This is a genomic window from Pseudoalteromonas sp. NZS37, assembly GCF_015864265.1.
GTDB lineage: Bacteria > Pseudomonadota > Gammaproteobacteria > Enterobacterales > Alteromonadaceae > Pseudoalteromonas > Pseudoalteromonas arctica.
Window position 1 is genome coordinate 575743 of sequence record NZ_JADYXL010000001.1, and the last position, 57671, is coordinate 633413.

Sequence of the window (57671 nt, forward strand, 5' to 3'; positions counted from 1 at the left end):
CATATCGTCAAAACCAGGAACTGATGCACCGCCGTCTTCAACTTGTATCATGGCTGTTGCTTGGTAAACAGGGGTACTTAATACTGCATAAATAACACCCACAAACATAAACAGCGTAGTTACGGCTACTATAAAATATTTGCGGTCGAGCAATGCGCCTAGTAGCGCCATTAAATCAATTTCTTGCGTTGGTTGCGTGTTATTTGTGCTTTTATTATTAGCGCTACTAGCATTACTAGCGCTGTTGTTCGGCTGGGTATTCATTAAATTAGCCATTCCTTATAAATACTTTTGCCAAGCGCTACACGCGCTGTCGATTAATGTATAAACGTGCTCAAAAGCCTCTTGGCTTTGGCGATATGGGTCTGGTATTTCGGCGTTATTAATCCACTTACCGAGTAAAAACGTTTTACCGCGCGCCTCTGGGTAGCGAGCATGTACATCGTTTAAATGGCGTTCTTCCATTACGAGTATTACGCTGTTTTGCGCTACTAAGCTTGATGTAAGCTGCTTGCCTTGGTGTGCATCCATATTAACGCCATGTGCGAGCGCTATTTGCTTTGCTTTTGCATCTGCTGGTTTGCCTTCAAGTGCTGTTAACCCAGCTGACGATACTTTAATATTTTTGCCTTTAAGCTTTTGCTTTAAAACATACTCACCTGTTGGGCTGCGGCAAATGTTGCCTGCACACACTACTAAAACTGAATCAAACATTTTAAAAACCCTTAGTTTGCAGTTATATCGTCAACACTATCTACAGTAGCGATTGACGGTAATAGTAAGCTAATTACACGGTTCCAACGGGCAAGTGGTGCCGATGTTACATATACAATATCGCGCGGTTGTAGCTCAAACTGCTCAGCTAATACCATTGCCGCTATATTTTTAGCATGTAATTGGTATACATTTGCAATAATACCGGTTTGCTCTACGTCACTTCTACGCAGTACAAATACGCCATTAGCGTCGGCTGTATTTTCGTTTAAGCCGCCCGAATCGCTTAGCGCTTCGGCCAAGTTTAAACCATAACGGTTAAGCGTTACTGAACCTGCTTTTTTAACATCACCCAATACAAATATTTTTTGTGCATCGTTTCGGTTTACGTGCACTATGTCGCCGTGTTGTAACAAACGGTTTTGCGAAATGTCACCATGGGCATAAAAGTCATCAAGTTTAATAACTTCTGTTTTGTCGCCACGGGTAAATGTTACTGTGCGCCAATCGGCTGCATCAGTTAAGCCGCCCGCTTGGCTTAAGGCATCAATTAAGGTAAGTGGAATTTCGGTTACTGGGTATACACCAGGCTTGTTAACTTCACCGGTAACGTAGGTTTTCTGGCTTCTAAAGCCAACTACTTTTACGTCTACTTGAGGGTCTTCTATTACTCGGCTTAGGCGTTTTACAAGCTCGTTGCGTACTTGGCTTATTGTTTTACCTGCAGCGGGTATATTTGGTGCGTAAGCGTAAGTAATGGTGCCATCTCGTTGTACTCTAAAGCCGTCAAACTCTGCGGTACGTTGTACTGCTGCCGGTATTGTTAGCTCTGGGTGATCCCATACGCCTATTGTTAGTACGTCGCCAACACCTAGTTTGTATTCGTAGTTACTTACGTTTAAACCAGCGGTGCTTGAAATTGGTTTAGCTGCTATACGCGCTTGATTTTGTTTATTTATTAGTAGCGAGTCGATTATTTGAATGTTTACTTTTTCGAGATCTTGTTCGAGGTTTTGTGTTTGCTCGCCTGAGTCTATACCTTCAAAGTGGCTGCCTGGTACTATTGTACAGCCGGTCATGCTTAGTATTGCGAGTATTGATGCGAGTGATTTACAGCTTAACGCCATTGTAGAATCCCAAAATTATTTTAAATATTGCACTTACTCACCAACCTTGGTGAGCACTTGTATTTTAGCCGACTAATTAAAGCATGTGCACTATTGTGAATCAATAGTCTTTGCTTTGTAAAAGCTTTGTTACTAAGTTTTTAATTAGCACTGAAATTATATCAGTATTTTCATAAGGCCTTTATGAATAAATTTAATTGATAGCCGTTTTCAGTAAAACACTTAACGCATTCATCACCAATTGTACAAAGAGAAGTGAATGAGAGTAGATGAGAAGCCATTTAAACAAGTGTATTATGGCTGTTTACTTCTCTAAAGCGCAGTGCGCTCTTAACCCTTTCATGAATAAACCCTATTACGAGCTTTGCTCGTCACGCCAGCAAGCTGTGCGTCTACAAGTGAACTTAACCACGGTGTTAAACTTTGCCGTTGGGCTTTCACACGAATAGCACTCTTAGCTTATTTTTGAATAAACTCATTGAGTTTTGCACAAAGAGAAGCGAATGAGGAGTAAATGAGAAGACATTTAAATAAGTACTTTATGGCTGTTTACTTCTCTAAAGCGCAGTGCGCTCGACCTCTTCAGATTAACCACTTAAAGCTTTATTGCACAAAGAGAAGCAAATGAGGAGTAAATGAGAAGCCATTTAAATAAGTACTTGTGGCTGTTTACTTCTCTTGAGCGCAGTGCGCTCTTAGCCCTTTCATGAATAAACCCTATTACGAGCTTTGCTCGTCACGCCAGCAAGCTGCGCGTCTACAAGTGAACTTAACCATGTAGCTTTAAGTGCTTTAGGCACGCTTCCGCCCTTAGGTTACAGTTCCTAGTTACTGATATAAAAATATTTTTTCGCGGCATAAAGCCGCTGCTACATTTTAATTCACGCAGTGTAAAACCGCTGCTACGTTTTAATTCACGCGGTGTAAAACCGCTGCTACGTTTTTAGTTACTATTGCTTAATATCTTTATTATCTACACTTACTTCAATTTTTTGATTAAGTAAGTTAATTAGTAAAATACTGCGCAAGTCGCCATCGGGCTCTTTGTATATTGCTTGTATATTACTGAATGAATCATTGTTAACACTTACTACATCACCTGTTTTTGGTATTTGTGATTCAGTAGTGTGTGCACGTTCATTTTTTAACTGGTCAATTATGTACTTAGAAACCAACTGATAATTTGCTCCATAAGAAACAAAACCGCCTATTCCACGGGTGTTTTTTACAGCAGAAAAGTTACCATTTTTTGATTCAAGGCATACAAATAAATAATTAGGGAATAAAGCGGTGTGTTTGACGGTCCGACGACCTTTAACCAACCTTTCGGTAGTTAATTTGGGGTAAAACGCTTCAATCCCTTGATTTTGCAAGTTAGTTTTCGCTCGCTCTTCTTGCTTAGGTTTGCATACGACTAAATACCAACATTCCATAGTAGCCCTTAATACATAACTAAATTGCAAAAAATACAATTCCAAACTAAACAACGGCGGCATTATAGCCAACATAGAGTGCCTATGTAAATACGCCTTAGTGGTTAATAGCCACTCACTTTGATAAATATTGTTATTGAGTTTAAAGGGAGTAAAGGCTTTAACGCTAGTTTAGTACCTATAAAGCTATGTTTAGATTGGGCTAAACAAAAGTTTAGCCGCGAAAATTTATTAAGAAATTTAATTAATATTTTTTTAATAAATATACAAGTAAGAGCGCGAAGAAAATTCGCACCTACCGGTTGGTACATGTTTGTAGGTGAGGTTTTATACCTCGCTTTTTAGGTGTTAAAACATGAGCGCGAAATAAATTCACACCTATCGGTTGGTATATATTTGTAGGTGAGGTTTTATACCTCGCTTTTTTAGGATTTAAAACATGAGCGCGAAATAAATTCGCACCTACAGGTTGGTGCATGTTTGTAGGTGAGGTTTTATACCTCACTTTTTGGGAGTTAAAGTATGAGCGCGTAGTAAATTCGTCCCTACCGGTTAGTACATGTTTGTAGGTGAGGTTTTATACCTCGCTTTTTAGGTGTTAAAGCATGAGCGCGATGTAAATTCGCACCTACAGGTTGGTGCATGTTGTAGGTGAGTTATTAATTTAGCCCAAGCGTTAAAACCTTGAATAATTATGGCTTTACTTCTACCTTAAAATTCAATGTAACAAATTGATGACAAGGAAGCACAATGCAAATACTTCACCACGGAGCGGTTAACGGCGTTACTGGTTCGTGCCACGAGCTGGTAGTTAACGAGCAAACAAGTGTGCTTATTGATTGCGGATTATTTCAAGGCGAAGACTCTAAAGCCGACCTTTCAATTGAGTTTAATATTACCCATGTTACTGCCCTTATTGTTACCCATTGCCATATTGACCATGTTGGCCGAATTCCTTACTTATTAGCAGCCGGTTTTAAAGGCCCTATTTTTACAAGTATTGCATCTGCCAGCTTATTACCTTTAGTAATTGAAGATGCTTTAAAAGTGGGTGTAACCCGCGACCCTAAAATTATAGCTGCCTGCTTAAGCTTATTAAATAAACGTATAGTTGCTGTAGATTATAAAACGTGGTTTGAACTACCTTGCAAAGGGCTCAATAAAGCTAAAGCGAGGTTTCAGCGTGCTGGGCATATATTGGGTTCTGCCTACGTTGAAATTGATATTACAAATAATGATAACAACAAACATCGCGTTGTATTTTCAGGAGACTTAGGCGCGCCGTATACCCCGCTACTCCCTTCACCTAAGCCGCCCTATAAAGCCGATACTCTAGTTATTGAATCAACCTACGGTGATAAAAATCATCAAGGCCGTAAAGAGCGTACAAAAACGCTAAAAAGCATTATTGAACGCGCCGTAGCCGACAATGGTGTTGTTTTAGTACCTGCTTTTAGTATTGGCCGCACACAAGAGCTGCTATACGAGCTAGAGCAACTCATACATAGCTCATCTAAAAAGTCTAAGTGGCGAGACATTCACGTAATACTCGACTCCCCTATGGCAGCCAATTTTACTGAGCAATACAAAACGTTTAAGCACCTATGGGATAGCGAGGCCAAACGCAAAGTTGCAAACGGTAGGCACCCGCTCGATTTTAACAATCTAACTACGGTTGATTCACACAAAGAGCATTTGGCTGTTATTAACTATTTAAGTTCGCGGCAAACACCAGCCATAATATTAGCGGCAAGTGGTATGTGTACTGGTGGGCGAATAGTTAATTATCTTGAGCGATTTTTAAATGATAAAACCACCGATGTATTATTTGTAGGTTACCAAGGTAATAAAACGTTAGGCCGCGAGATTCAAAAGTATGGCCCACGTAATGGGTATGTTTTTATAAATGATGCTCGCATAACTATAAACGCCAAAGTACATACAATTAGTGGCTATAGCGCCCATGCCGATCAAAACGGATTAATTAAGTTTGTAACGGGTATGCATAAAAAGCCAAGCCATATAAAAATTGTGCATGGCGATGATGATGCAAAAAGTGCGTTAGCAGCAAAGTACAAAGAGGTATTAAGTAATGATGTTGAAGTTGAGATTGGTAAATTGTAGGCGAGAAGCTTGCTCACGCAATTTGATAAATACGTAAAAGCTGCGCTTTTAGTGCGCCAGCAAGCAAGACGCCTACATGGTCACAAACACCGAGGGTAAAAATACACGTAGGCGTGAAGCTTGCTCGCGAAAATTAATTTATTCAAATGGAAATTAATTATATGGCTAACACACATAAACGTTTAAAAGGACGCTGCACTTCGGTAAACGCTTATTACTCTATTACAATTTGTTGTGATTTTCGTAAGCCATTATTTGCTAACTTTTTATGGGCGCGGTTAATTGCAAGTGAACTCATTAAATTTTCAAGAAAAAATTCACTGAATACTATCTGCTACGTAATTATGCCTGATCATATACATTGGCTTTTACAGTTAAATAGTAGCCTTGACCTTTCAAACCTAGTTAGGAATTTTAAAAACATTACCACTTATAGACTTAATAAACATAGCGGTACACACGGAAAGATATGGCAATCAAATTACTATGACCACAAAATAAGAAATGATGAAGATTTAATAGGTCAAGCGAGGTATATAGTGGCAAACCCTTTACGTGCTGGCTTAGTGGACAACATAAGGAAATACCCATATTGGGATTGTGCTTACTTGTAAAAGAGGTGGTTTTAAATGCGCCAGCAAGCAAGGCGCCTACATGCGCACATACACAAAGGATAAAAATACACGTAGGCGTGAAGCTTGCTCGTGCAATTTAATAAATACGTAAAAGCTGCGCTTCTAATGCGCCAGCAAGCAAGGCGCCTACATGGACGCATACACCAGGATAAAAATCCTCGTAGGCGTGAAGCTTGCTCACGCAATTTAATTAATACGTAAAAACTGCGCTTTTAGTGCGCCAGTAAGCAAGGCGCCTACATCATCACATACACCGAGGGTAAAAATCTATGTAGGCGTGAAGCTTGCTCACGCAATTTAATTAATACGTAAAAACTGCGCTTTTAGTGCGCCAGTAAGCAAGGCGCCTACATGATCACATACACCGAGGGTAAAAATCTATGTAGGCGTGAAGCTTGCTCACGCAATTTGATAAACATGTAAAAGCTGCGCTTTTAGAGCGCCAGCAGCAAGGCGCCTACATGCGCACATACACAAAGGATAAAAATACACGTAGGCGTGAAGCTTGCTCGTGCAATTTAATAAATACGTAAAAGCTGCGCTTTTAGTGCGCCAGCAAGCAAGACGCCTACATGGTCACATACACCGAGTGTAAAAATTCACGTAGGCGAGAAGCTTGTTATCGCAATTTGATAAATACTTAAAAGCTGCGCTTTTAGTGCGCCAGCAAGCAAGGCGCCCACATGGACGCATACACCAGGATAAAAATCCACGTAGGTACGTCATTCCCTACAGAGATCAAACTATTGCAATCTATTCGCTTTAAGAGCCACTTACGTTTGGTAAAATTGTAACGTTAGTTTGATTGTTATATTTTTGCTTCCAATTCAAATCACAAATGCCATCAGTGGGTGAAAAGGCAGTAGGTGCTGTTAAAAATAACCTACGTATTTCTTGATGATCAGACTCGTCACATGCAATTTTAAGTTTATCTAAAAATGGATCGAGCTCAGACCAAGGCATTTTAACTTCTTGTGCACTTAGGATTCTTGGGTGGTCTGTTCCAATTACGTTGTCTCCTATAAGGAGCTCTTCAAAGAGTTTTTCACCCGGGCGTAATCCTGTGCACTTTATTTCTATATCGCCATTTGGGCGTTTTGCATGTTTAACTTCAAGCCCCGATAAATGAACCATTTTAACAGCTAAATCTTTAATTTTAACAGGCTCTCCCATATCAAGTACAAACACGTCACTACCCACTCCCATTGCACCCGCTTGAATAACCAACTGGGCAGCTTCTGGTATTGTCATAAAGTAACGCGTTATATCTTGATGAGTAAGTGTTATTGGGCCGCCTGCTTTAATTTGTTTTCTGAACAGAGGCACAACAGAACCAGACGATCCTAAAACATTACCGAATCTGACCATAGTAAACCGTGTTGTGTCTTGGATTTCAGATAGCCCTTGCAGTACTAATTCAGCCATGCGCTTAGTGGTACCCATTATATTTGTTGGGCGTACTGCTTTATCTGTAGAGATTAATACAAATGTTTCTACTTTAGTATTAATTGCCGCTGTAGCTACATTGTAGGTGCCATAAACATTGTTACGTACGCCTTCAACTACATTATGTTCAACTAATGGTACATGCTTATACGCAGCGGCATGATAAACAGTTTGAACACTAAAAGTAGAAAATGTTGACTCAACTAATTTTTTATTTTGAATAGAGCCGAGTATTGGTAATATTTCGATACTTGAGTCATTTTTGGCGCAAAATTCTGACAGCTCCTTTTCAATTGCATAAAGCGCGAACTCAGAAAGCTCAAATAGTACTAATTTAGTCGGACTATTTTTTACTATTTGCCTACAAAGCTCGGAACCTATAGAGCCGCCAGCACCTGTAACCATCACTACTTTATTAGTTATATTTGCCGACATCAAATCTTGTCGTGGTTGAACTGAATCACGACCTAACAGGTCATCAATTTCAACATCTTTGACTTCATCAAGGTTAGTTGTACCAGCAACAATGTCGGCCATGCCGGGAACAGTCATTACTTGTAGTTTAAATTTCTCTATCGCGTTAAGTACTTCTTTTCGACGGCTTCGAGATGTACTTGGCAGCGCTAATAATATTTTATTTGCGCACTTTTGCTTTGCTATTTCAGCAATTTGAGAAGGTGCGTGCACACAAATACCTTGAATTAACGATAAATGCTTTTTAGGGTCGTCGTCAATAAAGGCGACTGGTGAATATTCTGGGCCATTTGCTAAGGCCGTGGCTAATTGACGACCAGCAGAACCTGCTCCATATATAATTACACCTTCTTTACGGCGCATAGTTATTTGGCCAACTACAGCTCGCACGGTTAGCCTTGCACCACCAACAAATAAAATACAAAAGCTGGCATAAATAAATGGTACTGTTCTTGGTACTGGCGCACTAAGAAAAAAAGATAATACAGTTAAATAAACAGTCGAAAGAACAACACCCGCAATAATTGCCCACATAGCCTGAGTATTCATATAGCGCAATACAGCTCTGTAAAGCCCAAGTTTTACGAAGCTTAATAAACTTAAAGGTAATACTGCTGCCAATAGTACCCACGTGTGTGTATTTTTTAAAACTGCTGTGCTGTCTAGTCTGAGTAAAAAAGCCAGCCAAAAAGCGACTATTATAAATACGCTATCGATGAAGAGAGAAATAATTCTTTTTTGAGGACGAGGTAAATTAACTAAAAATTTTAAAGGCACAATACATTTCCCTGAAGCTAGTAGTAATACTACTATTCTATTGATTACAATTTTACTACAAGATGAACAACTATTGAACTTAATAGTTAAAGACTATATGTAAATATTTATATAGTCTTTATGTATTTGGTTATTTTTTGTAAGTAAACGTTATCGTTAGGTATATGTTTTTATTTTAAAGAAGATAAAACAAGCACTTCGTTGATTATTTGAGCTGACTTACCTATTTCGCTTTCAGTTAAAGTTGGGTGCACTAAAAACATAATTGACGTTTCTCCTAACTGTACGGCATTAGGTAAACGTTTTTTAGGTCTCCATGGGGTACCATCAAATGCTTTTTCAAGATAAACCTCTGAACAACTGCCTTGAAAACACGGTACACCACGTTCCACAATTTCGTTTACTATACGATCTCGATTCCAATCATTAGCCAAACATTCGGGTTTTATAAATATATAATGCTTATATTGAGCATGTTCGATGTGTTCTGGCACATTAACTAATCTTACACAATCAAAGCTATCTGCAGCATTATCGAGTAATGCACCATAAGCTTGACGTTTTGCGGTCCAATTAGCCATACGCTTTAGCTGAATACGCCCTATAGCAGCTTGCATTTCGGTCATACGCCAATTTGTACCAAAACTCTCATGCAGCCATCTAAAACCTGGTGGGTGCTCTCTATTATAAATAGCATCAAAGCTTTTACCATGATCTTTATAGCTCCACATGGTTGACCATAGCTCTTTTGAGTTAGTCGTTACCATTCCGCCTTCGCCACCAGTAGTCATTATTTTGTCTTGGCAAAAACTCCATGCACCTATGTGACCAATACTTCCAACAGAACGACCTTTATATTTAGCACCATGGGCTTGTGCACAGTCTTCAATTACATAAAATCCATGTTCTTTACTGAGCGCCATTATTTCATCCATTTCAGCTGGCATACCCGCTAAATGAACAACAATAACCGCTTTTGTTTTTGGCGTTAATACTGCTTGTATAGATTCGGCGGTAATAGCTTGGCTATTTAGATCAACATCCGCAAATACAGGGGCCGCACCAGATGTAACAATACTTGAAGCTGATGCTAAAAAAGTACGCGGTGTAGTTATTACTTCATCACCAGCGCTTATATTTAATGCTTTTAAAGCAAGATCGAGTGCTAATGTGCCATTACCTAACGCTATGGCATATTCACTATCAGCCCATGTTGCAAATTCTTTTTCAAATTCACGGCCTTCAGTGCCAGTCCAATAATTTACTTTGTTAGATAAAATAACACGGCTAACTGCATCAGCTTCTTCTTGTGTAAAGCTAGGCCATGGGGAAAATGGGGTATTTAACATGCAATTCCTATAAAATTTAAAAAGGCTTAACTATTATCTGAAACTTTAGTGCAAGGAGAGCCATAAGCAATTACACCAGATGGTATATCTTTGACAATTAAACTACCTGCACCAATTAATGTATTGTCGCCAATATTAATAAGTTGTTTTACTTTACTTCCAATACCTACCCAACTACTTCGCCCGACGCAAACTCCGCCAGCTAATGCTGTACCTGGACAAATATGGGTAAAGTCACCTATTTTACAATCATGCTCAATTATAGCTGAAGTATTAATTATACAGCCACGGCCTATTACTGCAAAAGCGTTAATAACAGTATTAGCAGCTATGACAGACCCTAAATCTATTTGAGCATATTTACTTATAATTGCACTTGGGTGTATTAGGGCTGGTAGTGTGTAGCCATTTTTGGCTAACGTTGTTATTTTTTCTTCTCGAGTATTATTGTGACCTATAGCAACAGCAACATTTATGTTGGTGCTAGGTACATTGAGTAAATCTGAAAATGTACCTATAACAGACCAATGCTCTATACTTTTTTTATCAGGATATGCATCATCATAAAAGCTAATACTAAAACCTAGTTGCTCTGCAATATCAGCTATTACTTTACCGTGGCCACTAGCCCCTAAAATAGCCAACGTTTTTACAGATGGCTTAGTCATTGTTAGAGCCTTTAAAAGGTTCAATAGTTACGTGCCCATCAGCACTGATGCCTTCTCTTACAAAAACTTTTTTTACAGTTAACAGTAATATTTTCATATCGAGTAGAAAGCTTTGATTTTCTACATACCATACATCAAACTTAAACTTTTCATCCCAGCCAATTGCATTACGCCCGTTAACTTGTGCCCAACCTGTTATACCAGGTCTTACATTGTGGCGTTTAGCTTGCTCTGAGTTATACAGCGGTAAATATTGCACTAATAGTGGCCGAGGCCCAACTAAGCTCATATCGCCTTTAATAACATTAAACAAACCAGGTAGCTCGTCTAAACTAGTTGAGCGTAAAAAAGCGCCAAACTTAGTCATTCTTTCGTTATCTGGAAGCAAGTTACCGTGCTTATCTTTGGCATCGAGCATGCTTCTAAACTTCATCATTTTAAATACTTTACCGTGTAAACCAGGGCGGTTTTGCGTAAATAAAATAGGTGAACCTAATTTTATTCTGATTAGCACAGCAACCAGTAATATAACTGGAAGTAAAATCAAAAATACAATTATTGAAACCGTTAAGTCAAAAAGATACTTAATCATTAATAGCATCCTGTAGCGTTTTTTCGACTCTTGTAGCCATCATGTCTCTAGAAAAATGTTCATAAGCTAGTGTTTTACAGCTATTCACGGCTGTTTCGTAATCAGATTTACTGTCAAGGAAGTCACTAATAAGCATACTAGATGCCTTGTAATCATCCGCCTCTAAAACTAAGCCACATTTGTGTTCTTTAATGAAGTCTTTTTGCCAACCACCGTAATTAATAGCGATAGGCGTTTTTGAAGCTAATGCATCAAACAGCTTATTTGCAGAATTATGCCACATCTCTTTTACTGGACCGAATAATGATAAAGATAAGTCTGCAGCAGATAATAAACGAACTATTTCTGTTTTTGGTACTGGGTCAAGAAAGTATAGGTTTTTATTGTAAACACCTAGCGCCCTTGCTTCGCTTATTATCTTCTCTTTCTCCATCCCGTCACCAATTGCAACAAAACATAAATTTGGATTAGAGTTCTGCGCAGCTTTTGCCAAGCTCACAATATAGCTCACATTATTAATTAGACCGAACGTACCCGTATATACAATAAGTTTTCTACCATTAACAAAACCTAACTTAGATTTTAAATAATCAATGCCGACATCTTTACTAACATCAAACAAACTCGTATCACAACTATTTGTAGCAAGGGTTACTTTGTCAGGCGAAATACCATGCTTTATTATTCCATCACACATGCCTGGTGAAAGACCAATCAATCTAGTTGAATTTTTATAGGTATATTTTTCTAACCATGTTGCAAATTTAATTATGAATTTATTTTTTATGACGCCTGCAGCAACTGGCAATTCAGGCCAAAGATCGCGTACCTCAAATACTAGAGGCCTTTTTTTGCACTTAGAGTAAATCACCCCTGGTATCGCAATAGTTAAGGGTGTACTTGTGGCAAAAACCACATCGGCTTTGATAGAAAAAGATTTAACTGTTGAGCTTACTGAAAACCTAATAAATTTTAAAATTCGCTTAAAAAAACTATCTTTATTTGAATATGCTAAATGTAGAACGTGTAGTTTTATACCCTCAATATCTATAAGGTTCCAACCATAGTTTAGATTGTAGTTATCTGAAAAATAAGCCGAGCTAGTAATAAATGTAACATCATGACCGCTTTTAACTAGTCGCTTGGCCATCTCATAAGATCGCGTTCCAGCATTTGACTCGGGCGTAGCAAAGTATTGATGTAAATATAGGATTTTCATTAGTTATCCTGTTTATAGATTTGTACTGATAGGTTTGACATTAATTTGATAAAAGCCAGAATTTAATGGTATCAAAAATTTAATTATATAAGTGATTAATTACACATGGGAATAATCTTTAGTTAAAATTATTATGGCTATATAATGCTTAAAATTACCTTTTAAAATAAGTTCTTAACATTAGTATTATCTTTCTATAAAAAGACAACTCAGCAGGAATGTATATTGCCCATCTAATCATTAGAGGGAAGCTAATATAAAACGGGTAAAAACGTAATAAATAACCGCGTGCAGAAAAGCGTCCTTTATGGTCAATCTCTCTACCTTCAAGTTCTGTGGTATGAAAACATGTAGCTAAATCTAGATATTTTACCTTTGCATTGGACTGAAATAAATTTAATACAAACTTATTTTCTTCACCGCAAGGAAGATCTGTACCCAAGCCCAAATTTGTATCAAATTTAATATTTTTATCGTTTACAAATTCTCGCCGTACGACTATTTCAATTGAAGATATTTTTAACGAATTGGTTAATCGATGAGTTTCATGAAAAGTATAATTTTTATAAAATTCATTTTTATTTTCTAATGATTTTACTTTAATAAAAACAAGATCGTCTCTTGATTCTGAAAGAGTTTCTAAAAGTTTCTGTAGAGCTTCAAATTCTATTTTTATGTCATCATCTTGAATCCATAACCATTTATTTTTATTTTCTTTAAGTAGTGTGTTTCGACTGCGGCTTAGTCCTGACTCATTTGTTTTTAATACTTTTATTCTTTCAGAGATAACTATAGCCACATTCTCTGGTTCTCTTTGAGAGCAAATTAAAAAATCAATACTAGGATCAATTTTTTTAATGTTATCCTGTATATATATAATCAACTCACTCAAAGAAGAAGCGACAGTTGATATGCCTATTGTTAACATGGAAGCCTTGTAATTAAAAATAAATTTTACCCAATATATTATAAGGTATGTATTGTTCTGCATTTGTTATTTTGTAAACAAAAAAAACAACAATCAACGATACTATAAACAAATAAACGAGCTTGCCTCCTCCCTTAAATATACGCATCAAGTAAGTCAAAAGAACTATATTCGTTATGTTGAAAATAATAACAAATCGATCACTTAAATCCTCAAACTGTAAAAACAAAATACTTAAGATAAGACCAATAAAACTCAGGTTGAAAAATAAGTTGTAATATTCAAACCTTTTTTCTAACCTTTTGTAATAATATAATAAAATAAAGAACATTAAGGGCTTTTCTATGAATGAGAAAGAAAATGGCTTTGGTTCTCCAGAGGAAACATATGATTTAAAAGCATAAAGAATAATATTCGAACTTGGCAAGGCGTCAGCTAGTAATTTAATTATATTGATAGCCTGTAAAAATATAGAACTCGCTAAGATCAACAAAAATACGCGGGGACTAAATTTTTTGTGTACAAAAAAGTACAAAGGTAATACAGCAATTAAACTAACATGAAATGTAATTCCTATTATATTTAATAAAAAGTAACCATAAATATTTCTACTTTTAATGTACCGTATGGAATATAAAAATATTGCTACAGCAATACCTTGCCTCAAAAACATCATATTAAACTGAAAATAACCATATCGCATGTATAGTAGTAATGCAAAAATGGTCATTGGTGTATAAATAGATACACTTTTGTACGTTAATCCAATTGTAAATAATGCAGTGACCACTAGAAAAAAATTAAAGTCTTCAACGAAATAATGAATAATAAAATTATAAGTTAAGTATCCCTTTTCTAAGCGGCTATTATCTGAAAAGTAATTAAATAAGTTAGATAGATATTCAGGCGCATCATAAAACACCTGATGGTACACTTCCCAATCAGGCTTCGCACCAACCTCATGCCTTAAACCAGCAAACAGAGCTAGTACAAGAACTAAAAAGTACCCTAGAAAACTATAATCTTTTTTTGCTATAGATGAATATGAAAACAAAACAACAACAGCAATAAGAACTAGATAAATCATTTACAAGAAGTCACTATTCATCGAGTTTTAAATCTAAGATCAATCTTTCATATAAAGAGTCTTTATCAAAAACTGAATTTTTATCTAAACCATCTCTTCTCAATTGTTCATTCCATAAATGTACGGCTTGAGCCCCATCCAGGTTAATATGCTCGTCACTAGCAAAAAATATATGCTTCCAATCAGCGGATGGAATTGGATAATATTTTTGGATTGGTGCAGCAAAATTAAGTAAACTTCCTTTTTTCACAAAGCCTGTAAGTGCTTTTGGGCCGGTAATTCCCCACGGTAGATATGAGAAATCCCCTCTTCCCCATGTCCTTCCTATAAGTTTTCTGATTAAGAACTTAAAAGTATCCCATTTTGTAAATTGAAATGGATTATTGCAGTAGTTACTTAAATTAGAAAATAACTTGTTACCCGATTCCTGAGTTCCAATTACGGCATTGTTTATATAAGTATCATTTTCAAAGCCAAAATCGAGCTCGTTCTCAATGTAAAATGGAGATAAACAGATAACGTCCATATCAACCCAATAGGTATTGCTACACTTTAAAAGCATTTCATATCTAAAGTGATTTGCAAAACCTGCGTAACTTCCCTTTCCCTTGCCAGTGACTGCTCCATAAGTGAATATTTTATCTCTAGGGAGTATTGAATTAGCGTCTAGTACTTCCACACCTTCAGGTATGTTTAGCACTTCATCATAAGTATACAAGTACACTTTATGCCCTGCGCGCAAAAAAGACGTTAAACACACTCTCTCTAATCTAGATAAAGATCCACCGATCCATAATGATCTTATTTCTGCCAACACTATATCTATACCTTTTTATTAATTTCGTGGCTTTATTACAAAACGATAATGAATAATCGACTAGTAATTTAAATATACCTTTGATAATAAGGTATTGCTTATTAAACTACTTAATATCTTAATACTCATTAGCAATAGTTAAATAATTCAGCCAAATAATGCTCTAATTAAACTTCTCTTCGTTTTTAAGCCTAAAGTAATGCTCAGAATCTCTATGACTAAAAACAACAGCAGGGTGTCCGCCTGCAATAGCGAGTGTAGGAATATCAGATACAACCACACTACCAGCCTGTATTACAGCCCCTTCACCAATTTTAACCCCACCTAAAATAATAACTCGGTTTCCTAGCCAAACGTTATCGCCTATTTCAATATCCTTTAAAATATAAGTATTGTCATAAGGTAGGGCTCCGCCATTAATATTATGGTTTTGAGCTATCATCATGCACGACGACCCCGAGTGGAAGTTATCACCTATTGTAACCCTGCCCCCACCCGAAATTTGCATTCCATTAAAATGACAATTGCTTCCCAAATATGTATTTCCATTGAAGCTGCTTTTATAGTTGATATTAGGCAGTTCTTTACAATAAGAAATTTGTTTAAGCGCTTTTTTGGTGTAATATTTTTTTCTGAAACGATATTTTAATTTGCGCATTAAGTTTAATATACTTTTCATTTTAACTCTCTTAGCCCCCATGGCATATCAAATAGTTTTGCACTGACAATCCATGTGCAGATAAACTGCCAGACATTTGCAATCAAAAAGGCAAATCCCGCACCAATTATACCGTAGTGTGGAATTAGAATTAATAACAAAGCAATATTAATCACACCTGAAGAAATAGTTACATATGATAAGTATTTGGTTTTCTTTATATAAAAGATATAATTCGTTACCATAAAGTACATGCCTAGAAAGATTTGCCCTGCGATGATAAAGGGTAATACTTCAGCAGCTTGGTAGAACTTTTCACCTACTATAAGTTTCAATATCGTCGGAGCAATAAAAAAAGATAGTAACGCCATTAGAATTAAAAAAACAAAATATATATATGTTTTTTTAACAATCGATATTTTTTTATTAAGATCATTTTCTTTTAGCTGACTAAACAACCAAGGAGAGTAAGCTTTGTTAATACTAGTGAAAATAATATTTAAAGCATTACCTAAGCTAAGAGCTACCATGTAAATTCCCGTCATCTCCAAACCTAGCTCTTTATTTATTATTAATCGGTCAATAGAGAGTAATAAAAAACCGCCTAGCACATGCGGTATAAGTGGCACACCAAATGATAAAGCATATTTAATATCATTTATATTATATTCAAATGTAACTAGCTTATCTTTACGAAGAATTATGTAAGATACAAAGCCAATCATTGTACTTGTTATAACAATTGCGAAAATACGTCCATCTGAACCTAATTTAAATAAAATAACAAACAATAAACTAAATAATAAAACAACGAGTGCATTCGTGATTTGAAGTACACCATACGACTTTGCTCTGCCTCTAATTTGCCATTGTCCTAAGCGTATATTTAATATAAAGCTAAAAAAAACACTCAATATACCTAAGTAAACCCAAGTCGTTGGAATACCTAAATATGCAGCTAAAAAATTATCGATAAATGCTAAAATGATTAATGATAAACTCGTACTAGCTAATAATATAAAAAAGCAATTTCCATTGAACCTCGCAAGTTCAGCTGGAAGAATATTTTCATCAAAAAAACGGCGATTGGCGGCGCCATTTACACTTAAACCTATTAAAGCAGCTAAGGCACTAGTGAAAATGATAAACATAGCAATTTGGCCGTATTCTTCAGGTGTAAGGTAACGAGTTAGAATAGGCAGTAATATAAAAGGTATTAAGGCACTTGCTATAGAGCTTAATACATAGATTGAACTACTTTTGAAGAAACCACTCATAATTGTCTTATGTCATAAAGTGTATAAAAATTTGATTTAGATAGTTTGAACAAATCATTAAAACTTTCATTGGTTAAGATTTTTTTTATTAACTCAGCAGAAAGCTCTCCCTCTTGATGCTCCCACTTTGTCATATATGTTGCGCTATATTTTTTTACCGCTTGACTACGCTTTTTAGAAGAGCAATAAATAACCCCTTCTTTAATAGACTGTTCAATATTATCTAAATTTAAAGGGTATACTAAGCCGTTTTTTTTATACTCATAATAATCAGACATATCTGCATCAGAAGAAAATTCATAATATAAGGTTGCCTTTCCTGCTAATGCAGCTTCTAGGTGAATACTAGAATTAGCTGACACTAAGCAATTTATTGAATTAAAAAAAGAGCTCAAACTATTTGTAGTTGGATCGCACCACTGAATTTGGGTGTTAGTAATAATAACCGATAACTTTTTTAAAAAAGAACTCGGTTGAGATGGGTGTGTTCTTACTAATATTTTATTTCCGCACTCAACTAATCTTTCAATCAATACTTTTAAGTAATCGAAATCATCCAACATGTTGACAGCTATTCCTACATCAAAAGCACCAGTTACATCCTTATTTGTGTTTATTAACTTTTTTTGACCACTTAAAAACACGTTAGCAGGAAATACTGATACACCTGGTAGATTATCAACGCACATTTTATATGTTTCATAAGCTATTTCACCATCAAGCAATGCATAATCGTACTGTAGGGGCGGGAATAACTTCGAAACAGACGCGTGTTGCATATAAAAGGTTTTTATATTTAACATTTCACATACAAGGCGTAAGCACCTATTCGCGCTATTATGATCGTTAGATAGTATGACTAACTTTAGATTTCCTTTACTCGATAGCTTAGTTAGCGTCCTGATAAAGTAAGGTAAAAAGGTATAACTCTGACAAAGTGCAGAAAAAAAGTAATTTATTTCAAAATTTTTATTTGCTTTTTTTAATTTAAAATAAAGTCTTGGGGATTTAATAACAAAAGTACATACACTGATTAAAAAATCAAATATATTAATTGAGAAATCATTACTTTTCCCTTTAATAACTTTTGACGTAATTAAATTATATGCAATATTCAACCTGTCTAATCCATTTAAGGTTGAGTCAAGGCTATTATATTGATTATTAGTCCCCGCAAATACTAATATCTCATGAGCACTATCTAAGTTCTCTTTCCTAAAACGAACTAATTTTAATAATGTATAAAAATATAAACATATTTGTGGAATTATTCCCGGATGTTTGGACTTCAACCTTTTATAACTATCTAAACTTTCGAGTTTGGTTCCAAAAAAATACGCCAAAACACACTCATCTTCCTTAGATAAACAAGTGTGCATCAATTTAAAAGTTTTTATTATGCTCATTTTACTTCAACAACACTGAGAAATAATACTTCACTTTACAAGCTCATGCGAAAGAGCAGTTCCTGAAGGAATACTTGAACTAGATATTTTACCTATCACGCCATATAAATGCTTAGGAGCTAGTCCATAACCAGGCCTAATACTCTTTACATTTTCATGCGTAAATAATTCACCTTTAGCGATATCCTTTACCACATAGAGTGAACGCCTAAATATTGCATTGCCTTTTTCACTCTCTTTTCGCTCGTAATTTACTTTACCAACCGCTTCCCATGCTATTTTAGAGTCTCTACACAACTGTAGTAACTCTGGCTTTTCTAATGAGAAGCTATCATCTGGTCCACCGCCATTTCGATCAAGCGTGACATGCTTTTCTATTAAACATGCACCTAAAGCCACTGATGTAATAGCCGTCGTATTATCGATAGTATGATCTGATAGACCCGTTAATACATCAAAGCGTGTGGCCATATCTGCAACAGTCGCCAGATTGTAATCTCCTGAGGGCGCTGGGTAACCACTCACACAATGCAGTACAACAAGCTCTTCACAACCTGCATTTCTGGCAGTTTCTACTGCTTCACGAATTTCTTCTTCGTTAGCCATGCCGGTTGATATAATCATTGGCTTACCTGTTTTAGCAACGTACTCTATTAATGGTAAGTCAATAGCTTCAAACGATGCTATTTTATAAGCAGGCGCACCAAGTTCTTCGAGTAAATCAACGGCAGTAAAGTCAAACGGCGAGCTAAAAATAGTGATACCTAACTCTTTGGCTTTTTCAAATAAAGGTTTGTGCCATTCCCACGGCATGTGTGCTTCTTCATATAAGTCATACAGTGTTTTACCGTCCCACAACCCACCTTTAATTAAGAATTCAGGATTATCACTTTTCATTGTTATGGTATCAGGACGATAAGTCTGCAGCTTCATTGCATCTGCACCACACTCTTTTGCCATTTCCATTATTTTGTAGGCATTTTCGATATCACCGTTATGATTCGCTGACATTTCAGCAATGATATACGGCGCATAGTCAGGGCCAATTTTTCTGTTATCGATAGTAATAAATTTATTCATAAATCCCTCACTCCACAGGTTGTCGAGTAAATTGCTCTTCATTAATTCGTTGGTAGCCAGCTCGGCTAAACAAAGCTTGTGATGCTGTATTTTCTTTTAGTACAACAGCATGTATAATTTTTGTAGGATGTAATATATCTACTTGTTTTAAAGCGAGTTTCGCAACCCCTTTACCAAAGTGCTCTGGCGCTATAAAGATGGAAATGGTATACGTGTTTTCGGCTGTCTTATCTAACCTGACTACGCCTACAGAAACCGCTTTTTCATCTTTGCTTTTGGTTAATTCAATCACATAAAAGTAGTCACTTTTACTTGCTAGCTTTTTAGTCATCCAAGCCTGATGCTCAGCTAAACTCGGAACGTCTTTATTAAGTGCATAACGTCGTGTTTCAGGTTCACATTGCCAAGCGTACACCTGTTCAACATCAAGTTGTGTCGCTAATCTTAGGCTTAGTGAGCTATCAAGTAATTGGGTAATGTGCTTCATTATTCGCTTAACACCTTGCCCATCACATAACTGCAGGTTTATTGTTCGCATTTTTGAATAGTCAGTAATTAACTGCTCATACGCCTTGATTAAGTTTTTACTAATCGCCTCTAACTCAACGCTAATTGCAGCACCAACGACTTCTAAATTTTTACAAATAGTCTGCTGGTTATCAGCAAGTGCAATAACAATACTCGGTAACCCGACACAAGCACGTTCCCATGACGTTGAGCCTGGCGCGCCAATGGCAATATCATGCTCACACATGAGAGTAGCCATGTCATCTACAAAATCGATGTGAGTCAACCACGCACTTTGCTCTATAGCAAACTTTGTAACACTTTTGTAATGAGGTGCTCTTGTGCTAAGCAATACAGTTGTTATAGGCGGGTTAACACTATCTTTTAAAACTTTAAGTACTTGTAAGCTTGCATTGGGGGCGTCTATGCCTCCCATTGACAGTAATACACGAGGTCTATTTTTTAATGTATTTACTGCTGCCAACTGCGACAAATGACGAGATGAGAAATGAGTGTTTATAATCGCGTATTGCGTACCTGTTAAGGCGGTGGTCTTAGGGTTTAATAAATGATATTCGCTTGGCTCTCTAAGCAATGTTTGATCTATAATTAAGTCTGCAGCGTGCTCTCTTACTAAATCGTCAATTGCAATAACTTTACAGTTATATGCTTTTTTCACTACCTTATGCCACTGTACACCAATACCATAGTGGTCTGTAATGACTAAATCAGGGCTATCAAATGCGGTAGCGCATTCTTGGGCATCATCATACTCAGTGACTTGCAACCACGAGGCATAATCCGCAGTCGAGGTTGGTACTAACCAATCTGAAGGTTGCTGCAATTCATAAATAGAGAAACCACGCTGCTTTATAAATGTGACTAAATCACCGTTTTGCGGGCGGGTGGCAAATAAAACGTCGTGACCATCTAGTTTTAGGCTATCAGCCAATACTAAGCAACGCATGATATGTCCGCTGCCTATGTAAGAAGACGCATCAGCCCTAATTACGACCTTTAGCATTCAATCGCTCGGAACAAAGCTTCTGCTAATTCCCAATCTTCAGGTGTATCTATGTCTTGTACTCGTTTGCGTGGTAACAAAACAGCCTTCGACCTTGTTCCGAAAATAGCTTTTTTTGCTATAAATGCCTTGGCAGTACCCCAGTAAAACTGCCCTGCATCATGGTAGGCCTCTTCTAAATCTTGAGAACGAGTATTTAAATGTTCTGGCTGAAACATTTCGACACAGCGTGCATCATTAAGCTTTAAAGCTCTTTGAATTGGAAAAGGAAAACTTGTTGCACTGAAGGCGTAATCTACATTACTCGATGTCAGCTCTATAAATCCGCGCTGAATAAACTCAGGTATTAAAAAAGGAGCGGTTGCATATATACAACATACATTTTCAACGCCCCATTCCTGTAACTCGGTATACTCAACAGCATGCTTTATTACATCAAGCGTGGTTGCATAATCATCCGCAATATTAGCAGGACGCATAAAAGGTACTTCTGCCCCATATTGTATTGCAACTTCGGCTATTTCAGCATCATCGGTAGAGACAATTACTTTATCAAAACACTTGCTGTCTAAAGCCGCTTCAATTGAATAAGCAATCATTGGCTTACCATGAAACTCTTTGATATTTTTCCTCGGTATGCGTTTACTGCCACCACGTGCAGGGATGATTGCTATATTCATGATTAGGCTTCTAATATTTGTGTGAGCGTACTGATAACTTCGTCTTGCTGCTCATGGGTCATACCATGAAACATCGGTAATGAAATAGCATTGCTGTAATAACTCTCTGCATTTGGAAAGTCACCTTGTTTAAAGCCCATTTTTTGGTAATAAGGCTGTAGGTGCACAGGAATATAATGCAGGTTTACACCAATACCGTTTTCTCTTAGCTCGTCAAACACTTCTTTGTGCGTTTTGCTAATTTCATTTAGGTTTAAACGAATAACATATAAATGTAAGCCAGAATAAGTATTAGGTAACTGATAAGGCAGTACAATCGGTAAACTAGCTAGCTTATCGTAATAACTCACTGCTAATTCATGACGTGCAGAAACAAACTCACCTAAGCGGCTCATTTGCGACACACCGAGTGCAGCTTGCAGCTCTGTCATACGGTAGTTGAAACCTAAATCCACTTGCTCATAGTACCAACCACCATGAGATGCATTTTCCATTAATGCTTCGTCACGTGTTATTCCATGGCTTCGGTAAAGTGCCATTTTGTCTGCAAGTGCTTTGCTATTCGTCAATGCCGCACCACCTTCTGCAGTGGTAACAATTTTAACAGGATGAAAGCTAAACACGGTAATATCACTGTACTCACATGAGCCAATTGGTTGTTCTAAATAACGGCCACCTATTGCATGTGAAGCATCTTCAATGACTTTAAAGCCATACTCTATTGATAACGCATGGATTGCTTTCATGTCACATGGCTGACCACACAAATGCACTGCAACTAAAACTTTAGGCAAAACACCTTCTTTTTTAGCATGTACTAATTTTTGCTCCAATGCTTTTGGGCAAAGGTTGTAAGTAGCGGGGTCTATATCAACAAAATCTACTGAGGCTCCGCAATACAAACCACAATTAGCTGAGGCTACAAAAGTGACTGGTGTTGTCCATAATGTATCACCTGCCCCTAGCCCAAGCGCCAAACAAGCAATATGCAAAGCTGACGTTGCACTATTAACGGCAAGTGCGTGATCCGCACCTGTCGCTTTCATAAGTGCATTTTCAAAAGCGGGGACTTGTGGCCCTTGCGTCAAAAAATCCGACTTTAGGACATTAACCACTGCATCAATATCTGCTTGAGTTATATCTTGCTTTCCATACGGTATCATTTTGTTAGCCTTGCACTTCAAATGATGGATCTACATGGTCAATAATAAGTTTACGCAAACCCTCTACTGTTTCCCATTCAGTATTTGTTCCTGAGTTGTATTTAAAACCGAACGGTACTTTTTCAGCTTTGTGATGAGCAAGGTATTCTTCTTCGGTATATGTATACGATACAGATGGTAAAATTGCGTAGTAAGGACCCAAATCAATCGTATTTAACGAGTCAGTATCTGTAATCATTTCTTCATGTAGTTTTTCACCTGGGCGAATACCTACATCACGCGTTTCGCATTCAGGTGCTACGGCTTCTGCGATGTCTAAAATTTTGTATGACGGGATTTTAGGGATGAATATCTCACCACCTAGGTGGTTGCCCAAGGCAAACATAACTAGATTAACGCCATCTTGAAGCGATATATTAAAACGCGTCATTTCATTGTGTGTGATTGGTAAAATACCTTCTTTTCGTTTTTCTAAAAAGAAAGGAATAACAGAGCCACGAGAGCCCATCACATTACCATAACGAACAACGCTAAATTTAATATCTTTAGAGCCGCGAATATTGTTAGCAGCAGCAAATAATTTATCTGATGCGAGTTTAGTAGCACCGTATAAGTTAATTGGTGCACATGCTTTGTCTGTCGATAGTGCAACAACATCTTTGACACCACATGCTAATGCAGCATGAATAACATTTTCAGCACCATCTATGTTTGTACGAATGCATTCTGTTGGATTGTATTCAGCGGTATCAACCTGCTTAATAGCTGCTGCGTGAATAATTACATCAACACCTTCACACGCTTGTGTTAAACGCTCTTTATCACGAACGTCACCAATAAAAAAACGTAATTGCGGGTAATCGTATGCTGGGTATTTTTGTTTTATTACAGACTGCTTTAATTCGTCACGCGAATAGATGATTATTTTTTTTACATCTGGGTAGCGCGCTAAAATAGTTTCTATAAATTTTTTACCAAATGACCCAGTGCCACCAGTAATTAACACTGTTTTTTTGTTTAACATATTAATTCCTTAAATATTTTTATACTTTATGTATCGAATACAAAATGTATCTTTATTCTTTGATATACCAAAATGCTTAGAGCAGCATATTCATAAATTAATTTAGAGCTTTTCAGTCATTCGCTTTCTTTAAAAAGTATCTAGCGAGCACTATTAATACGCTTAAAATTCCTCCAAAAAGAAAACCTAATATACAAATTAATGCACGCTTCGGCTTAAACTTTTGTTCCGGTACTAATGCTGGATCAATTGTTTTAAATACATATTCGTCTCGTACATTTGCAAACATAATAGTTTTTGTTTGCTCTTCAATTAATTTATATAAAACAGTTCGAATATCTGCAACTTTTGTTTGTTGTAATTGCTCTGTTAGAAATTCAGTGCTTTTATTAGCCTCTTCAACATCTCTAGACTTCATTACAGTATTTATATCTTGAATTAACCAATTAACCCACCGCTGCGCAATTACTGGCGAAACATGCTCAATTGATATAGTTATCATTCCGCTTTCTTTGCTCATATCAGCAGTAATAATTTGGCTAAACTTTTTGAAGGCTTCTTGCATTGATGGCTCTGGTTTAAAAGGAGCGTTTACTTCCCTTAACCATTTTTTTTCTTGTTCGTTATATATCTCTTCGTTGTATTCAATACTATTATCTACTTGATTCCATGACTTAACAGCCATTAAGTCTGGTAAGATATTGTGCCTTTTAATAAAGTTAAAAGTGAATTGGCGAGACTTTAAAACCTCAAGCGCTAATTGGGTTTTGTTAGCAGTGCCACTACCGCCTAAATTAACTCCAGCTAAGCTAGCTAAACCACCGAATTGACCTGCTAAAGCACCTAAGCCACCACTTTGCTCTTGCTCTGCAGCAGCAAGTAATGCTTCTGATTTATAAACATTTGGTTGCTTTAGAGCATAAAACACTGATGCAATTGTGAATAAGACAGTTATTAAAATTACTACCCATTTACCTTCCCAAATGACAAAGAATAGCTCACTTAAATTTACTTCATCATCAGCAATGGTTGGTACAGATAGGTTTTTAGTATGTGCGTCTTTACTATTCATATATATCTCTATTCAGCAGCTATTACACAAAAACCAAACTCAGGCTTAATTTTCGCGCAATAGCATAATACAAAGTAATATTTACTTCTTTATTAAATACTACTAATCGCAGCAACAGCAACACCAAGTTGATAAAGAATTTGTGTTGCAGTACTCCAAAGTGTCAATTTATCCATGTGATCGGCATTCATAGGAATTACAATAGTATCCCCTGGTTCTAACTGTTCTGCATTATTTGCCGCGAACCAGCCACCTGTATTTGGTATTTTCACTGAACCATTGGCTTTAATAATGTAAATGCGATCTTCAGCGGCACGCTCTTTAAGGCCACCACTAAGCGCTATGTAATCATCGACACTAACACCAGATTTATATAGATGTGACGTTGAGTAGTTAACTTCACCAATTACGCTAATTGAATCGCGCTTGCTTGGTACATAAAGTGTATCGCCATCTTGTAATACTAAATTTTGTTGGTTATTTACAATTAAAGGTAAATCAATTACTAAACGTCCTACGGCTTCAACACTAGCTAGGTCGTTTAACAGCATGTTCATTTCTTCATAAGAAAGTGTATTGCTACTTACCGAGTTTTGGAAGCTTTTAGAAGCGATATCACGGCGAAGTTCTGTAGATAAACGTGCTAACTGCTTTTCCTCTTGTTCTTTAATTGACGCACGAGTAAATATTGCAGCTTTTTGCTCTGCAAATTTTGAAAAACCACCTGCACGCTCAAGTAATTCAGTTAGCGTTTCACCGCGGCGTATAGTGTACGTACCAGGAAATTTAAGCTCGCCTTTTAATTCTACTTTTACGTTTTCTTGCCAATTTGGAATAGCGAATACGTTTATGCTGTCTTTGCTTTGTAACGTAATATTACTTTGAAGGTCGCCCTTCATGGCACTTTCAAGGTCAAATCTTAAGTGTTCTATTTTAGAACCATCGCTGGCTACAATACGTGTAATTTCAGCTTGTTTTACGTAGGCAGACTCTAAAAGGCCACCGGCTGCTGTTATTAAATCACTTACTTCACCACCAATCATTAGTGGATAAATACCAGGAAAAGTAACGTTTCCGCTAATCTCAACTAATTGCATAGCTTGCTGCACTGATGCTTGCTGCTTAAATTTAGCAATAATTGGCGCTAGTAAGTTATGGCGGCTAAATAATGCGTAATCTTCAGGTTTGAGTTCTTGGTCTTCTTCTTTTTTTGCTTTACGTTTAGAAATTTCAGCAATTGTTAGTATTTTATTGTCTTCAAGAACAAGCTCTTCGTCTTCTTGATTAACGCCAATATATTTTTCGAATTCTTTTTGCTCAAACTTATGCCATTGCTCTGCTTTTTGTTGCTGCTCTTGTTGCTCTTGGCTAAGGGCCATATTTGCTAGAGCTGATTGCTCTGCTTCTTTTTCTTCAAAACGACTAAATACAACTATTTTGTCATTTGCTTGAAGCTGTATATTATTTTCAGAGTTTTTAATAATAGCTTGAGCAACATCAAATTGATGTGCTTCTATATCGCCGTTTATATTTATTTCGCGGATTACGAGTCCGTAGCTTAAATCTGCTTGCGGTAGTAAGTCACCACGTACTGATTTAAGTACATCAGAAATACGCTTACCTTGGTGCCATTGATAATTACCTGGGCGTGCTACCGCTCCAATTAGACTAACCGAATTTTGATATTGCGAGCTAACTGAATTAAAGCGAATACGATCGCCATCTTGTGGAATATAGTTAATTTGCGATTTTGAAAAGTCTACCGAGAGTACTTCTTTACGATCGAAGTTAAAGCGCTCTACAATTGCGCTTTTGGCATATGCATTTGGTTTAAGGCCTCCAGCCATTGCTAATAACTGCTTAGCAGACTCACCTTTTTTAAGTTCAAAGATAGCTGGGCGTTTAACCGCACCTTCAACTCTTACTTGAGCGCCAACTGATGGAATAAATACAGCATCGCCCGGCTTTAATACGATATCGTTACTGCTATCGCCATTAATAAGTAAGTCGTAAAGGTCAAAGTTTGCAACTACGTTGCCTGCGCGTTTAACTTGAATATTACGAAGAGAGGCAATGTCAGAAACGCCACCGCTTACGAATAATGCGTGCGAAACGGTTGTTAACGAAGAAACACTGTAGCTACCCGGCTTATACGCTTCTCCTAGCACTAAAATACGCATGCTACGAAGTTGGCCAAGCGATATAAAGGCTTTTACACCAATAACTTCCTGCTCTACTTTTACTTTTATTAGTTCTTTAATTTCAGCAAAGGTTAAACCAGCCACTTCTACAGGGCTCAGATCAGGAATACTAATACGTCCTTCACGGTCAACTATGACTTCAAAACTGTCACTTTCTTTACCATAAAAGTTAATTTTTAATTGATCGCCAGGACCTACAATATAAGTATCGGGTACTGCGGCATTTTCGCTTGGCATAAATGTAGTGGGTTCACCTGCAAACAACTCATAACCATATGGTTTTAGTTCGTCTGCTTTTGGTTTGAAGCGCTCTTCATCTGTTAGCTTTTCTTTTTCTGGCTCTGCGCGCTCGCCAATACTGTTTTGTTGCTCTGTATTATTTTGATTATTGGATTGGTTTGTACCGGTGATCGTTGAAACATCAACACCATACTGTTTTGCTAGGGCTTCTTGCTGAGCTTTTGGCAGCTTTTTAAATTGCTCAATTTGAGATGCTGTTGGCGTAAAAGCCAAAGTACTAAAACTACAAAGTAGAATAAAAGCACTAATAAATTGTGTAAAAACTTTCACGAGTAGGTATATCCCTAGGTCTACAACCAAAATTGGTGGCTATAATACCTTAATTTTGAGCAAATAAAAAAGGGACTTTCGTCCCTTTTGTCACTTTAGTGTCATTAACTTAGTTACATTGGTTAAAAACTGTAAACCAGAGTAAATGATGTTTCTGTGTCAGTGCTTTCTTTGTCGTCAGCAACATCTGAGTTGTTAGTGACATTAAAAGCGACTTTCATTTGTAATGAGCCGTTTATTTTTGCAAGCAATGCAGTTTCTGAACGAGTTTTAGTGTTTGTATCACCATACTCTACAGCAACTAATTGAGTAAAACGTGCACTCTCAGAAATTTGCCAGTTGTAATCTAATTTACCTAAGGCAATTACTTCGCCTTCAAACTCGCCAGCAAGAGAGTTACCGTTATCATCAATTTCAGAGCTGTCATCTGGGTATTCAAAATATTTATAACCAGGACCAACTTCGGCACTTAACCACATTGTTTTTTCGTTTAATAAACGTAAACCGTAACCTGCAGAAATTACTGACTCACTTCTATATGCTCCAAAATAATCTGAAACGTGTGAACCATAAATGAATAGATGAGAATGATCTTCATTTAATTTGTAATTACCTTGCGCTGAAATCGAGTACTTTTCATTAGTGCGCTGCTTATTTTTGTCGCCATTAGCACCTTCAACTTCATCTTCTTTATAGATGCCGTCTAGTTTGTATTCGTTGTTCCAGTGTTCAAGGTTGTGCTGTACTTTAATACCACCTTTGAGTGTGGTCGTTTCTGTATTACCACTTGTGATAATAGCACCAAGTTCACTGGTAACTTCCCACGTTTTTTGATCTGCGTCTGCAGCGAATGCATTTGTTGCAGCAGATGCTGCAACTAAAACTGATAAAAGCTTTAATTTCATTAAAAAATAACCTTTGTATAAATGTATATCTATTTTATTAAAGCGTTACTTGTTAGAGCAAGCAAAACAGCTAAGTAATAATGTAAAAAATTTCATGCAGCAAATACTGCATGAAATTTTATTTCTAATAGCCGCTTTATCACTACAACAATTAAAGATAACTTTAATTAAATAACTATTTAAAATTAGTCTTGCTTGTGTAAATGAACATCCATTTGTGGAAATGGGATTGCAATATTTGCATCATCTAATGCAATTTTAATATTTTCCATTAATGACCAGTAAGTAGGCCAGTAATCAGCAGCGTTAACCCAAGGGCGAACAACAAAGTTTACGCTAGAATCACCTAGCTCAGATACAGCTACTGTATAAGCTGGGTCTTTAAGTATGCGTGTTTCTGCATCTAATACAGATTTTAATACTTCTTTTGCTTGACGTAAATCAGCATCGTAACTAACACCAATAACTAAATCGATACGGCGAGTAGACTCACGCGAGAAGTTAGTAATAGCGCCTGACATTATTTGAGAGTTTGGTACGATGATTACTTTATTATCTGGAGTACGAAGTTCAGTTGAAAATATTTCGATTTTCTTAACAGTACCCATTTTATTACCGGCTTCAACAAAGTCACCAGACTTGAATGGGCGAAGTAAAATAATAAGTACGCCTGATGCGAAGTTAGATAATGAACCTTGTAATGCTAAGCCAACAGCTAAGCCTGCAGCACCTAAAATAGCAATGAACGAAGTTGTTTCAATACCAATTTGCGAAAGTGCCATTAAAATAGTAACAGCAAATACAAGTGTGTACACAATGCTTGAAACAAACGACCCTACAGCTTTATCTACTTTCTTTTTAGCAAAACCTTTTTCAGTTAAGTTAGAACAAAACTTAGCGATACGACTACCAAGTAAAAAGATAACAAGCGCAACAACAGCTTGTATACCGTAGTGTAAGATTAGGCCTGAGTTATCGTTAAGCCAATTAAGTACTGAATCCATATTTACTCCAAATGTTTTTTATTAAGCGTTTTCCGAGCATTATTATACATTAATTTACAATTTATTCTCATAGAATAATGAATTAATACTATTAAATTCGCCTGTATTCGATTTTTCGCGAAGGTTATGCGACAAATATGTTACCTAATCCCCGTAAATACTAGCTGTCCAACACTGATTAAATTTGTTTATTTAAATTATTTTAATTTATTTCACTTTTAGACTTCACAACATTTATTATTTTATGTATTATGCGCGCCACACCAAACAAGGTGTGTGTAGTGGCGGTTGTAGCTCAGTTGGTAGAGCCCCGGATTGTGATTCCGGTTGTCGCGGGTTCAAGCCCCGTCAATCGCCCCACTTTTTCTCCTAGTAATACCCTTATTTATATTTTAATAATTCCCCTAAATTATATTTTTTAATATTCTATACAGCATACCCAAGCTTTATTACCCAAATTAATTAATATTTTAAGCTAAATTAGTTTATCAGCAACCTCTCCCCTTTAATTAGTTTAACTTGAAGATTTATTAGCAAGTATTTAGCCTGCAATTAAATAACATTTATTTAACCAATGTGATTACATTGGCTGTACTTAAGTACAAAAAGTGCTAGATTTCTAGTACTAATACCAAACCTGCATAAATATTTGAGCAACTTAACGAATTAAATTTCACTAAAACGTTGTTAAAATTTTTTATTTAGAACAACTAGATACAAAAATTTTCGCCTAGTTCTAGCGTGATTTTCTTAACGTTAAATAGACCTCACATATAAGCAGATTGGTATAACATCACTTTGATTACAAAACATCAAACTTCCTATGGGATATAAAATTAAGCATGATTAAACAGCTTTTAAGAAATTTACTATGTAGTTATTTGGCCTTAATAAGTTTTAGCTCATTGGCTCAAAGCAATGATGAATATGATAATCTATTGATTGAACTGCAAAAATTAGTTTCTGAAAAGAAATATACTCAGGCTTACGAAAAAAGTAACAGTGAATTTCAATACTTAGGTGAGCCTGTTTATGATTTTTTACTTGGGGTCTCTGCGCTTAAAACAGGAAATGCGGCACCTGCTGTATTTGCTTTTGAACGCGTGGTTGAAAACAACCCTAGATGGTATGAAGCTCGCTTGTACTTAGTTCGTGCTTATTTAACCGTTAATAATTTACCTGCTGCCGATACTCAAGCTTTAATACTGATTAACTCACCTAACACACCTAATAACATAAAATCTTCGGCACAGTCGTTACTTGATACAACCACACTTAAAAAGCAAGAAGCTGGGCGTTCTTATAAGCAAAATATTGAGCTTGCACTTGGCGTTGATGGCAACGTAAATGCGGGTACGGCAGAAAATACGATTATAATCCCTAATATTGGTGAATTTTTATTATCGCCAGAAAGTAAAAGTACGCAAGACAACTATGCGCGACTAAATTACAGAGGAAAGTACTCTCACCCCATAGATCAAAAAAGTTTAATCACTTTGAGTGTTAATACCGGGTGGTACAAGTTTGCAGAACTCAGCCAATACGATCGTATAAATGCGCATATTAATGCTGCCTATCAATATAAACAAAATGACATAAGTTGGTTTGCACAAGTATCGACGACTCCATTAATGCTTGATGGCGATCTTTATCGTACTGAATCAGCTTTAACAGCAGGTGCTAGTTATAAGCTGAATAAACAAGTTAATTTATTTAGCTCTGCGACTGCGGGTGTTTTAAATAATAGATTTGATGAAAAGCTCAATAATTCGTTTTATGCAATAAACGCAGGAGCTAGCTATGCAACTAAGCAATGGTTTCAAAGTTTAAGTGTTAACGCTAAAAATGAAGAAGCCGATATTACTGAAGGTGAATTTAATAGCCGTAATATTACGAGTTTGTACTACCAAGCAAACACTCAGCTGGCCCAGCATTGGCAGTTGTTATCTCTTGCTGGATACCAATGGATTAATTATAAAGATGATCACCCTTTATTTTTACAAGAACGTGCCGATAACCTCTTTATGCTCTCAACCACTGTTCGCTATTTAGTTAATCGTGATTTAGCAATACAGTTGGCTGCCAACTATCAAGATAAATCCAGTAATATTTCTTTATTCGAATATGACCGTTTAGATATCAATTTAAGCGCTTCTTACTCATTTTAATTTAAGGTATTTATGAAACATTTACTCCCTGTAATTACCACTTTACTTTGTGTAAGTTTTTATACACAAGCAAATGATCCTGCTGGTAAAACTATTTTAGCGCGAGGCTCTGTACTAGCGGTTGATGGAAGCTCTGAACAACAACGGCAGTTGCAGCGCAGAGATACCGTTTTTGGTGTAGATCGCATTACGACTGGAGAGAAAAGCAAAGCGCAATTTTCAATGTCGGATGGTGGTTTAATCGCTTTAAAAGAAAATTCAGAACTAAATATTGCTAACTACGAATTTGATGATAATACCCAACAAGGTTCTGCTTCTATTGAGTTACTTAAAGGTGGTTTACGCTCTATTTCGGGTGTGATTAAAAAAAATGGCGGCTCTTATAATGTAAAAACCCCCGTTGGCTCTATTGGTATACGTGGAACACATTTTGAAGTTCAGCTCGTTGAAGGTAATGTGTTTTTAGCTGTATGGGATGGCGCAATAGATTTAACTTTAGAAAATAATAGCGTGGTTTCTTTGGGTGATAACGAGGCATTTTCGTTTGCACAAATTACAGCCTCTGGTGAAGTATTAAAAACGACGCGTGCGGCACGTGTGTTTGATCAAAATATAGTAACGATCAACCCTAAAGATGACGACGAAGAAGAGACTGAACAAGCATCTGTAACTGAAGTTGAAGTAAATGCTTTTGAAGCAGATACAGATACTATGGATATATATTCTGAACAACAATTTCAAACAGTTAGCAGCGCATCTTTAGTCGATCAAATAGCTCAGCGCCAAGGTGTATTTAACTATGAAGCATCAAGCTTTAATGTAAATTCGAGTGTGGGTGCTGTTACTGACTTTGCTATGACTATGGCTGTTGATTTTGATAATGGCACAGTGCCTGATGGCGAAATTAGTTTTAATGACGCGGGCGGAAATTGGTATGCGGCTTACAGCGGTTTAATAAATTTAAGCGAACTTGACTTAGCCGTTACATTTGCATCCCATGGCAACAATAAAGCCGAGGGCGATGTTGATGCAATATTTTTGAATGACTTAGACAACATTACTGGCAACTTTAATCTTAACGAAATAAATAATCCTGATGTAAATGCTAGCGGTTCTTTTAAATTAGAACCATAAACACATTGGATACAAAGCTTTTATTATGGAGTATTTAAAATGACAGCAAAAAATATATTTTTGCTTGGTTCTATGGTGTTTTTGTTAAGTGCCTGTGGAGGCTCAGAAGAAAGCCCTGCTCAAGAGGCAATACAATCACCTACCGCTGAAGTAGTACCGCCAACGGTGACTAGCTATATAAATTTGGCTGGTGTTATAGCGAGTAATCAAACCAAAAATACAAAAGTTTTAGGTGCTGTCACTTCAAGTAGAGGTGTTGTTGGATCAAGCATAGCCAATACACGCGCTAATATTGTTTTTTCACAAACAAACGAAACTGTGCAAGGCAACGTTTCTTTTTTACTTGAAGCTTCGGATACTGATGGCATTGCTGAAGCTAATTTAGTGCTCCCTAGTGTCAATAAAAGCATATCACTGTGTTCTTCTGATTGTGGTTTTGACTACGAAAAATCAATTATAGGCCTCAGCCCTGCACTTTATGGCGTAACTCCAGGAGAGATACGCCTAGAAATATGGATAACTGACACTTTAAATAATCAAGTCCTTGCTGATGCAATTACTTTTAACTGGCAACCATATCAAATTGAAGGTGTTACAGCTCAGCGAGACGAAGATAATATTAATCTTTCGTGGCAAGCTAAGCCCGAACTTAATCGTTATAACGTTTATATTGCAACTCAAGCTGGAGTTTCATCTACTAATATTAATGAATTAGAAAACGGGCAACAATTTTTAAGTATTCAAGATACTGCATTAAGCATTACCGAGTCACTTACAGATAAAAGTTATCAAGTACTTATTACCGGTATTGATGGCAGTGGTGAAAGTGGCTTTGCTAATATAATAAACATAGCACCAGTGGGTGGAGAGCTTGCATTTGCACCAGAAGCTAATGCCGATCAGTTTCAGATAAATGAAGATCAAACTCTGCAAGGCAACGTTCTAACAAATGATACGAATCAATACAGTGGCGATTTACGTGTAAATGCAGATGCATTAATTCTACCGCAGCATGGCACCATTAATATAAGTGAAAATGGGGATTTTACTTATATCCCTATTGCAAACTTTAATGGTGAAGATGCCTTTAGCTATCAAGTTGCTAACGAGCTAGGTATGACAGACACCGCAGTTGTAGAGATAACTATTTTAGCTGTTAACGACGCCCCTATTGCGCTTGATAATACTTATAACATCACAAACAATGGAACCTTAGTTGTCCTATCGCCTGGCTTACTTATTAACGATAGCGATATTGATTTAGATAACTTAACTGTTGATACAACGCCTGTTAGCGAACCGACAAGAGGACAATTAACCCTTTTTGATAATGGTAGCTTTGAATACCAAGGCGAGCAGAACATGCAAGGTGAGGACAGCTTTCAGTATAGAGTTGTTGATGCACAAGGTGCTCAGGCTATTGCAAATGTAACTATTGTAAGCTCAAACACTAACGTAGCCCCTGTAACAAAAAATGATAGCTATAGTTTAAGCGAAGATGAAACACTTGTGGTTACAGCAACCAATGGTGTGCTTAGTAACGATACTGACCCAAATAATGACAGTTTTTCAGTTGATGAAACATTTATTGTGGCACCAACACATGGCCAACTATTATTAGCAATTGATGGCAGCTTTAGTTATGTGCCGGATGCTAATTTTAATGGTGTTGATCAATTTCAATATCAAGCTATAGACTCATTAGGTGCAACCTCTACAGCCACAGTAACTTTAATAATAAACAGCCAACCCGATAGCCCTGTCGCACAAAATGATGCCTATCAATTTAGTAAAAATAAACTATTTGAAGTAACAGTACAAAATGGCTTATTAATTAACGATTTTAATATTGAGGCTGGCGATTTATCAGTTAACACTACGGCAATTAATACAACTCAAAATGGCGAGCTTACATTAAAAGTTGATGGCTCGTTTACCTACCAACCAGACTTAGGTTTTATTGGTGTAGATAGCTTTACTTATTCAATTTCAAATGAGCAAGGCTTAACTGCTACAGCTCAAGTAACCTTAAGTGAAAGCGGCGTTAATACTTTTCCAGAAGCCAATAACGATCAATTTACGTTAGACGAAGACAGCTCTGCATCTTTATTAGACGTGCTAGCTAACGACACTGATGCAGATGGCGATACGATTAGTATTTCGAACATAGAAAATATTGCTGGAGAAGCGACTATTGTCGCCGGAAAAATACAGTTTACTCCACCAGCAAACTTTTCAGGTGAGATAGTACTAACTTACACCATTACGGATGGTTATAGCACTGGTAATGAAGGCATAAACGACAGAACAGCAAGTGTGACGATTACCGTGACACCCGTTAATGATGCCCCTACTGCAAATACTGATTCAGCAACGATGAACGAAGATGCTCCTGCGTTATTAGTTAACGTACTAGCTAACGACTCCGACATTGATGGCGATACTCTTACAATAACAGCTGCTACTGCAGATATAGGTTCTGCATCTGTTGTTGATAATAAAATCCAATACACGCCTGCTGCTAATACAAATGGAACAGCAATTATTAGCTACACAATAAGTGATGGTAATGGCGGTACTGCAACTACAAACTTATCAATAATTATTACTCCTGTAAACGATACTCCTATTGCAAACGCAGACTCAGCGACAGTAGATGAAGATGCAGCGCCAATACTAATAAACGTATTGGCAAATGACTCTGACGTGGATGGTGATAGCCTCACTATCAGTGCTGCCTCGGCAAATACTGGTTCAGTCGCAGTGGTTGGCAATCAAATTCAATATACACCGGCAGCCGACGACAACGGCGTAGCAACAGTTACTTATACTGTAAGCGATAGCAGCGGTGGTACCAGTACAACAACGTTAACTATCACTATTAACTCCGTAAACGATGCCCCAATAGCAAACGCCGATTCGGCTACCATGGCTGAAGATGCAGCGCCAATACTAATAAACGTATTGGCAAATGACTCAGACGTGGATGGCGATAGCCTCACTATCAGTTCAGCCTCGGCAGATACGGGTTCGGTCTCAGTGGTTGGCAATCAAATTCAATATACACCGGCGGCCGACAGCAATGGCTTAGCAATAGTTACTTATACCGTTACTGATAATAATGGCGGAACAGATAATACCACGGTCACTATTACGATAACGGCAGTGAACGATGCACCTGTTGCTAATAATGATACCGCGACCATGGCTGAAGATGCAGCGCCAATATTAATAAACGTATTAGCAAATGACTCAGATGAAGACGGCGATAGCCTGACGATAAGTGCAGCCTCAGCTGATATTGGCTCAGCCTCAGTAGTTGGCAATCAAATTCAGTACACACCTGCAGCCGATAGCAACGGCTTAGCAACAGTTACTTATACTGTTAGTGATAATAATGGTGGAACGAATACCGCCACGGTCGCTATTACGATAACTGCAGTGAACGACGCACCTATTGCCAATAACGATACCGCGACCATGGCTGAAAATGCAGCGCCAATACTGATAAACGTATTAACAAATGACTCAGATGTAGATGGCGACAGCCTGGCGATCAGTGCAGCATCAGCCGATATTGGCTCAGTCTCAGTAGTTGGCAATCAAATTCAATACACCCCTGCACCGAATGAAAATGGACTCGCCACTATAACTTATACTGTTAGTGATAATAATGGTGGAACGAACACTGCTACACTCACTATTACGATAACTGCAGTAAACGATGCGCCTGTTGCCAATAACGATACCGCGACCATGGCTGAAGATGCTGCACCAATACTGATAAACGTATTAGCAAATGATACAGACTCTGATGGCGATAGCTTGGTGATTGCTTCAGCCTCAGCTGATATTGGCTCGGTCTCGATAATTGGCGATAAAATTCAATATACACCTGCAACCAATATCAATGGACTTGCCACAGTAACTTATACTGTTAGTGATAATAATGGTGGAACCAATACAGCCACAGTAGCCATTACCGTAACAGCCGTTAACGATGCCCCCGTAGCGTCAGTTCAAATTTTTAGTATTAATGAAAATGCTACAGATGGTGACATTGTAGGGACTGTTAGCGCGTCAGATATTGAGAACCAGACTTTAACTTATAGTTTAACTGGCGGTAACACTGCTTTATTTGAAATTAATAGTAGCTCTGGTGTTTTATCAACCGCAGGTGAAAGCCCATTTGATTTTGAAACAACTAATCAATATATCTTAAATATCACTATAACTGATGATGGCACCCCTAATGAAAGTTCAAACGTTAACATAACCGTTAATATTACTGATGAAGTTGAGCTTTTTATTCCAACTGAAGATGTGGCATTTGGCCGCCCAATTACAGGAGAGCTTGATCTTTCGGACATTTTTTCTGGTGGCGAATTTAAAGACAGTATAGAGCTTAATGGCAACCTTTATTTTGTTGGTTTTACCAACAATGCTGATAAAGACCTTCTTATTATCTCTTACTCAAACAATGGTGATATGAATACTGCCTTTAATAACACCGGCACTAAAATACTCGATTTAGATCAAGACGAAGAAGCCACCGCTATTATTTCTGACGGTACAGATCTTTTCATTGCCTATTCTAGTTTTGATGGCACCCATAATGAAGCTTGTATACTTAAAATGGATCTCGCTGGAACGTTAAGTACTGGTTCGGATGATGACGACGATGAAAGTGGCGCAGATATTCAATGTACAACGCTTAATAGTACTACCGTTATTAATGACCTTGAAATTGATGACGATAAAATACTGGCTGTAGGTAAACGCTTTGATGGCACTCAAAACGATAGTCTATGGATACATTATAAAAAATCAGATCTAGATTTTGAGAACTCTACTCCAGCTATTGTCGATGTTAGCGGCGCTAATCGAGATGATGAAGGCTTTGCAGTTAAGAACTTTGATGATTCCGATTACTTAGTGGTTGGGAGTGTTACCAATGCAGAGGGAACAAAAGACTCTCTACTTCGTTATTTAAAATCTGATGGCGATAATGACAATAACTTTAATGGTGGTGCAGCACTAACAATTGATATATCTGATAATAATACAGACGACGAACTTTTTGCTGTAGGCGGAGTTGTTGATTCTGAATTTACTGCCTTCGCAGGTGGATATGTAACAAGAACCAGCGGTGAAAAAGAAGCGGTAGTATTAGCTATTAATAAAGATGGGGAACTAATCACCACCTTTGGTAATGCTGGTATTGCAATTTATGATATTGATAATGATAGTGGAAATGGTGATGGCGGCGCTAAAATTACAGGTATTAAACACGAGCCTAGTAACAATGGCATTAGTTTGTCGGGGACGACTGGCGTATCAGCCTCAGAAAAATTATTTTCAGCACGGATTAATAATCAAGGTACTTTAGATAGTGCCTATGGCACCTCCGGCATTAATATAATTGATGGTATAAGTGGTAAGCAATTTGCCAACACTTTAGCTATCGACTCTAATGACACTCTTTGGGTAGCTGGTGTTAATGATGATTCAAATACAAAACCGTTTATTGCAGCAATAGACAGTCAAGCCACATTATTTGGTAACTTTGAAACGAATGGTTACTTTACCCTTAATAATTTAGTAGATGCGACAAACGACGAATCAATGCACGTTTTACAACTTAGCAATGACCCTCATGCTGGTAAGTACATTCTTGCATCAACGGCTAAATCGGACTCAATTACTAAGTTAGTATTAACACGCTTTACGAGTGCGGGTGATATCGATACTAGCTTTAGCGAAAGTGGCCATAAAGAAATTGCCATAGATTTGAGTAAGTCGCGCGTCGCTTTAACCGAGCAAAGCGACGGCAATTTAGTTATTACAGGCTCTAAAAATAGTGAAAATGGTGAAGCGGGCTTTGTAGCTAAAGTTGATCAGTCTGGTAATTTAGACACTTCATTTGCAACAGATGGTGTATACACAACCTCTGTCAGTGGCGCAGAATTGGTAAACCTGACAGGTATTGCACTTGATAATAGCGGTAACATTATTACTGTTGGGTCAATCGTAATAAGCGGCACTCCTAGCCCAATCGTTATAATGTTGACACCAGAAGGTACCCTTGAGCCAAACTTTGGCACTGGCGGAAGTATCATAGGCTCAGCTTTTGAGTACTATAACCGTGTACATACCGACAATGCAGATATTTTCATTGGTGGTAAGGCAGTATTAAGTGGCACTTCAAAGCTAATCGCATTGAAGTTAAGCTCAAACGGTACTGAAGTCTTTAAATATGTAGGTGAAGGAACCACAGATACCGACAATAAAATAGCGCAGATTTTGACTGACACAACGGGTAAGTTATATTTAATAGCAAACCTTATTGATTCGCCAAATAAAGCCAATGTTATTAGGTTGCTCGTTACGGGTGCGCTTGATACTAGCTTTGCCGTAAATGGTGTCGGTGAATATACTTTGGCGTCAAGCGGTAACACTGAGCTAAGTGGTGCAGCGCTCGATAGTAGCAATCAAATTATTTTAGCCGGCATGGCTAACAATAAAGGAATGTTAGCGCGTATTTTAACTGACGGTACTTTAGATAATACGTTTGGAGCCAGTGGTGCCGGATTTTATGAAGCAAGCCAATGTACCAGTACACATGTATTTACTTCAATCATCTTACAAAATGACACCCAAGTTGTTGTAAGCAGCACCTGTAATGACACTAACTCTAACAATGTTAGTATTTCTAAATTCAATTTTGTAGAAGATGGAGCTTAGCCTTAAATTATGAAAGTTGAATTTTTTGGTGTTAGAGGCTCAATGGCTTCAGCAGGAAGTAATACGCACATTTTTGGAGGAAATACCTCATGTGTGTACATCGAACAAAATAATGGCAAAGATCTCATTTTAGACTCTGGTACCGGTATTGTAGAACTCGGTACACGTTTACTAGAAACACAAAGTCCTATCAATATTTTGCTAACGCATAACCATTGGGACCATATTCAAGGGTTTCCTTTTTTTAAACCTATTTACCAACCTAACCGCGATATAACTATTACTGTGGGTAACGTTGATGATAAAAAAAGCCAAGATGCCATATTAAAGCAAATGAGTGGTTCGTACTTTCCGGTGTGTTATCAAGATTTACCTGCCAGCATTACGCTTAATACTGATTTATCGTCTCAAAAGCAATTTACACTTAATGGTTTTTTGGTTTCGACTGCTCCACTAAATCACCCTGGTGGTGGTACTGCTTATTGTATTAAAGCAGATGAAAAAAAGGTGGCTTACGTTACCGACAATGAGCTAAATCCGCCAGAAAAAGCAAACACAAGTATTAGCGAATGGGTCAACTTTATTGAAGGCGCTGATTTACTAATTCATGATGCTCAATTTATAGATGCAGACTTGCCTCTTAAACATGGTTGGGGGCATAGCACCATAGATCAGGTGGCTGAGCTTGCTATAAAAGCGAGTATTAAAAATGTGGTTATTATTAGCCACGATCCATCAAGAACCGATGAACAGTTATTAGCTATAGAAAAATATTTACACACGCAGTACGCTCAACAGGTAAAAATAGAATGCGGCCGAGAAGGACGAGTTTTTGATTTTTAGTCTATCAAGGAGCGTTACTCATTAGCTCCTTAAAACCAATTACTTCAAAGCACTTTTTCATTGGCGCTGTTATTACATTATTAATTGCATCAATAGAGCTATTTTCAACTGGGTCGCTTGCAAAGTTAGTGAACCGCGTAGAAGGTATAATATACGACTCTCGTTTATTACTAACGCTTTCAGAGACGCCTAGGCGTATTGATGAAACCGTTGTAATAATTGATATCGATGAAAAGAGCATGCAAGAACAAGGACGCTTTCCTTGGAGTCGCTCAAAAGTAGCCGACCTTGTTACAAAGCTTACTGATGCAGGTGTTATTGTTATTGCATTCGATATATTTTTTTCTGAACAGGAAGAAAACCCTGTTACAAAAATTATGTCTGAAATTCCTGATTTATCAAAAAAGTACACCATCCCCTTTGCTGAAATTACTAAACAAGTCGATGCAGACACAAAACTAGCAAGCGCATTATCTAAAAATGATACTGTTCTTGGTTTTTTATTGATTGATGAACAACTCACTAATCAAAACTTGCCAGCTAAAAGCAGTGTTATATGGGCAAATGCGGATCATACTAATTCACAAATAAACCAGTTTCCTGGTGCTATTGTAAATATCCCACAGTTACAAAATGCTACAACGGGCACCGGCTTTATTAATGCACATAGTGACGAAGATGGCTTTATACGTAAAGCAGCTCTTATAAATCGAGTTGGCAATAAGCTCTACCCTTCTTTAGCACTTGAAGTTGCTCGACTTTATACCCTTGCTGAAAACATAGAAACTCGTTCCAACATATTAGATGGTATAACGTTATTCGAAGGTATAAAGTTTCAAGATAAGTGGATTCAAACTGATGAATATGGGCAAATATTAATTCCTTACAAAGGGCGTGCACATAGCTTCCCTTATTATTCGGCTACCGATATTTTGACCAAAAAAATTGGTTTAGAGGAGTTAGAAGGCACAGTAGCCTTTATTGGCACATCGGCAATTGGACTCGCTGATTTAAGATCAACACCTGTTGGTTTACAGTATCCCGGTGTGGAGGTTCATGCCAATATATTTGAAGGATTAATGCACCCAGAGCTACTGCCATCTAAACCTAATTGGTCACTGGGAGCAAGTTTACTCATCATTGCATTAACGGGTAGCGTACTGTCGTTTTTTAGCCACGGTAAGAGCGCACGTTTTATTATTGTTTTGTCTCTTACAGTCACAAGTGTCGTTATATTTTTAAACGTTTATTTATGGTCAGTGCAAAAAATTAGTTTACCTTTATTAATGCCCCTTTTACTCATCATTATATTAGCGGGTTATTACATCATTGTTGGTTCTATCGCTGAAATGAAACATAGCCGAAAAATAAAATCTATGTTTGACCAATATATGCCTCCTGAGCGTATAAATCAGATGATACTACAGGGTAAAAGTTTATCTCAAAAAAGTGAGCGAAAAAATATGACGGTGTTGTTTGCCGACATTCGTAGTTTCACTTCACTATCAGAAAGTATGTCGCCTCATCAGTTAAGTGAATATTTAAACGAATATCTTACGGCTATTACCAAAATCATATTTGATCATAACGGGACTATTGATAAGTACGTAGGCGATATGGTGATGGCATTTTGGAATGCTCCACTAAAAGATGAAAACCACGCTCGCCATGGTGTTGAAGCCGCTATGGGTATGATTAACGGGTTAACGCAAGTAAATCAGTTATTTGCAGAAAACAATCAGCCTGCAATAAAAATTGGTATCGGTTTAAGTACTGGCGATATGAATGTAGGTGATATGGGTTCGGTTTACCGTAAAGCCTATACAGTTCTTGGTGATACTGTTAATTTAGGTGCTAGAGTAGAAAGCTTGACCAAATTTTATGGCGTAGCTATTCTTGTTACAGAAGAAACGATGAAAAAATGCCCTCATATTTCATTTCGTTTAATAGATAAAGTGCAAGTTGTCGGAAAAACAACGGCTGTACTGTTGTTTGAGCCTATAAACTTTACAGATAAGCTCGATGAAGAACAGTTAAATGAAGTTAAAAAATCACAGCAGGCCATGACGCTTTTTTATAATAAAAACTGGCCACAAGCGCTTAGCTTATTTAAAGAACTACACAGCACGACCGTATTTAGCTCTGACGTTTATACCATTTTTATCGAACGTATTAAGGGCACTGATTTGCAAACACTCGCTAAGGATTGGAATGGTGCCTTCAAACATACTAAAAAGTAGTAAACATATGCGACAGCACATTAAAGACAAAACAAACCTTCAGCATTTTATCGATATTAGTATTAGGCTAACAACAGAAAAAAACTCGTCTAAGTTACTTGATGAAATACTGCAAGTTGTGATGTCGATAGCAAATTCTGATGCTGGCAGCATTTACTCTATTACCCCAAACAAACAACTCAAGTTTGAAACGGTAATAAATAAGTCATTAAATCTTTATTTAGGTGGCACTTTAGGGAGCCCTGTAGATTTTCCTAATATAGATCTTTTTATTGATGGCAAACCAAACGAAACAGCTATTGTTGCCCACTCTGCAAATTCTGGCGAAGTGATTAACATTCCTGACGTGTATGATGCCCTGCCCTTTGATATGAGCGCAGCTCGCAAAATGGATGCACGCACGGGTTATCGTTCTGAGTCCATGCTAACAATTCCTTTAAAAGATCATGAAGATGACATTATTGGTGTAATCCAGCTTATAAATGTAAAAGATGCGCAAAATAAAAACATTCCTTTTAGTGAAGAGCTTGTCACTCTAATTCGATCTTTTGCCTCTTTAGGCGCTATTTCACTAACTAACTCGACACTAATTAAGGGAATGGAAGATCTTTTTTCAACCTTTGCTGAAACAATTGCGATGGCAATAGATGAAAAGTCTCCTCATACCGGTGGCCATTGTAAACGAGTGCCAGCACTCACGTTAATGCTAGCTGATGCCGTACATGATATAAATAAAGGCCCTTTGGCTTCATTTTCGATGAGTGAGGCCGACCGGCATGAACTTGATATAGCAGGCTGGTTACATGACTGCGGGAAAATCGCGACTCCCGATCACATTATGGAAAAGTCGACAAAACTAGAAACTATTTTTGATCGAATAAAATATGTAGATGCTAAATTTGAAATAATTAGCCGAGATTTAAAAATAGCGTATCAGCAAAAAATCATCTGTGCGATGAAGCTGCAAAAACCTATCGAGGTTCAACAATTTGAACGCCTACTTGATACCGAGCTTAAACAGTTGGCATTAGACCGTGCATTATTACAGCGTGTGAATGTAGGGGGCGAGTTTTTAGGTGATGCAGAACTTGAGCACATTGAACGCATTGCAAACAAATACCAACTCGTTATAAATGATATTAATACACCATTGCTCTCAGCTGATGAAGTTGAAAACTTAACAATACGAAGAGGCACGTTAACCGAAGCCGAACGTGAAGTAATGAAACGTCATATGGATGTAACTAAAAATATTTTAGATGCCCTGCCGTTCCCTAAACACTTAAGTAATGTGACTGAATATGCTTTAGGTCATCATGAAAAACTTGACGGTACTGGTTACCCAAGAGGTTTAACCAAAGAGCAAATGTCGGTGCCTGCAAGGTTAATGGCTATTACGGATATTTTTGAAGCGCTATCTGCAGTAGACAGGCCCTACAAAAAAGCAAAACCGGTCAGTGAGTGTTTATTTATTTTAGGGTCAATGGTTGCTAAAAACCATCTTGATGCTGACATTTTTGCTATTTTTATTGAGTCGCAAGTCTATAAAAATTATATCAATGAATATGCTAACCCAGAGCAGCTAGATGAGGTAGATTTTGATAACTTACCCGGTTACACACCTATAAGTTAGCACCTATAAAGCCATGCCTTTATTCAAAATACGCTTATTACAGCCTATACCTATCCAAACAAAAAAATGCCACCTTACGGTGGCATTTACACACGGGGTTATTTCTACTTATAGAAATCCTTTTACTTTTTATTTGTTTTTTTATGTTGTTTTATTAACAAAAAATATGTTCCCAAAGGTAGCATTTAGCGCTTTGGGTAGCAACAGTAAAAGGTAAAGTTCATATATCTGCCATATTAACGTCATAAAAAAGCGCGAAGTAAATTCGCGCTCGTATACTTAACTGCCGTTATATTTTAATACACACGTATTTTTCTTCTAGGTACTCATCCAGCCCTTGATGCCCACCTTCTCGGCCCAAACCAGATTGTTTAACGCCACCGAAAGGCGCTACTGGGTTTGATATAACACCTTCATTTACACCAACCATACCAAATTCAAGCCCTTCACTAATTCGGTAAATTTGCTTAATATTTTGGCTGTAAAAGTAGGCTGCTAGACCAAATGGTACATCGTTAGCAAGTGCAAGCACTTCACTTTCTTCATCAAAAGGAATAACCGTTAATACTGGACCAAATACTTCTTCGTGGTAAATATCCATCTCTGTCGTTACGTTGTTTACTATTAATGGGTTTTGAAAGCTGCCACCTAAGTCACTATTATCGCCAATCAACGTAGCACCTTTATCGAGTGCGTCTTGTACTAACTGTTGTACTTTCTCTTTAGCTTTAGGGTAAATAAGCGGACCAATATCAACATCGTCTTCAAAACCATTTGCCACTTTTAACGCTGCAACCTTAGGCGTGATTTTTGACAGTACTTTGTCGAGAATATTACGTTGTATAAAAATACGGTTTGCAGCAACACATGCCTGCCCACTATTTCTAAATTTAGCCGCCATTAGCCCTTCAACAGCTTCATCTAAGTCGGCATTATCAAAAATAATAAAAGGCGCATTACCGCCAAGCTCCATCGAGGTGCGTTTAATTGTGTCTGCACATTGCGATAGCAACTGCTTACCTACACCGGTAGAGCCAGTAAATGTAAACTTACGCACGACTTCTGAATCAGTCAGCATTTTACCGACTGTTTTGGCATCTTGTGAAACCAGTACATTAAATGCACCTTTAACAAAACCAGCTTGATCGGCCAGATAAGCAAGTGCGATAGCGCATAGTGGCGTATGTTCAGAAGGTTTAAGTATAAAGCTACAGCCCGCAGCGTAAGCTGGAGCTACTTTACGAGTAACCATAGCAATAGGGAAGTTCCACGGCGTTATACCAGCTACAACACCGACAGGCTGCTTAAAGCTAGTTAAACGATGCGAGTCATCTGTTGGCGGAATTACATCTCCGTAACTACGTTTAGCTTCTTCTGCAAACCATTTGATAAAACCTGCACCGTAATTAATCTCACCAAGAGATTCTTTGAGCGGCTTGCCTTGCTCTTTGGTCATTAGCTCTGCAAGTGTTTGCTTGTGCTTTATTACTAGCTCATACCAGCGCATCAAGGTTTCGCTTCGCTCGGTGGCATTCGTCGCTTTTAACTTAACAAAAGCCCCTTGAGCTGCGGTTATTGCTCTATTTACACCCTGCTCGTCAATATCGCTTACATCAACAATACTTTTTTCGGTCGCGGGATCGTTAACGCTAAAGTGCGTATCAGTTTTATAAAATTCGCCGTTAATAAATGAGTCTGAGAAAATAAGATTACTCAAAATAAACCTCCGAAATAGATTTTAGGGATTGGGTTGAACTCGTAGCAGCGGGTTTACCCCGCGTTTATATAATCTGAAAAATACGTGATCATTTTGATGTTCAAGTTTGAGATTAGAAAAATTTAACTTAAAACGTTTGAGATTTAAAAACGCGACATAAAGTCGCTGCTACGTGTTTATAAATGCTTTTTTGAAACAAAAAAGCCGCTGTATCAAACAGCGGCTTTTAATATATACATCGTTAAAAACTAGTGCTCTTCATTAACGATATTGAGATTGTACTTAGGTATTTCAACCACCAAGTCTTCATCTCTTATAATTGCTTGGCAACCAAGGCGTGACTCAGGCTCTAAGCCCCATGCTTTATCTAGCATGTCATCTTCTAGCTCATCACTCTCTTGTAGTGAATCAAATCCTTCACGAATCACTAAATGACACGTAGTACATGCACACGACTTTTCGCAGGCATGTGCAATGCTAATGCCATTTTTAAGTGCCGCGTCGAGTACCGTTTGGCCTGCAGGGGCTTCAATTGCAGCGCCGTCAGGACATAATTCAGGATGTGGAAGAAAAACAATTTGTGGCATTCTAATCTCTCTTAAATGTTGTCTACTGACTGCCCTGTAAGGGCCTTTTTAATTGATGCATCCATTCTACGCGATGCAAAGTCGCTACTCGCATTATCGACTTTTTCGATAGCTGCTTTAATTTCGCCAGGCTCTTGTGCATTTTCGCGCACTTTTACCAGTTCTGCAATTTCAGCGCGTAAGTTAGCAAGTTGCATATCGTCAAGTAATGCAGCATCGGCTGCAAGTGATGCATTAAGCGCTTCTATTACGCGTAATGCTTCTACTTGTTGCTCTTTAAGCATACGTGCTTGCATGTCGCCTTTAGCGTTGCTCATTGACTCTTTTAGCATGTTAGCTACTTGGTCATCAGATAAACCAAACGAAGGTTTAACTTGAATTTCAGCTTGTACGCCTGTTGATTTTTCCATTGCTGAAACACTTAATAAGCCATCTGCATCAACTTTAAAGGTTACACGAATATGCGCAGCGCCTGCCGCCATTGGTGGAATACCTTTTAAGCTAAACTTAGCAAGCGAACGACAATCATCAACAAGCTCACGCTCGCCTTGCAGCACATGTAATGACATAGCTGTTTGGCCGTCTTTAAACGTCGTAAATTCTTGCGCGCGTGCTACCGGAATTGTTGTATTACGCGGAATGATTTTTTCAACCAAACCACCCATAGTTTCAAGACCTAGCGATAACGGTAATACATCAAGTAATAACATGTCAGAATCGGGCTTATTGCCAATTAACACGTCGGCTTGAAGCGCAGCACCTAAAGCGACAACACGATCAGGGTCGATTGAAGTTAGCGGCTCTTTATCAAAAAAGCTTTGTACTTGGCTACGTACCAGTGGCATACGGGTTGAACCGCCTACCATAATAACTTGCAGTACTTCGTCGTTTTCTATGCCAGCATCTTTTACAGCACGACGACACGAACGCAGTGTTTTTTTAACGAGAGGCATAGCCATTTCGTCAAACGTTTCGCGTGTTACTTCTACTGTGTATTTTTGATCGTCAAACTCAAGACCCACGTTTACTTTAGCGTATTGGCTTAATGCTTCTTTACAGGCTTTTGCTTTATTGATGAATAAACGTAAAACTGAGGGTGACAACGCTGACACACCAGTTTGCTGCTTAAAGTAATCAACAAGGAGCGAATCAAAGTCATCGCCGCCGAGACTTGAGTCGCCGCCAGTTGCCATTACTTCAAACACACCTTGGTGTAATCTAAGTACTGATATATCAAATGTACCACCGCCTAAATCGTAAACAGCAATAATACCTTCTTGGCCAGAATCTAAACCATAAGCAACCGCTGCTGCTGTTGGCTCATTTAATAGACGTAGTACGTTAATACCAGCCAGCTCTGCGGCATCTTTAGTACTTTGGCGCTGTGCGTCATCAAAGTACGCTGGTACTGTAATTACAGCCCCTAAAATTTCTTGGTTGCCAAAACTTTGCTCAGCTCGTGCTTTTAATGCAGCTAAAATATGGCTTGATGCTTTAATTGGACTGATTTTACCTGCCGCAGTTTCTATTGCTAGCGCACCATTGTGCTCACAGAACTCATACGGTAGTTGCCCATAACTTTTCTCTATTTCAGCCTGAGTTTTACCTAAAAAACGCTTAACCGAAATAAGTGTATTAGCAGGGTCTTGCGTTGCTGCTTGTGCAGCCTCTGCGCCAACAGTAATACCGCCTGCTTGATAACGAACAACCGACGGTAACATAGCCGCGCCAAGATCATCAGTTAACGTGCGGGCTTCGCCACTTTGTACTGTTGCAACTAATGAGTTAGTTGTACCAAGATCAATACCAATAGCTAGTTTATGTTCGTGTGGTGCCGCGCTCTGCCCCGGCTCAGCAATTTGCAATAATGCCATAATGCTCTTTAAACTCGTGTTGCTCGCTTTGCAGCAAGTAATTAATCGTCAAATAAACTGTCTTCAATACGCTCTAGTTCGTCACGTAACTTATAAACAAACTTCAGTTTACGAATATTATCTGCGGCAAGTTGATATTGCTGCTCATCGTTACTTGCTAGTTGTTCGGCAAGTTGTGCACTGTACTGCGTGTTTAGTTGCTTAATTTGTTTTTCAAAATTTGCAATGGCGGTATCAGGATCGCGCGACGATGTTAGCTCTTCAAGCTCTTCGCGAAGTTCCATTTGCTGCATTAAAAACATTGGATCTTGCAAGGTTTGCTGCTCTGCACGAATATCAACGCCTAGCTCGCTCAGCATATATTCAGCACGTTTTACTGGGTGCTTTAATGTTTGTAGCGCATCGTTAATTTCGGCGGCGCTTTGCACTGCCATTAACTTATCGCGGCTACTCGCATTCGCGTGGCGATCTGGATGTACAGTACGCTGTAATTCCAAGTAGTGCTTGTTAACCGTTGCTAAATCAATATTGTAATCAACGGGGACTGCAAATAATTCAAAGTAACGCATAACTTCAACCAATAATATTCAGAAATAACAAAGCCCTACATTAACTGGCAGGGCTTATTTATACTACAAAGATATTTTAAGCTTAAACGGTAAAGCTTTCGCCACAACCACACTCATCTGCTTGATTAGGGTTTCTAAATTTAAACCCTTCATTTAAGCCTTCTTTAGTGTAGTCGAGCTCTGTGCCATCGATGTAAACTAAGCTTTTAGCGTCAACAATTAATGTGACACCTTTAGCCGCAAAAGTTTCATCGTCTTCGTTTAAATCGTCAACAAACTCAAGTACATAAGCAAGACCTGAACAGCCCGTCGTTTTAATGCCAACGCGCAGGCCTAAACCTTTACCGCGGTTTGCTAAAAATGATTGTACGCGGTTTGCTGCCGCATCTGTCAATGTCACTGCCATGAGTTTCTCTTCTTACTTCGCTTGTTTGCTTTTGTAGTCTGCAATTGCTGCTTGAATTGCGTCTTCGGCTAAAATTGAACAGTGAATTTTCACTGGTGGTAATTCAAGCTCTGCACTGATATCAGTGTTTTTAATTGTCGCTGCTTCGTCTAGCGTTTTGCCTTTAACCCACTCTGTTACAAGTGAAGATGAAGCAATTGCGCTACCACAACCGTAGGTTTTGAATTTTGCATCTTCAATAACGCCTTCGGCAGATACTTTAATTTGCAATTTCATTACGTCACCACATGCTGGTGCGCCTACCATACCCGTTGCCACTGACGGATCATTTTTATCTAGAGTACCTACGTTACGTGGGTTTTCTACGTGGTCGATTACTTTATCACTATAAGCCATTATTCTATCCTCATTACCTGCTAGGGTATGTGCTCACACTATTAGTGGTGAGCCCATTCAACTGAATCTAAATCAATACCTTCTTGATGCATCTCCCAAAGTGGAGACATCTCACGTAGGCGACCGATAGAGTTTTTCATTAATTCGACGGTGTAATCAATCTCTTCTTCGGTAGTAAAGCGACCAATACTAAAACGAATTGAGCTATGTGCTAATTCGTCGTTACGGCCAAGTGCACGTAATACATAAGAAGGCTCTAAGCTTGCAGATGTACAGGCTGAACCTGACGATACTGCAATGTCTTTTACTGCCATAAGTAACGACTCACCTTCAACAAAGTTAAAGCTGATGTTTACAATGCCAGGTACTGATTGGTCTTGCGTGCCGTTAAAGTATACTTCGTCCATATCAGCCATAATGCCGTCGATTAAACGATTACGTAAGGCGCTGATGTGTGCGTGATCTTTTTCGAAATCTTGCTTAGCAATTTTAAACGCTGTGCCCATACCCACTAATTGGTGAGTTGCTAGTGTACCAGAGCGCATACCGCGTTCATGTCCGCCACCGTGCATTTGCGCTTCAAGGCGAGCACGTGGTTTACGACGAACGTAAAGTGCACCAACACCTTTAGGGCCATACACTTTATGTGCAGAGAACGACATAAAATCAACTTTAAGCTGTTGCACGTCGATTAGTACTTTACCCGCGCTTTGCGCTGCATCTACGTGGAACATAATTTTACGTTCGCGACACATTTCGCCAATAGTCGCGATATCTTGAATTACACCTAGCTCGTTATTAACGTGCATGATGCTTACAAGTACTGTGTCGTCACGCATTGTGTCGGCAAGTTTTTGTAAATCAAGTAGGCCGTTTTCTTCAACGTCCATGTAAGTTACTTCAAAACCTTGGCGCTCAAGCTCACGACATGTGTCGATTACAGCTTTATGCTCAGTTTTAGCGGTAATAACGTGCTTACCTTTTTTCTTGTAAAACTGTGCTGCACCTTTAATAGCAAGGTTATTTGATTCTGTTGCACCCGATGTGAAAACAATTTCACGTGGGTCTGCATTAATTAAATCAGCAATATCTGTACGTGCTTGGTCAACAGCTTCTTCTGCTTGCCAACCAAAACGGTGTGAGCGTGACGCAGGATTACCAAACTTACCGTCCATTGTCAGGCATTGCATCATTTCTTTAGCAACACGTTCGTCAACAGGCGTGGTCGCTGCGTAATCTAAATAAATCGGTAACTTCATTTCTCTCTCCGCTGCAGGTCAACCTTAAAGTTGACAGCTTACTTGAATGTTTTCCAACTGCTTAATTGCATTATTAATACTGTTATCTTGGCGCGATGCTATTTCTTTCACATCTGATTTTTCCACCAATTCAGCAAGGGTAATATTATTCAAAAATTCTTCTATGCGTGCGCTTAAGTCTGACCACAAATTATGTGTTAAACAACGCATACCACTCTGACAGCCGGTATCGGCACCTTGGCAACGTGTTGCATCGACCGACTCGTCTACGGCGCTAATAATATCGCCAACAGAGATAACGCTCGCTTCACGCCCTAGTAAATAACCACCACCAGGTCCACGAACAGAACTTACTAGGCCATTTTTACGTAAACGAGCAAATAATTGTTCAAGGTAAGACAAAGAAATTTCTTGTCTTTGTGAAATATCAGCAAGGGCTACAGGACCTACACCTGTGTGTAGTGCAACATCCAGCATAGCTGTAACGGCATATCTGCCTTTTGATGTTAACTTCATAACGCCCCCTGCACAAAAGAGTGCAAATTTTAATTACCAGAGTAAATTAGTCAAGTATTATCACTTGATAAAAATTTGATTTAGAAACTCTTACTTTTAAATTGTAGAGTTAACAAATTTTCAATACTTGACCTCTTTGGTCAAGTATTACAGCCATTGTAATTACCTGAGTAATTTAGTCAAGTATTAGCGCGTTAATTAGTCTAGGTCTTTTATAACTAATAGCTATACCTAAGTTACTTAGGGATAGCCTTATTAATTGAGGTGAGAATACCGCGTAAAATATTCATTTCAGCATCTTCAGGGTGAGCTCGGTTAAACAAACGGCGTAATTTAGTCATAACTAAACCAGGGTGTTGCTTGATGATAAAACCTGTTTTAAACAACGTGTCTTCAAGGTGATCATAAAACAGCTCTGTTTGCTTTGAGCTTGGGTAAACTGCATCGTCTTCTTCAACCTTTTTAGGTTGTTGATTTAAAAATGCCATGCGAGTTTCGTAGCTAAGTGTTTGTACCGCCATAGCTAAATTAAGCGAGCTGTACTCTGGATTAGCAGGAATACATACATGGTAATTACAAAGCTGTAATTCTTCATTAGTTAAACCACTGTTTTCACGACCAAATACTAGCGCTACAGGACCATTTACGGCTTCAGCAACGAGCTTTTCACCACATTCACGTGGTTCAACCATTGGCCACGAAAGCGTACGAGAACGCGCACTTGTGCCAATCGTTAATGTACAGTCAGCGATAGCTTCTTCAACGGTACCTACAATAACTGCATTGCCTAAAACATCAGTTGCGCCTGCAGCTAATGCACTTGCTTGGCTGTCTATTTCGCAAGCAGGATCAACTAAATAAAGTTTTGATAAACCCATGGTTTTCATGGCGCGAGCCGCCGAACCAATATTGCCCGAATGTGACGTGTTAACTAAAACAATGCGAATATCATCTAAGATCATTACTGTGCTACTTTGCTATGCCAAAAAATTGCGCAAATTCTAACATGAAAATGTAATAAGATCCTAGATTCAAAAGGCTAGATCCTATGATCAAACCCAATATAACGATTCTTACATGGATAAATTCTAGGGATATAACGTCGATTTGTTTTGATGCTTAAACCATTGCCGCCTTTACATAGACATCAAAACGGTTCTTTTTGGTTTTGATCTGCATACTTGGGGTTTTTTCGTTTAAGAATGGAGCGTAATCGGGGCGCTTTACAACAACACGCTTACTGGCAAGTGGATAGGCAAAATTAAGTAGGTCGTCAGCGTCGTTGTCTGCACCAACAAGCTCTTGGAATACGCGCATTTCTTTTTTAACTAATGCTGATTTTTCGCGATGCGGGAACATGGGATCTAGATAAACAACATCAGGCATGCTTTCGCATTGAGAGAGCAAAGTATGGCTTGAGCCAAATATTAGGCTCATGTTTTCTTTCATCCACAAACCAATTTCAATATCGCTATAGGCTCGCTTTAAACCATCGTATAAAAGTGCAGCTACAACCGGGTGACGTTCATGTAATATAACTTTGCACCCTAGCGAGGCAAGTACAAAACCATCTCGCCCTAAACCAGCGGTAGCATCAAGTACAACAGGCGTTGCGCCTTTATTTAAACCCACCGCTTTGGCAATTGCTTGCCCTTTACCACCGCCAAACTTACGCCTATGGGCGGCAGCACCGGTTACAAAATCAACGTTAATTGCACCTAGTTTAGGCTCGTCGGTTTTAAATAGACTTAACCCTTTATCATCGTAATGTAAGCTAAAGCCACTGCAATTTTGCGCCCATTGGGCTAAACCAAAGCGTGTTTCTAATTCATTTAAATAAGGGCGTAACTCTTTAAAAGCACACTGAATAACCACAATAAACTCCGACGATAAAATACGCCTGTAGTATATCAACCGCTTTACTTTAAAGCACTAAAATAGCTCTATATCACTATGATGATTCGTATTGACCTTTGCGGCTTCCGCTTTAGTACGTAAATTAGATATAAGTTCATTGCGGCTTTCGGCAACTTGTTTAAGCTGATATTTGATAAAGGCTAAATCACTATTAGCCGATACAAATAACTGCATTGTTTGATCCAATTGAGATATATATAAAGTGAGATCCGCAGGGTTTGCTTGTGTTTGTTGTAGCTTAATAGCGCAGTCAAGTTCATGTAGCTGCTCTATAAACTCTTTAGTACTTTTGTTTTGCTCTACATTTTGAGTAGTTAACTGCTTAACAATATCTTGAAGGGCTGTACTTATTTGAGCTGCCTGCTCATAACTGCTTTCGCTTCTTTCCATGGTAACAACCTTCTCGTTGGTTACTTCTAATATATGCGGGAACAGATCTTTGTAGCGCCCATACAAAGCATCGTTATCAACTGGCATATTTTTTATCAAAAGGGACACTTTGGGATAATTAATGATAGTGCTGCTACCAATATCAACAAATCGTTGAGCATTTCGATGTTGCTCAAGCAGCTCTTGTTCTAACGGGCAAACACCACTTTGCTGGCTGTAAAAAATACCTTTTCCTTGATACCAAAACACAACCACAACATCTAAATTTAAAGGAGCAAAAAAGGTAAAAAAGTATTCACTCAACGATTGAAAATTATTAGCGTGATAACTTTGTCCAACGTAGCGCATTATTCGCCCCATATCGCCTGACTCTGTCATTGCCATTTCAGCTGTTTTATTCGCTTTTACTATATCCAATTTTAGTTTTGCGCATTTTTGCCTATATTCGTAAAGTACCTTTATTCGCGCTATTAACTCTTCTGCATTAAAAGGTTTTGTAATGTAATCAGATGCGCCGACGCTATAACCTTTTACCCGATCGCTTAGCTCTATTTTAGATGAGAGAAACATAACGGGAATATCCTGAGTATTTTGACTTTGCTTTATTGTTTTACATACGTCATAACCTGACATACCTGGCATTTCAATATCGAGTAAAATAATATCTGGGTTGTATTTATTGGTTAGCCTTAATCCTTCATCGCCATCTTTTGCATGAATTATTTTACAAAACCCTGCTAAAGACTCTTCAATTATATGATGAACATACTTGTCGTCATCAATTGCCAATACCAACTTTGCCATGCCTTAGTCCATTTTATTAGGTGTGCTAAAAGCATAGTACGGTAGGATGAAATTACTAAAAATTATTAGATAATAATTTTAAAATAATAAAAAAGCGCCATATAGGCGCTTTAATTTGGTTTGTGCTAAATATTAATTTTTAAACAGCAATACCGCTATGGCGTAGTAACGCGTCGACATTTGGCTCACGACCACGGAACTTTTTAAATAATTCCATTGGCTCTTCACTGCCGCCTTTTTCTAAAATATTTTGCATGAAGGCTTGCCCTGTATCAGCGTTAAAAATACCTTCTTCTTCAAATTTAGAAAATGCATCAGCAGAAAGTACTTCGGCCCATTTATACGAGTAGTAACCTGCACTATAACCACCGGCAAAAATATGGCTAAAACCATTTTGAAAACGGTTAAACTCAGGCGGTTTAACGATTGATGTGCGGCTACGTACATCGTTTAGTACTGCTTGAATTTGGCATTGCTCACCCACTTTGTAATCGTTATGGATTTTAAAATCGAATAACGAAAACTCAATTTGACGTAGCATTTGTACGCCTGAGTTATAGTTTTTAGCAGCAAGTAACTTATCAAGTAACTCTTTAGGTAACGGCTCACCCGTTTCATAATGACCTGAAATAAAGCTCAGGGCTTCTTCGTCATAACACCAATTTTCTAAAAACTGACTAGGAAGCTCTACCGCATCCCACGCTACACCATTAATGCCAGCCACTGGCGCGGCATCAACTTGTGTAAGCATGTGGTGAATACCATGACCAAACTCATGAAATAAAGTAGTTACTTCGTCATGAGTAAACAGTGCCGGTTTATCGCCAACCGCCTTATTAAAGTTACACACTAAATAAGCCACTGGAGTTTGTAGTTCGCCGTTAGCGCGTACTTTACGACCCATACAGTCATCCATCCACGCGCCGCCACGTTTGTGGTCGCGTGCGTACAAATCGAGATAAAAACGTCCGCGTAGAGTATTGCTACTATCTACAATTTCAAAAAAGCGTACATCTTTGTGATAAGTATCAAAGTCAGTAACTTCTTTTACGCTAATACCAAATAAGCGATTAACGGTTTCGAATAAGCCGCTAAGCACTTTATTTGCTGGGAAGTAAGGACGTAGTACTTCGTCTGAAATTGCATACTTTTCTTGCTTAAGCTTTTCGCTGTAGTAACCAAAATCCCATGCTTCTAATTCAGAAATACCGTGTTTTTGCTCAGCATACGCTTTTAGCTCGGCCACTTCTTGCTCTGCTTGTGGTTTTGATTTAGCCGCTAGGTCTTCTAAAAATGAGAATACTTGTTCTGGTGTTTCGGCCATTTTAGTTGCCAGTGACTTTTCAGCGTAGCTGTTAAACCCTAGTAACTGTGCAAGTTCATGGCGAAGCGCAAGCTCCTCACTCATAATGTCAGAGTTATCAAACTCACCGGCGTTAGGGCCTTGATCTGATGCGCGCGTAGAAAACGCGGTGTAAGTTTCTTTGCGTAATTCGCGGTTATCTGCGTAAGCCATTATTGGTAAATATGATGGAAAATCGAGTGTAAATAACCAACCCTCTAATTCTTTACTTTTTGCTGTATCAGCTGCAAGTGCTAAAGCAGATTCTGGCAAGCCTGCTAAATCGCTTTCATCAGTAATATGCTTGTGCCAAGCAAGTGTGGCATCCATTACGTTGTTACCAAATTTTGAGGCAAGCTCTGATAAACGCGCGCTAATTTCGCCGTAGCGTGTTTGCTGCTCTGCCGCCAGAGCAATACCCGATAATTTAAAATCGCGTAGCGCATTAGTAATTGTTTTTTGTTGTGCTGTAGTCAGCGTTTTAAATTCGTCACTGTTATAAAGCGTATTATACGCGTTGTATAAACCTTGGTGCTGACCTACAAATGTTGAATATTCAGATATTAACGGTAAGCACTGCTCGTAAGCTTCACGTAATTCGTCGTTATTCATTACTGAATTTAAATGCGATACAGGGGAGAACATGCGCGATAATTTATCGTCAGCTTCTTCAAGGGGTAATACTAAGTCATCCCACGTATACGAGCCTTTAGCTAACACGTCATCAATGGCTTTACGACAAAGCTCGATACCGTCTTTTAGTGCTGGTACTACGTACTCAGGCTTTATTTTTGAAAATGGTGGTAAGCCTTCAAGGCCAATTAATGGGTTGCTCATAAATACTCTCTTTGCGTTAATGCATTACGTTTTAAATTGGGTCTAAAAGTAAAAAAACAACTCAGCCGCTTTTAAGTTGTTTAATTTTAATAAGGTTGCTCCAGAGCAAAACACAAATAACCCATTAATGAGTCGGCCACTTTATAACGTTCTAGTACCGTATCAACTAAATTATTGCTACATACTTGTTTTTGAGTAAGCGAGCTAATGGCTATAAAGTCTTTTCGTTTGAGCTCATCTATTAAGGGATGCTCTTTTTCAAAACCTCTTGGCGGGCGTTTTAGCGATTCTCCTGACATTTCAAATATAGATTTAAATTGCTCATCATAAATTG

Annotated in this window: 45 protein-coding genes and 1 tRNA gene (2 of these 46 only partly in view); 9 read left to right on the forward strand and 37 right to left on the reverse strand. The window is 38.0% G+C overall.

Going from position 1 to position 57671, the window contains the following annotated elements; translation table 11 throughout:
• From I6F47_RS02640 to rfaH, 4 genes are all read right to left on the reverse strand, one after another.
• Positions 1–264, reverse strand: partial view of a polysaccharide biosynthesis tyrosine autokinase gene (locus tag I6F47_RS02640; RefSeq protein WP_197183273.1) — the beginning only. Its footprint begins 1998 nt before the window's first position; 264 of the gene's 2262 nt are visible here — the first part of the coding sequence; its start codon is at positions 262–264; its stop codon lies beyond the left edge, outside the window.
• A gap of 15 nt (positions 265–279) precedes the next feature.
• Positions 280–714 (reverse strand): low molecular weight protein-tyrosine-phosphatase, encoded by a 435-nt coding sequence (locus I6F47_RS02645; protein ID WP_197183274.1) that lies wholly within the window; start codon positions 712–714, stop codon positions 280–282.
• An 11-nt stretch (positions 715–725) separates the two neighbouring features.
• Complete coding sequence (locus I6F47_RS02650; RefSeq protein WP_197183275.1) at positions 726–1841, reverse strand: polysaccharide export protein; 1116 nt, start codon at positions 1839–1841, stop codon at positions 726–728.
• Positions 1842–2791: 950 nt separating this feature from the next.
• Positions 2792–3274, reverse strand: a complete 483-nt coding sequence (gene rfaH, locus I6F47_RS02655) for a transcription/translation regulatory transformer protein RfaH (RefSeq protein ID WP_197183276.1) — start codon at positions 3272–3274, stop codon at positions 2792–2794.
• Positions 3275–4024: 750 nt separating this feature from the next.
• Between rfaH and I6F47_RS02660 the strand changes: the two genes are divergently transcribed.
• Together I6F47_RS02660 and I6F47_RS02665 are read left to right on the forward strand one after the other, a co-directional pair.
• On the forward strand, positions 4025–5398 hold the full coding sequence (locus I6F47_RS02660; RefSeq protein WP_197183277.1) for an MBL fold metallo-hydrolase RNA specificity domain-containing protein: 1374 nt from the start codon (positions 4025–4027) through the stop codon (positions 5396–5398).
• A gap of 161 nt (positions 5399–5559) precedes the next feature.
• Positions 5560–6012, forward strand: coding sequence for an REP-associated tyrosine transposase (locus I6F47_RS02665; protein WP_197183278.1), 453 nt, complete (start codon positions 5560–5562; stop codon positions 6010–6012).
• Between the two features lie 783 nt (positions 6013–6795).
• Here I6F47_RS02665 and I6F47_RS02670 read toward each other — a convergent pair.
• From I6F47_RS02670 to I6F47_RS02765, 20 genes are all read right to left on the reverse strand, one after another.
• Positions 6796–8730, reverse strand: a complete 1935-nt coding sequence (locus I6F47_RS02670; RefSeq protein ID WP_197183279.1) for a polysaccharide biosynthesis protein — start codon at positions 8728–8730, stop codon at positions 6796–6798.
• Positions 8731–8900: 170 nt separating this feature from the next.
• Positions 8901–10079, reverse strand: coding sequence for a DegT/DnrJ/EryC1/StrS family aminotransferase (locus tag I6F47_RS02675; protein WP_197183280.1), 1179 nt, complete (start codon positions 10077–10079; stop codon positions 8901–8903).
• 26 nt (positions 10080–10105) lie between these two features.
• On the reverse strand, positions 10106–10747 hold the full coding sequence (locus I6F47_RS02680) for an acetyltransferase (RefSeq protein ID WP_197183281.1): 642 nt from the start codon (positions 10745–10747) through the stop codon (positions 10106–10108).
• The gene (locus I6F47_RS02685) at positions 10740–11339 is read right to left on the reverse strand and encodes a sugar transferase (RefSeq protein ID WP_269435538.1); all 600 of its coding nucleotides are present in this window, start codon (positions 11337–11339) and stop codon (positions 10740–10742) included. Before I6F47_RS02685 ends, I6F47_RS02680 begins: the two co-directional genes overlap by 8 nt.
• Positions 11332–12558 (reverse strand): glycosyltransferase family 4 protein, encoded by a 1227-nt coding sequence (locus I6F47_RS02690; protein WP_197183283.1) that lies wholly within the window; start codon positions 12556–12558, stop codon positions 11332–11334. The genes I6F47_RS02685 and I6F47_RS02690 overlap by 8 nt, the downstream gene beginning before the upstream one ends.
• A 154-nt stretch (positions 12559–12712) precedes the next feature.
• Entirely contained in the window at positions 12713–13486 is a 774-nt protein-coding gene (locus I6F47_RS02695; RefSeq protein ID WP_197183284.1) for a glycosyltransferase, read from the reverse strand.
• 13 nt (positions 13487–13499) lie between these two features.
• Complete coding sequence (locus tag I6F47_RS02700; protein WP_197183285.1) at positions 13500–14573, reverse strand: EpsG family protein; 1074 nt, start codon at positions 14571–14573, stop codon at positions 13500–13502.
• A gap of 13 nt (positions 14574–14586) precedes the next feature.
• Positions 14587–15390, reverse strand: coding sequence for a hypothetical protein (locus I6F47_RS02705; RefSeq protein WP_197183286.1), 804 nt, complete (start codon positions 15388–15390; stop codon positions 14587–14589).
• 163 nt (positions 15391–15553) lie between these two features.
• Complete coding sequence (locus I6F47_RS20525; RefSeq protein ID WP_231609139.1) at positions 15554–15835, reverse strand: acyltransferase; 282 nt, start codon at positions 15833–15835, stop codon at positions 15554–15556.
• 230 nt (positions 15836–16065) lie between these two features.
• On the reverse strand, positions 16066–17325 hold the full coding sequence (locus tag I6F47_RS02715) for a lipopolysaccharide biosynthesis protein (RefSeq protein ID WP_197183288.1): 1260 nt from the start codon (positions 17323–17325) through the stop codon (positions 16066–16068).
• Complete coding sequence (locus I6F47_RS02720; protein ID WP_197183289.1) at positions 17322–18731, reverse strand: hypothetical protein; 1410 nt, start codon at positions 18729–18731, stop codon at positions 17322–17324. The genes I6F47_RS02715 and I6F47_RS02720 overlap by 4 nt, the downstream gene beginning before the upstream one ends.
• Before the next feature lie 30 nt (positions 18732–18761).
• Positions 18762–19811 carry a pseudaminic acid synthase gene (gene pseI / locus I6F47_RS02725; RefSeq protein WP_197183290.1) on the reverse strand — a complete coding sequence of 350 codons (1050 nt, stop codon included), beginning with the start codon at positions 19809–19811 and terminating at the stop codon, positions 18762–18764.
• Positions 19812–19818: 7 nt separating this feature from the next.
• Positions 19819–21342: a UDP-2,4-diacetamido-2,4,6-trideoxy-beta-L-altropyranose hydrolase gene (pseG, locus tag I6F47_RS02730; protein ID WP_197183291.1), complete on the reverse strand. Its 1524-nt coding sequence runs from the start codon at positions 21340–21342 to the stop codon at positions 19819–19821.
• On the reverse strand, positions 21336–22022 hold the full coding sequence (pseF, locus tag I6F47_RS02735) for a pseudaminic acid cytidylyltransferase (RefSeq protein ID WP_197183292.1): 687 nt from the start codon (positions 22020–22022) through the stop codon (positions 21336–21338). Before pseF ends, pseG begins: the two co-directional genes overlap by 7 nt.
• Positions 22023–22024: 2 nt before the next feature.
• Positions 22025–23185: a UDP-4-amino-4,6-dideoxy-N-acetyl-beta-L-altrosamine transaminase gene (gene pseC, locus I6F47_RS02740; RefSeq protein WP_197183293.1), complete on the reverse strand. Its 1161-nt coding sequence runs from the start codon at positions 23183–23185 to the stop codon at positions 22025–22027.
• Positions 23186–23189: 4 nt separating this feature from the next.
• Complete coding sequence (pseB, locus tag I6F47_RS02745; RefSeq protein ID WP_197183294.1) at positions 23190–24209, reverse strand: UDP-N-acetylglucosamine 4,6-dehydratase (inverting); 1020 nt, start codon at positions 24207–24209, stop codon at positions 23190–23192.
• Between the two features lie 112 nt (positions 24210–24321).
• Entirely contained in the window at positions 24322–25281 is a 960-nt protein-coding gene (locus tag I6F47_RS02750; protein WP_197183295.1) for a Wzz/FepE/Etk N-terminal domain-containing protein, read from the reverse strand.
• Between the two features lie 92 nt (positions 25282–25373).
• Positions 25374–28052, reverse strand: coding sequence for an SLBB domain-containing protein (locus tag I6F47_RS02755; protein ID WP_197183296.1), 2679 nt, complete (start codon positions 28050–28052; stop codon positions 25374–25376).
• A gap of 122 nt (positions 28053–28174) precedes the next feature.
• The gene (locus I6F47_RS02760; protein ID WP_197183297.1) at positions 28175–28957 is read right to left on the reverse strand and encodes a DUF481 domain-containing protein; all 783 of its coding nucleotides are present in this window, start codon (positions 28955–28957) and stop codon (positions 28175–28177) included.
• A gap of 185 nt (positions 28958–29142) precedes the next feature.
• The gene (locus I6F47_RS02765; protein WP_007582322.1) at positions 29143–29961 is read right to left on the reverse strand and encodes a mechanosensitive ion channel family protein; all 819 of its coding nucleotides are present in this window, start codon (positions 29959–29961) and stop codon (positions 29143–29145) included.
• A gap of 284 nt (positions 29962–30245) precedes the next feature.
• Here I6F47_RS02765 and I6F47_RS02770 point away from each other — a divergent pair.
• The 7 genes from I6F47_RS02770 to I6F47_RS02800 all read left to right on the forward strand — a co-directional run bounded on the left by I6F47_RS02770 (position 30246) and on the right by I6F47_RS02800 (position 44723).
• Positions 30246–30321 (forward strand) — tRNA-His (locus I6F47_RS02770).
• A gap of 482 nt (positions 30322–30803) precedes the next feature.
• The gene (locus I6F47_RS02775) at positions 30804–32129 is read left to right on the forward strand and encodes a surface lipoprotein assembly modifier (RefSeq protein ID WP_197183298.1); all 1326 of its coding nucleotides are present in this window, start codon (positions 30804–30806) and stop codon (positions 32127–32129) included.
• A gap of 12 nt (positions 32130–32141) precedes the next feature.
• Positions 32142–33263 carry a FecR family protein gene (locus tag I6F47_RS02780; RefSeq protein ID WP_197183299.1) on the forward strand — a complete coding sequence of 374 codons (1122 nt, stop codon included), beginning with the start codon at positions 32142–32144 and terminating at the stop codon, positions 33261–33263.
• Positions 33264–33302: 39 nt separating this feature from the next.
• A complete protein-coding gene (locus I6F47_RS02785) occupies positions 33303–40007 on the forward strand; it encodes an Ig-like domain-containing protein (RefSeq protein ID WP_197183300.1) in 6705 nt (2234 codons plus the stop codon).
• A gap of 9 nt (positions 40008–40016) precedes the next feature.
• The gene (locus I6F47_RS02790; protein ID WP_197102579.1) at positions 40017–40850 is read left to right on the forward strand and encodes an MBL fold metallo-hydrolase; all 834 of its coding nucleotides are present in this window, start codon (positions 40017–40019) and stop codon (positions 40848–40850) included.
• Between the two features lie 128 nt (positions 40851–40978).
• On the forward strand, positions 40979–43090 hold the full coding sequence (locus I6F47_RS20705) for a CHASE2 domain-containing protein (protein WP_331458550.1): 2112 nt from the start codon (positions 40979–40981) through the stop codon (positions 43088–43090).
• Positions 43062–44723, forward strand: coding sequence for an HD domain-containing phosphohydrolase (locus tag I6F47_RS02800; protein ID WP_007586383.1), 1662 nt, complete (start codon positions 43062–43064; stop codon positions 44721–44723). The genes I6F47_RS20705 and I6F47_RS02800 overlap by 29 nt, the downstream gene beginning before the upstream one ends.
• A gap of 289 nt (positions 44724–45012) precedes the next feature.
• On the opposite strand, the gene I6F47_RS02805 is transcribed toward I6F47_RS02800, so the two are convergent.
• From I6F47_RS02805 to I6F47_RS02865, 13 genes are all read right to left on the reverse strand, one after another.
• Complete coding sequence (locus I6F47_RS02805) at positions 45013–46440, reverse strand: NAD-dependent succinate-semialdehyde dehydrogenase (protein WP_197183301.1); 1428 nt, start codon at positions 46438–46440, stop codon at positions 45013–45015.
• A gap of 248 nt (positions 46441–46688) precedes the next feature.
• Positions 46689–47027: an ISC system 2Fe-2S type ferredoxin gene (gene fdx, locus I6F47_RS02810; protein ID WP_165735300.1), complete on the reverse strand. Its 339-nt coding sequence runs from the start codon at positions 47025–47027 to the stop codon at positions 46689–46691.
• An 11-nt stretch (positions 47028–47038) separates the two neighbouring features.
• Complete coding sequence (hscA, locus tag I6F47_RS02815; RefSeq protein WP_007586377.1) at positions 47039–48901, reverse strand: Fe-S protein assembly chaperone HscA; 1863 nt, start codon at positions 48899–48901, stop codon at positions 47039–47041.
• 41 nt (positions 48902–48942) lie between these two features.
• Complete coding sequence (gene hscB / locus I6F47_RS02820) at positions 48943–49470, reverse strand: co-chaperone HscB (protein ID WP_007586374.1); 528 nt, start codon at positions 49468–49470, stop codon at positions 48943–48945.
• An 82-nt stretch (positions 49471–49552) separates the two neighbouring features.
• Positions 49553–49876, reverse strand: coding sequence for an iron-sulfur cluster assembly protein IscA (gene iscA, locus I6F47_RS02825; RefSeq protein WP_007377674.1), 324 nt, complete (start codon positions 49874–49876; stop codon positions 49553–49555).
• Between the two features lie 12 nt (positions 49877–49888).
• Positions 49889–50272 carry a Fe-S cluster assembly scaffold IscU gene (gene iscU, locus I6F47_RS02830; RefSeq protein WP_007377675.1) on the reverse strand — a complete coding sequence of 128 codons (384 nt, stop codon included), beginning with the start codon at positions 50270–50272 and terminating at the stop codon, positions 49889–49891.
• A gap of 41 nt (positions 50273–50313) precedes the next feature.
• On the reverse strand, positions 50314–51531 hold the full coding sequence (locus I6F47_RS02835; RefSeq protein ID WP_002958425.1) for an IscS subfamily cysteine desulfurase: 1218 nt from the start codon (positions 51529–51531) through the stop codon (positions 50314–50316).
• A 24-nt stretch (positions 51532–51555) separates the two neighbouring features.
• Positions 51556–52047, reverse strand: a complete 492-nt coding sequence (gene iscR, locus I6F47_RS02840; protein ID WP_007586371.1) for a Fe-S cluster assembly transcriptional regulator IscR — start codon at positions 52045–52047, stop codon at positions 51556–51558.
• Between the two features lie 236 nt (positions 52048–52283).
• The gene (gene trmJ, locus I6F47_RS02845) at positions 52284–53009 is read right to left on the reverse strand and encodes a tRNA (cytosine(32)/uridine(32)-2'-O)-methyltransferase TrmJ (protein WP_024589846.1); all 726 of its coding nucleotides are present in this window, start codon (positions 53007–53009) and stop codon (positions 52284–52286) included.
• Between the two features lie 157 nt (positions 53010–53166).
• Positions 53167–53922 (reverse strand): class I SAM-dependent methyltransferase, encoded by a 756-nt coding sequence (locus tag I6F47_RS02850; RefSeq protein ID WP_024589847.1) that lies wholly within the window; start codon positions 53920–53922, stop codon positions 53167–53169.
• A gap of 57 nt (positions 53923–53979) precedes the next feature.
• Positions 53980–55158, reverse strand: a complete 1179-nt coding sequence (locus I6F47_RS02855) for a response regulator transcription factor (protein ID WP_007586368.1) — start codon at positions 55156–55158, stop codon at positions 53980–53982.
• A gap of 139 nt (positions 55159–55297) precedes the next feature.
• Positions 55298–57337, reverse strand: coding sequence for an oligopeptidase A (gene prlC, locus I6F47_RS02860; protein WP_169044942.1), 2040 nt, complete (start codon positions 57335–57337; stop codon positions 55298–55300).
• 86 nt (positions 57338–57423) lie between these two features.
• On the reverse strand, positions 57424–57671 hold the 3' portion of the coding sequence (locus I6F47_RS02865) for a DUF2461 domain-containing protein (RefSeq protein ID WP_007586365.1). 427 nt of this gene lie beyond the right edge of the window; the window shows 248 of its 675 coding nt (coding positions 428–675); its start codon lies off the right edge, out of view; the stop codon is at positions 57424–57426.

What these genes read in the sequence shown, in the direction of transcription:
- I6F47_RS02645 (WP_197183274.1), bottom strand. Translation starts at nt 714, where the DNA reads ATGTTTGATTCAGTTTTAGTAGTGTGTGCAGGCAACATTTGCCGCAGC.
- I6F47_RS02650 (WP_197183275.1), bottom strand. Translation starts at nt 1,841, where the DNA reads ATGGCGTTAAGCTGTAAATCACTCGCATCAATACTCGCAATACTAAGC.
- rfaH (WP_197183276.1), bottom strand. Translation starts at nt 3,274, where the DNA reads ATGGAATGTTGGTATTTAGTCGTATGCAAACCTAAGCAAGAAGAGCGA.
- I6F47_RS02660 (WP_197183277.1), top strand. Translation starts at nt 4,025, where the DNA reads ATGCAAATACTTCACCACGGAGCGGTTAACGGCGTTACTGGTTCGTGC.
- I6F47_RS02665 (WP_197183278.1), top strand. Translation starts at nt 5,560, where the DNA reads ATGGCTAACACACATAAACGTTTAAAAGGACGCTGCACTTCGGTAAAC.
- I6F47_RS02675 (WP_197183280.1), bottom strand. Translation starts at nt 10,079, where the DNA reads ATGTTAAATACCCCATTTTCCCCATGGCCTAGCTTTACACAAGAAGAA.
- I6F47_RS02680 (WP_197183281.1), bottom strand. Translation starts at nt 10,747, where the DNA reads ATGACTAAGCCATCTGTAAAAACGTTGGCTATTTTAGGGGCTAGTGGC.
- I6F47_RS02685 (WP_269435538.1), bottom strand. Translation starts at nt 11,339, where the DNA reads ATGATTAAGTATCTTTTTGACTTAACGGTTTCAATAATTGTATTTTTG.
- I6F47_RS02690 (WP_197183283.1), bottom strand. Translation starts at nt 12,558, where the DNA reads ATGAAAATCCTATATTTACATCAATACTTTGCTACGCCCGAGTCAAAT.
- I6F47_RS02695 (WP_197183284.1), bottom strand. Translation starts at nt 13,486, where the DNA reads ATGTTAACAATAGGCATATCAACTGTCGCTTCTTCTTTGAGTGAGTTG.
- I6F47_RS02700 (WP_197183285.1), bottom strand. Translation starts at nt 14,573, where the DNA reads ATGATTTATCTAGTTCTTATTGCTGTTGTTGTTTTGTTTTCATATTCA.
- I6F47_RS20525 (WP_231609139.1), bottom strand. Translation starts at nt 15,835, where the DNA reads ATGATGATAGCTCAAAACCATAATATTAATGGCGGAGCCCTACCTTAT.
- I6F47_RS02715 (WP_197183288.1), bottom strand. Translation starts at nt 17,325, where the DNA reads ATGAGTGGTTTCTTCAAAAGTAGTTCAATCTATGTATTAAGCTCTATA.
- I6F47_RS02720 (WP_197183289.1), bottom strand. Translation starts at nt 18,731, where the DNA reads ATGAGCATAATAAAAACTTTTAAATTGATGCACACTTGTTTATCTAAG.
- pseI (WP_197183290.1), bottom strand. Translation starts at nt 19,811, where the DNA reads ATGAATAAATTTATTACTATCGATAACAGAAAAATTGGCCCTGACTAT.
- pseG (WP_197183291.1), bottom strand. Translation starts at nt 21,342, where the DNA reads ATGCTAAAGGTCGTAATTAGGGCTGATGCGTCTTCTTACATAGGCAGC.
- pseF (WP_197183292.1), bottom strand. Translation starts at nt 22,022, where the DNA reads ATGAATATAGCAATCATCCCTGCACGTGGTGGCAGTAAACGCATACCG.
- pseC (WP_197183293.1), bottom strand. Translation starts at nt 23,185, where the DNA reads ATGATACCGTATGGAAAGCAAGATATAACTCAAGCAGATATTGATGCA.
- pseB (WP_197183294.1), bottom strand. Translation starts at nt 24,209, where the DNA reads ATGTTAAACAAAAAAACAGTGTTAATTACTGGTGGCACTGGGTCATTT.
- I6F47_RS02750 (WP_197183295.1), bottom strand. Translation starts at nt 25,281, where the DNA reads ATGAATAGTAAAGACGCACATACTAAAAACCTATCTGTACCAACCATT.
- I6F47_RS02760 (WP_197183297.1), bottom strand. Translation starts at nt 28,957, where the DNA reads ATGAAATTAAAGCTTTTATCAGTTTTAGTTGCAGCATCTGCTGCAACA.
- I6F47_RS02765 (WP_007582322.1), bottom strand. Translation starts at nt 29,961, where the DNA reads ATGGATTCAGTACTTAATTGGCTTAACGATAACTCAGGCCTAATCTTA.
- I6F47_RS02775 (WP_197183298.1), top strand. Translation starts at nt 30,804, where the DNA reads ATGATTAAACAGCTTTTAAGAAATTTACTATGTAGTTATTTGGCCTTA.
- I6F47_RS02780 (WP_197183299.1), top strand. Translation starts at nt 32,142, where the DNA reads ATGAAACATTTACTCCCTGTAATTACCACTTTACTTTGTGTAAGTTTT.
- I6F47_RS02785 (WP_197183300.1), top strand. Translation starts at nt 33,303, where the DNA reads ATGACAGCAAAAAATATATTTTTGCTTGGTTCTATGGTGTTTTTGTTA.
- I6F47_RS02790 (WP_197102579.1), top strand. Translation starts at nt 40,017, where the DNA reads ATGAAAGTTGAATTTTTTGGTGTTAGAGGCTCAATGGCTTCAGCAGGA.
- I6F47_RS02800 (WP_007586383.1), top strand. Translation starts at nt 43,062, where the DNA reads ATGGTGCCTTCAAACATACTAAAAAGTAGTAAACATATGCGACAGCAC.
- fdx (WP_165735300.1), bottom strand. Translation starts at nt 47,027, where the DNA reads ATGCCACAAATTGTTTTTCTTCCACATCCTGAATTATGTCCTGACGGC.
- hscA (WP_007586377.1), bottom strand. Translation starts at nt 48,901, where the DNA reads ATGGCATTATTGCAAATTGCTGAGCCGGGGCAGAGCGCGGCACCACAC.
- hscB (WP_007586374.1), bottom strand. Translation starts at nt 49,470, where the DNA reads ATGCGTTACTTTGAATTATTTGCAGTCCCCGTTGATTACAATATTGAT.
- iscA (WP_007377674.1), bottom strand. Translation starts at nt 49,876, where the DNA reads ATGGCAGTGACATTGACAGATGCGGCAGCAAACCGCGTACAATCATTT.
- iscU (WP_007377675.1), bottom strand. Translation starts at nt 50,272, where the DNA reads ATGGCTTATAGTGATAAAGTAATCGACCACGTAGAAAACCCACGTAAC.
- I6F47_RS02835 (WP_002958425.1), bottom strand. Translation starts at nt 51,531, where the DNA reads ATGAAGTTACCGATTTATTTAGATTACGCAGCGACCACGCCTGTTGAC.
- iscR (WP_007586371.1), bottom strand. Translation starts at nt 52,047, where the DNA reads ATGAAGTTAACATCAAAAGGCAGATATGCCGTTACAGCTATGCTGGAT.
- trmJ (WP_024589846.1), bottom strand. Translation starts at nt 53,009, where the DNA reads ATGATCTTAGATGATATTCGCATTGTTTTAGTTAACACGTCACATTCG.
- I6F47_RS02855 (WP_007586368.1), bottom strand. Translation starts at nt 55,158, where the DNA reads ATGGCAAAGTTGGTATTGGCAATTGATGACGACAAGTATGTTCATCAT.
- prlC (WP_169044942.1), bottom strand. Translation starts at nt 57,337, where the DNA reads ATGAGCAACCCATTAATTGGCCTTGAAGGCTTACCACCATTTTCAAAA.